Source organism: Aureimonas phyllosphaerae (assembly GCF_900113065.1).
Classification (GTDB): Bacteria; Pseudomonadota; Alphaproteobacteria; order Rhizobiales; family Rhizobiaceae; genus Aureimonas; species Aureimonas phyllosphaerae.
Window position 1 is genome coordinate 171034 of the sequence record NZ_FOOA01000006.1, and the last position, 44838, is coordinate 215871.

At 69.8% G+C, this 44838-nt stretch carries 46 protein-coding genes (1 of these 46 only partly in view); 19 read left to right on the plus strand and 27 right to left on the minus strand.

Annotated features, from left to right (window positions below; genetic code table 11):
• The 11 genes from BM175_RS10140 to BM175_RS10180 form a co-directional block, all read right to left on the minus strand.
• A protein-coding gene (locus BM175_RS10140) for a MaoC family dehydratase (RefSeq protein ID WP_090962680.1) crosses the window boundary here: on the minus strand, positions 1 to 347 show its 5' portion. Its footprint begins 109 nt before the window's first position; 347 of the gene's 456 nt are visible here — the first part of the coding sequence; it begins with the start codon at positions 345 to 347; the stop codon falls past the left edge of the window.
• Complete coding sequence (locus BM175_RS10145) at positions 347 to 2200, minus strand: acetyl/propionyl/methylcrotonyl-CoA carboxylase subunit alpha (protein ID WP_090962682.1); 1854 nt, start codon at positions 2198 to 2200, stop codon at positions 347 to 349. The genes BM175_RS10140 and BM175_RS10145 overlap by 1 nt, the downstream gene beginning before the upstream one ends.
• A 2-nt stretch (positions 2201 to 2202) precedes the next feature.
• A complete protein-coding gene (locus BM175_RS10150) occupies positions 2203 to 3798 on the minus strand; it encodes a carboxyl transferase domain-containing protein (protein ID WP_090962684.1) in 1596 nt (531 codons plus the stop codon).
• A 9-nt stretch (positions 3799 to 3807) separates the two neighbouring features.
• Positions 3808 to 4947, minus strand: a complete 1140-nt coding sequence (locus BM175_RS10155; RefSeq protein ID WP_090962772.1) for an isovaleryl-CoA dehydrogenase — start codon at positions 4945 to 4947, stop codon at positions 3808 to 3810.
• A 121-nt stretch (positions 4948 to 5068) separates the two neighbouring features.
• Positions 5069 to 5965, minus strand: coding sequence for a LysR family transcriptional regulator (locus BM175_RS10160; protein WP_090962685.1), 897 nt, complete (start codon positions 5963 to 5965; stop codon positions 5069 to 5071).
• 53 nt (positions 5966 to 6018) lie between these two features.
• On the minus strand, positions 6019 to 6177 hold the full coding sequence (locus BM175_RS22685; RefSeq protein WP_175526818.1) for a hypothetical protein: 159 nt from the start codon (positions 6175 to 6177) through the stop codon (positions 6019 to 6021).
• 131 nt (positions 6178 to 6308) lie between these two features.
• A complete protein-coding gene (locus BM175_RS10165; protein ID WP_090962687.1) occupies positions 6309 to 7442 on the minus strand; it encodes a glycerol dehydrogenase in 1134 nt (377 codons plus the stop codon).
• A gap of 24 nt (positions 7443 to 7466) precedes the next feature.
• On the minus strand, positions 7467 to 8261 hold the full coding sequence (locus BM175_RS10170; protein WP_090962689.1) for an SDR family NAD(P)-dependent oxidoreductase: 795 nt from the start codon (positions 8259 to 8261) through the stop codon (positions 7467 to 7469).
• Positions 8262 to 8306: 45 nt separating this feature from the next.
• On the minus strand, positions 8307 to 9881 hold the full coding sequence (locus BM175_RS10175; RefSeq protein WP_090962691.1) for a GMC family oxidoreductase: 1575 nt from the start codon (positions 9879 to 9881) through the stop codon (positions 8307 to 8309).
• Positions 9882 to 9944: 63 nt separating this feature from the next.
• The gene (locus tag BM175_RS22690; protein WP_175526819.1) at positions 9945 to 10103 is read right to left on the minus strand and encodes a hypothetical protein; all 159 of its coding nucleotides are present in this window, start codon (positions 10101 to 10103) and stop codon (positions 9945 to 9947) included.
• A complete protein-coding gene (locus BM175_RS10180; RefSeq protein WP_090962693.1) occupies positions 10103 to 10816 on the minus strand; it encodes a GntR family transcriptional regulator in 714 nt (237 codons plus the stop codon). The genes BM175_RS22690 and BM175_RS10180 overlap by 1 nt, the downstream gene beginning before the upstream one ends.
• A gap of 335 nt (positions 10817 to 11151) precedes the next feature.
• Between BM175_RS10180 and BM175_RS10185 the strand changes: the two genes are divergently transcribed.
• The 7 genes from BM175_RS10185 to BM175_RS10215 all read left to right on the plus strand — a co-directional run bounded on the left by BM175_RS10185 (position 11152) and on the right by BM175_RS10215 (position 18284).
• Positions 11152 to 12264 carry an iron-containing alcohol dehydrogenase gene (locus BM175_RS10185; protein ID WP_090962695.1) on the plus strand — a complete coding sequence of 371 codons (1113 nt, stop codon included), beginning with the start codon at positions 11152 to 11154 and terminating at the stop codon, positions 12262 to 12264.
• Between the two features lie 70 nt (positions 12265 to 12334).
• Complete coding sequence (locus BM175_RS10190; RefSeq protein ID WP_090962697.1) at positions 12335 to 13360, plus strand: sugar ABC transporter substrate-binding protein; 1026 nt, start codon at positions 12335 to 12337, stop codon at positions 13358 to 13360.
• Positions 13361 to 13428: 68 nt separating this feature from the next.
• On the plus strand, positions 13429 to 14940 hold the full coding sequence (locus BM175_RS10195; RefSeq protein WP_090962698.1) for a sugar ABC transporter ATP-binding protein: 1512 nt from the start codon (positions 13429 to 13431) through the stop codon (positions 14938 to 14940).
• A complete protein-coding gene (locus BM175_RS10200; RefSeq protein WP_090962700.1) occupies positions 14937 to 15929 on the plus strand; it encodes an ABC transporter permease in 993 nt (330 codons plus the stop codon). Before BM175_RS10195 ends, BM175_RS10200 begins: the two co-directional genes overlap by 4 nt.
• The gene (locus BM175_RS10205; RefSeq protein ID WP_090962702.1) at positions 15926 to 16921 is read left to right on the plus strand and encodes an ABC transporter permease; all 996 of its coding nucleotides are present in this window, start codon (positions 15926 to 15928) and stop codon (positions 16919 to 16921) included. Before BM175_RS10200 ends, BM175_RS10205 begins: the two co-directional genes overlap by 4 nt.
• 74 nt (positions 16922 to 16995) lie before the next feature.
• Complete coding sequence (locus tag BM175_RS10210) at positions 16996 to 17418, plus strand: RbsD/FucU family protein (RefSeq protein ID WP_090962704.1); 423 nt, start codon at positions 16996 to 16998, stop codon at positions 17416 to 17418.
• Positions 17415 to 18284, plus strand: coding sequence for an amidohydrolase family protein (locus BM175_RS10215; RefSeq protein WP_090962706.1), 870 nt, complete (start codon positions 17415 to 17417; stop codon positions 18282 to 18284). The genes BM175_RS10210 and BM175_RS10215 overlap by 4 nt, the downstream gene beginning before the upstream one ends.
• Here the strand turns inward: BM175_RS10215 and BM175_RS10220 are convergent.
• Genes BM175_RS10220 through BM175_RS10250 form a run of 7 tightly spaced genes read right to left on the minus strand, consistent with a single transcriptional unit; the run spans position 18251 to position 25102 of the window.
• The gene (locus BM175_RS10220) at positions 18251 to 19036 is read right to left on the minus strand and encodes a nitrilase-related carbon-nitrogen hydrolase (protein WP_090962708.1); all 786 of its coding nucleotides are present in this window, start codon (positions 19034 to 19036) and stop codon (positions 18251 to 18253) included. The two genes, BM175_RS10215 and BM175_RS10220, sit on opposite strands and share 34 nt — an antisense overlap.
• Entirely contained in the window at positions 19036 to 19818 is a 783-nt protein-coding gene (locus BM175_RS10225) for an ABC transporter permease (protein WP_055890416.1), read from the minus strand. The genes BM175_RS10220 and BM175_RS10225 overlap by 1 nt, the downstream gene beginning before the upstream one ends.
• Entirely contained in the window at positions 19815 to 20675 is an 861-nt protein-coding gene (locus BM175_RS10230) for an ABC transporter permease (RefSeq protein ID WP_090962710.1), read from the minus strand. The genes BM175_RS10225 and BM175_RS10230 overlap by 4 nt, the downstream gene beginning before the upstream one ends.
• Positions 20672 to 21709 (minus strand): ABC transporter ATP-binding protein, encoded by a 1038-nt coding sequence (locus BM175_RS10235; RefSeq protein ID WP_090962711.1) that lies wholly within the window; start codon positions 21707 to 21709, stop codon positions 20672 to 20674. The genes BM175_RS10230 and BM175_RS10235 overlap by 4 nt, the downstream gene beginning before the upstream one ends.
• Positions 21710 to 21756: 47 nt before the next feature.
• Positions 21757 to 22842, minus strand: a complete 1086-nt coding sequence (locus tag BM175_RS10240) for an ABC transporter substrate-binding protein (RefSeq protein ID WP_090962714.1) — start codon at positions 22840 to 22842, stop codon at positions 21757 to 21759.
• A 26-nt stretch (positions 22843 to 22868) separates the two neighbouring features.
• On the minus strand, positions 22869 to 23921 hold the full coding sequence (speB, locus tag BM175_RS10245; protein ID WP_090962716.1) for an agmatinase: 1053 nt from the start codon (positions 23919 to 23921) through the stop codon (positions 22869 to 22871).
• Positions 23918 to 25102 (minus strand): aminotransferase, encoded by a 1185-nt coding sequence (locus BM175_RS10250; RefSeq protein WP_090962774.1) that lies wholly within the window; start codon positions 25100 to 25102, stop codon positions 23918 to 23920. Before BM175_RS10250 ends, speB begins: the two co-directional genes overlap by 4 nt.
• Positions 25103 to 25261: 159 nt before the next feature.
• Here BM175_RS10250 and BM175_RS10255 point away from each other — a divergent pair, with 159 nt between their 5' ends.
• Positions 25262 to 26164 (plus strand): LysR family transcriptional regulator, encoded by a 903-nt coding sequence (locus BM175_RS10255; protein ID WP_090962718.1) that lies wholly within the window; start codon positions 25262 to 25264, stop codon positions 26162 to 26164.
• A 12-nt stretch (positions 26165 to 26176) separates the two neighbouring features.
• Here BM175_RS10255 and BM175_RS10260 read toward each other — a convergent pair whose 3' ends face one another.
• From BM175_RS10260 to BM175_RS10285, 6 genes are all read right to left on the minus strand, one after another.
• Complete coding sequence (locus BM175_RS10260) at positions 26177 to 27715, minus strand: cryptochrome/photolyase family protein (protein ID WP_090962720.1); 1539 nt, start codon at positions 27713 to 27715, stop codon at positions 26177 to 26179.
• Between the two features lie 110 nt (positions 27716 to 27825).
• A complete protein-coding gene (locus tag BM175_RS10265) occupies positions 27826 to 28599 on the minus strand; it encodes a phosphodiester glycosidase family protein (RefSeq protein WP_090962722.1) in 774 nt (257 codons plus the stop codon).
• 292 nt (positions 28600 to 28891) lie between these two features.
• Positions 28892 to 29512: a class I SAM-dependent methyltransferase gene (locus BM175_RS10270; RefSeq protein WP_175526820.1), complete on the minus strand. Its 621-nt coding sequence runs from the start codon at positions 29510 to 29512 to the stop codon at positions 28892 to 28894.
• A complete protein-coding gene (locus BM175_RS10275) occupies positions 29509 to 30219 on the minus strand; it encodes a PIG-L deacetylase family protein (RefSeq protein WP_175526821.1) in 711 nt (236 codons plus the stop codon). Before BM175_RS10275 ends, BM175_RS10270 begins: the two co-directional genes overlap by 4 nt.
• Positions 30216 to 31313 (minus strand): acyl-CoA dehydrogenase family protein, encoded by a 1098-nt coding sequence (locus BM175_RS10280; RefSeq protein ID WP_090962726.1) that lies wholly within the window; start codon positions 31311 to 31313, stop codon positions 30216 to 30218. The genes BM175_RS10275 and BM175_RS10280 overlap by 4 nt, the downstream gene beginning before the upstream one ends.
• Positions 31303 to 32391: a glycosyltransferase family 2 protein gene (locus BM175_RS10285; RefSeq protein WP_090962728.1), complete on the minus strand. Its 1089-nt coding sequence runs from the start codon at positions 32389 to 32391 to the stop codon at positions 31303 to 31305. Before BM175_RS10285 ends, BM175_RS10280 begins: the two co-directional genes overlap by 11 nt.
• A gap of 313 nt (positions 32392 to 32704) precedes the next feature.
• On the opposite strand from BM175_RS10285, the gene BM175_RS10290 reads away from it, so the two are divergent.
• Positions 32705 to 33463: a Crp/Fnr family transcriptional regulator gene (locus BM175_RS10290; RefSeq protein ID WP_090962730.1), complete on the plus strand. Its 759-nt coding sequence runs from the start codon at positions 32705 to 32707 to the stop codon at positions 33461 to 33463.
• An 18-nt stretch (positions 33464 to 33481) separates the two neighbouring features.
• Here the strand turns inward: BM175_RS10290 and BM175_RS10295 are convergent, their stop codons facing one another.
• On the minus strand, positions 33482 to 34387 hold the full coding sequence (locus BM175_RS10295; protein ID WP_090962732.1) for a LysR family transcriptional regulator: 906 nt from the start codon (positions 34385 to 34387) through the stop codon (positions 33482 to 33484).
• Positions 34388 to 34520: 133 nt separating this feature from the next.
• Between BM175_RS10295 and BM175_RS10300 the strand changes: the two genes are divergently transcribed.
• The 10 genes from BM175_RS10300 (at position 34521) to BM175_RS10345 (ending at position 43651) form a co-directional block, all read left to right on the plus strand.
• Complete coding sequence (locus BM175_RS10300; protein ID WP_090962733.1) at positions 34521 to 35243, plus strand: LamB/YcsF family protein; 723 nt, start codon at positions 34521 to 34523, stop codon at positions 35241 to 35243.
• Positions 35244 to 35288: 45 nt separating this feature from the next.
• On the plus strand, positions 35289 to 35522 hold the full coding sequence (locus tag BM175_RS10305) for an acetyl-CoA carboxylase (RefSeq protein ID WP_090962735.1): 234 nt from the start codon (positions 35289 to 35291) through the stop codon (positions 35520 to 35522).
• Positions 35522 to 36886, plus strand: a complete 1365-nt coding sequence (locus BM175_RS10310; protein ID WP_090962737.1) for an acetyl-CoA carboxylase biotin carboxylase subunit — start codon at positions 35522 to 35524, stop codon at positions 36884 to 36886. Before BM175_RS10305 ends, BM175_RS10310 begins: the two co-directional genes overlap by 1 nt.
• An 11-nt stretch (positions 36887 to 36897) precedes the next feature.
• Entirely contained in the window at positions 36898 to 37773 is an 876-nt protein-coding gene (locus BM175_RS10315) for a 5-oxoprolinase subunit B family protein (protein WP_090962739.1), read from the plus strand.
• Entirely contained in the window at positions 37763 to 38734 is a 972-nt protein-coding gene (locus tag BM175_RS10320) for a 5-oxoprolinase subunit C family protein (protein WP_090962741.1), read from the plus strand. The genes BM175_RS10315 and BM175_RS10320 overlap by 11 nt, the downstream gene beginning before the upstream one ends.
• Before the next feature lie 189 nt (positions 38735 to 38923).
• Positions 38924 to 39682: an ABC transporter ATP-binding protein gene (locus tag BM175_RS10325; RefSeq protein WP_090962743.1), complete on the plus strand. Its 759-nt coding sequence runs from the start codon at positions 38924 to 38926 to the stop codon at positions 39680 to 39682.
• Positions 39679 to 40413, plus strand: a complete 735-nt coding sequence (locus BM175_RS10330; RefSeq protein ID WP_090962745.1) for an ABC transporter ATP-binding protein — start codon at positions 39679 to 39681, stop codon at positions 40411 to 40413. Before BM175_RS10325 ends, BM175_RS10330 begins: the two co-directional genes overlap by 4 nt.
• Positions 40414 to 40415: 2 nt before the next feature.
• On the plus strand, positions 40416 to 41321 hold the full coding sequence (locus BM175_RS10335) for a branched-chain amino acid ABC transporter permease (protein WP_090962747.1): 906 nt from the start codon (positions 40416 to 40418) through the stop codon (positions 41319 to 41321).
• A 4-nt stretch (positions 41322 to 41325) separates the two neighbouring features.
• Positions 41326 to 42414: a branched-chain amino acid ABC transporter permease gene (locus tag BM175_RS10340; protein WP_090962749.1), complete on the plus strand. Its 1089-nt coding sequence runs from the start codon at positions 41326 to 41328 to the stop codon at positions 42412 to 42414.
• 43 nt (positions 42415 to 42457) lie between these two features.
• The gene (locus tag BM175_RS10345) at positions 42458 to 43651 is read left to right on the plus strand and encodes an ABC transporter substrate-binding protein (protein ID WP_090962751.1); all 1194 of its coding nucleotides are present in this window, start codon (positions 42458 to 42460) and stop codon (positions 43649 to 43651) included.
• A 102-nt stretch (positions 43652 to 43753) separates the two neighbouring features.
• Here the strand turns inward: BM175_RS10345 and BM175_RS23315 are convergent, their stop codons facing one another.
• Both BM175_RS23315 and BM175_RS10355 read right to left on the minus strand, forming a co-directional pair.
• Positions 43754 to 44419 carry a nuclear transport factor 2 family protein gene (locus BM175_RS23315; protein WP_090962752.1) on the minus strand — a complete coding sequence of 222 codons (666 nt, stop codon included), beginning with the start codon at positions 44417 to 44419 and terminating at the stop codon, positions 43754 to 43756.
• On the minus strand, positions 44416 to 44838 hold a 423-nt coding region (locus BM175_RS10355), incomplete at its 5' end, for an aminotransferase class III-fold pyridoxal phosphate-dependent enzyme (protein WP_139224603.1). The genes BM175_RS23315 and BM175_RS10355, both read right to left, overlap by 4 nt.

Here is a 44838-nt window from a genome sequence, read left to right on the forward strand (position 1 = left end):
CGCGATCGGCTCTCTTTCAGTGCATGGACCTCGGTCTCGGCCCGCAGCGTATCTCCGATGAAGACGGGTCTGGGCATCGCCAGCTTGTCGTAGCCAAGATTGGCAACGAGCGTGCCCAGCGTCGTGTCTCCGACGGACAGGCCGACCATCAGCGCGAACGTATAGGTCCCGTTGACGAGGATCTGCCCGAACTCGCTCGCGCGCGCGGCCTCCGCGTCGAGATGCAGCGGCTGCGGGTTGTGGGTCATCACCGTGAACAGGAGATTGTCGGTTTCCGTCACCGTGCGGCGGATCTCGTGGGCGATCCGGTCGCCGACGGTCCAGTCGTCGAATGGGCGTCCGGCCATCAGTCCTCCGAGCGTTCGATGCGGGCGAGCAGCGTGCCCTCCGGCACCTGCGCGCCCCGCTCCGCCTTCAACAGGGCGACAGTGCCGGCAAACGGCGCCAGCAGCGCCTGCTCCATCTTCATCGCTTCCAATACGAGAAGCGGCTCGCCCCTGGCGACCGCCTGCCCCTCGCTCACATGCACCGCGATCACGGCGCCCGGCATCGGCGACAGGATCGCGCCGTCTCCCTCGCTTGCCGTGCCGCCGGCCTCGGCGCGGGGCGGGCCGAAGGCGAAGGCGTTGCCCCCGGAAAAGGCGACGCCCTCCACCACCGTCACGCCGGGGTGGCGGCGGGGAACGACGCGGTGGGCCGTTCCCCCGACCATCACGTCGACTTCCCTGTCGGGCGCGGCGTTGAGACGGAAGCCCCGGAGTGCGCTCCAGGGATCGCCGCCCGCTTCCGGCAGGAGGCCGGAGGCGGCCGCCTCGACCACCGCGTCCGGCGGCTCGGCAGGCGGGACGAGATCCGCGGCGTGGCGCTCGATGAAGCCGGTGTCGATCCGGCCCGCCACGAAGTCGGGATGGGCGGCCGCGCGCTTGAGGAAGCCGGCATTGGTCTTCAACGGCCAGACCTGCGTGCCCCCCGCCGCCTCCGACAGGCGCCTCGCCGCCAGCTCGCGCGTCGCGCCGTGGACGACGAGCTTGGCGATCATCGGGTCGTAGAATGGCGTGATCGTGCCGCCTTCAACGACCCCGCTGTCGACCCGCACGCCGTCGGGGAAGCGCAGGCGCTCGACCGGCCCGATCGAGGGCAGGAAGCCGGTCGCAGGGTTCTCGGCGTAGAGGCGCGCCTCCATCGCCCAGCCCTCGATCCGCAGCGCGCCTTGGGCGAGCGGGAGCGGCTCGCCGCTCGCCACGCGCAATTGCCATTCCACGAGGTCCTGGCCCGTGATCGCCTCCGTCACGGGATGCTCGACCTGGAGCCGCGTGTTCATCTCCATGAACCAGATCCGGTCGGCATGGAGGCCTTCCGATCCGTCGGCGATGAACTCGATCGTGCCGGCGCCGACATAGTCGACGGCTTTCGCGGCGCGCACCGCGGCATCGCAGACGGTGCGGCGCGTCGCCTCGTCCATGCCGGGGGCGGGGGCCTCCTCGATCACCTTCTGGTGGCGGCGCTGGAGCGAGCAGTCGCGCTCGAAGAGATGGACGACGTTGCCATGCGTGTCGCCGAAGACCTGCACCTCGATATGGCGCGGGGCCGTGATGTAGCGTTCCAGAAGCACGCGATCGTCGCCGAACGAGGCCGCTGCCTCGCGCCGGCAGCTTTCCAGGAGGCCGGGAAAATCCGCCAGAGCGTCGACGCGGCGCATGCCCTTGCCGCCGCCGCCCGCGACCGCCTTGATGAGGAGCGGCGTGCCGATCGTCTCGGCCTCGCGCGTCAGGCGCTCGAGGCTCTGGTCGGCGCCGAGATAGCCCGGCGTCACCGGCACGCCGGCCTCGATCATCCGCGCCTTGGCGGCGTCCTTCAGGCCCATGGCGCGGATCGCGGCGGCAGGCGCGCCGACCCACACGAGCCCGGCCGCGACCACGGCCTCCGCGAATTCGGCGTTCTCGGACAGGAAGCCGTAGCCGGGATGAATGGCCTCGGCGCCCGTCGCCCGAGCGGCCTCGAGGATGCGGTCCTGCCGGAGATAGCTGTCGCTGGCGGCGGCCGTGCCGATCAGGACGGCCTCGTCGGCTTCGCCCACGAAGGGCATGCCGGCGTCGACGTCGGAATGGACCGCGATGGTCCGGATCTTGAGACGCCTTGCGGTGCGGATGATGCGGCGGGCGATCTCGCCGCGATTGGCGATGAGGAGACTTTCGATCATCGTCACATCCGGAACAGGCCGGCGCGCGGGCGCTCCGGGATGGGGGCGTTGAGCGTCGCCGAGAAGGCGAGGCCGAGGATGTCGCGGGTGTCGGCCGGATCGATGATGCCGTCGTCCCAGAGGCGGGCGGTGGCGTAGTAGGGGTTGCCCTCGTCCTCGTATGTCTGGCGGATCGGCGCCTTGAAGGCTTCGGCTTCCTCGGGCGTCCACGTGTCGGCGTCGCGGTGGACGGTCGCGAGCACGGCGGCCGCCTGTTCGCCGCCCATCACCGAGATGCGCGCGTTCGGCCAGGAGAACAGGAAGCGCGGGCTGTAGGCGCGTCCGCACATGCCGTAGTTGCCGGCACCGAAGCTGCCGCCGATGAGGACCGTCACCTTCGGGACGCTGGCGGTCGCGACCGCGGTCACGAGCTTGGCACCGTTCTTGGCGATGCCCTCGCCCTCGTACCTGCCGCCGACCATGAAGCCCGAGATGTTCTGGAGGAACAACAACGGCACGCGGCGCTGGCAGGCAAGCTCGATGAAATGCGCTCCCTTCAACGCGCTCTCGGAAAAGAGGACGCCGTTGTTGGCGAGGATCGCCACCGGCATGCCCCAGATCCGCGCGAAGCCGCAGACGAGTGTCGTGCCGTAAAGCGCCTTGAACTCGTGGAACTCGGACCCGTCGACGAGCCGCGCGATCACCTCGCGCACGTCGTAGGTGGTGCGAAGGTCGGTCGGCACGATGCCGTAGAGCTCGGCCGGATCGAGGAGCGGCGGGCGCGGGGGCGCGCGCTCGATGTCGACCGCCTTCGCGCGGTTCAGCGTCGCGACGATATCGCGAACGATGAGGAGCGCGTGGGTATCGTCCTCGGCGACATGGTCGACGACGCCCGAGCGCCGCCCATGGGTCTCGGCGCCGCCGAGTTCCTCGGCCGAGATCACCTCGCCCGTCGCGGCCTTCACCAGGGGCGGGCCGGCGAGGAAGATCGTGCCCTGGTTCCGGACGATCACTGTCTCGTCGCACATCGCCGGCACATAGGCGCCACCCGCCGTGCACGAGCCCATGACGCAGGCGATCTGCGGGATGCCCGCCGCCGACATCTGCGCCTGATTGAAGAAGATGCGGCCGAAATGGTCGCGATCGGGAAAGACCTCGGCCTGATGGGGCAGGTTGGCGCCACCCGAATCCACGAGGTAGATGCAGGGGAGATGGTTCTCGAAGGCGATCTCCTGCGCCCGCAGGTGCTTCTTCACCGTCATCGGGAAATAGGCGCCGCCCTTCACCGTGGGGTCGTGCGCGACGATCATGCATTCGCGCCCCGATACGCGGCCGATGCCGGCGATCATCCCGGCGCCGGGCGCGGCGTCGCCATAGAGGCCGTTCGCCGCGAGCGCCCCGATCTCGAGGAAGGGCGAGGCGGGGTCGAGGAGCCGGGCGACGCGGTCGCGCGGCAGGAGCTTGCCGCGGGCGACATGCCGGGCGCGGTGCTCGGCCGATCCGCCGAGTGCGGTTCTGGCCGTCGTCTCGCGCAGCGTCGCGGCGAGCGCGCGGTTGTGGGCGTCCTGGGCCGCGAAGGCCGGCGAGGCGGTGTCGGCGAGCGAGCGGAGCGTCGGCATCGGCGGGGCCTACTGGACGCGCGGGGCGTCGTGCTTGATCAACTCGCGGCCGACCAGCATGCGTCGCATCTCGTTGGTGCCGGCGCCGATGTCGAGAAGCTTGGCGTCGCGCCAGTAGCGCTCCACCGGCCAGTCGCGCGTGTAGCCGGCGCCGCCGAGCGCCTGGATCGCCTCGCCGGCGACCCGCACCGCGCTCTCGGACGCGAACAGGATGCAGCCCGCCGCGTCGAACCGCGTGACGCGGCCGGCGTCGCACGCCCTTGCGACGGCGTAGCAGTAGGAGCGCGAGGCGTTGAGTGCGACATACATGTCGGCGACCTTCGCCTGCATCAGCTGGAAATCGCCGATCGGGCGGCCGAACTGTCGGCGCTCGCGAACATAGGGCACCACCACGTCGAGGCAGGCCTGCATGATGCCGACCTGGATGCCGGACAGGACCACGCGCTCGTAGTCGAGGCCCGACATCAGCACCTTCACGCCGCCGTTGAGCGGCCCCATCAGCTGTTCGTCGGGCACGAAGCAGTCGTCGAACACGAGTTCGGCCGTCGGCGAGCCGCGCATGCCGACCTTGTCGATCCGCTGGCCGATCGAGAAGCCGGCAAAGTCCTTCTCGATCAGGAAGGTCGAGATGCCCTTGGAGCCGGCCTCCAAATCCGTCTTGGCGTAGACCACGAGCGTGTCGGCGTGGCTCGCGTTGGTGATCCAGAACTTGGTCCCATTGAGGCGCCAGCCGCCGTCCACCTTGTCGGCCTTCAGCTTCATCGACACGACGTCGGAGCCGGCGCCCGCCTCCGACATGGCAAGGCTTCCGACATGCTCGCCCGACACGAGTTTCGGCAGGTACTTCGCCTTCTGCTCCGGGCTCGCCCAGCGGCGGATCTGGTTGATGCACAGGTTCGAATGGGCGCCGTAGGAGAGGCCGATCGCGGCCGAGGCGCGGCTCACCTCCTCGCAGGCGACGAGATGCTCGAGATAGCCTTGTCCGAGGCCGCCGTGCTCTTCCTCCACCGTGATACCGTGGAGCCCGAGCGCGCCCATCTGCGGCCACAGCTCGCGGGCGAAGCGGTCCTCCCGATCCACCTCCGCGGCGATCGGCTCGATCCTGTCCGTCGCAAAGCGCCGCGTCGTGTCGCGGATCGTGTCCGCCATCTCGCCGAGGCCGTAATCCAGGTCCGCCAACGCGCCCTCCCAAGCTTGTCGAAGCGCAAGACTACGTGGCTTCGCCCGTCCGGCAAAATTGAAAGATGCCGGGCTTCATCATAGGCGAGATCTATGATGAGATGGACGGTGCAGACGCGGCCCCTGCGCAGGCTTCCGCCAGCCGATCGGCGGTGCGTCCCGAGGTCAGCGACCGGGCGTCGGCATGGGGGGCGACGACAAGGCCGAGGTCGCGCCGGAAGGCGAAGTCCTCCATCGGCACCCTGGCGACGCCCGCCTCTGTGAAGCCGTCCGGCATCACCGTCAGCCCGAGGCCGGCCCGAATATAGGCGAGCGCCTTGTCGTCGCTGGTGGTGCGGGCGGCAAAGAAGGGGCGCACGCCCCGCGCTGTGAAGAAGCGGCTGGTCTCGGGCAGAAGCTCGCAGTGTCGGCGCACCAGCATCGGCTCGTGGAGGAGGTCCTCGGCGCGTAGGGCGGGGCGGCCGGACAGGGGATGCGTCGCGGCGAGAGCCAGGGAATAGCCTTCCGACACGACCGGGCGTCCGCTCGTCCGCTCGGCCTCCTCGCGCAGGATCGTCAGCGCCATGTCGATCCGCCCGCGCGTCAGGCGCGTGCGCAGGTCGCGCTCGCCGCCCTCCACGATCTCCAGCCGCTCGGATGCCCCGTCCTGCGTATGCCGCATGAGGAAATCCTCGGTCCAGCGGCGGGGCACGGTGGAGAGGATGCCGAGCCGGAGGACCGGCGCGGCGGCGCTGCCCGCGGCCTCCCGCTCGGCCGCCGCAAAGCCCGCCTCGATCGCGCGCGCATGGGCGAGAAGGGCGGCCCCCGCCGGGGTCAGTTCGACGCGCCGGTTGCTGCGATGGAAGAGCACGCGCCCGAGCCCCTGCTCGAGCTTGGCGATGCCGACCGAAAGGGTCGGCTGCGAGACGTGGCACGCGGCGGCCGCGCGCGAGAAGTTTCCCGTGTCGACCACGGCGAGGAAATAGCGCAGGTGATAGCGGTCGATCATAGCCGCAGTCTATGGAGCGCCCTCGCGCGCCGCAACGGGTGGCGCTTCGCGCCTCAGGCTTCGCCGTAGTGCTCGATCAGGCAGACGAGTTCGACGGCGGTCCAGCCGAGGAGACCGGCGAAGGCCAGCACCGCGCCGCCGGCGCCGATGGTCAGCGCGATGGCGATCGCCCCGAAGGCGGTCGGATCGGGTCCGGGCATGAGGGGCAGCATCGGGGCCTCCTGTGGCGTCGCGAGTGATATCGCGCGAGCGCGGCCGGCCGGCAAATGCAACGAAGGATTAACCCTAATGCGGCCGGCCCCCGCGACGCCGGCGCGGCCGGCCGGCGTCGCGGGGCGAGGGGTCAGTGACCCGGCGCGGCGGGCGCTGCGGGATCGGCCTTGCCGCGCTCTGCGAGGTGACTCGCGGTCCAGATCGCATCCGAGATCGCGCGCGCCGTCAGCTTGACGGGGACCGAATGGATGACGTTGGTCGGGACCATCGCGGCCTCGCCGACGCGGGCGATGTCGGCGGCGCCGGCGTCCTTCAGGCCGAGGTCGGCGAGCGTCGTCGGCAGGCCGACGTCGCGGCAGAAGGCGAGTGCCTCCTCGAACTCGGCCGGCGGCCGGTTCTCGAGGACGAGGAGGCACAGGACCCCGAAGGCGACCTTCTCGCCGTGTAGGAAATGGTGCACCGGCTCGAGGACGGTCAGCGCGTCGTGAATGCCGTGCGCGCCGGATACGCCGCAGTTCTCGAAGCCGAGGCCGGACAGAAGCGTGTTGGCCTCGATGATGTTCTCGACCGCGGTCGTCAGGCGCCCGTCCCTTGCCGCGACATAGGCCGCGCGCCCGTCGCGCATCAGCGTATCGTGGCAGGCGCGCGCGATCTGGTAGCCGCCGACCGTCGTGGCATAGCCGTCGCCGATGTAGTTGTTCGAGCGCGACTCGACGTTGGAGCGGGCCTCGTAGAAGGTCGAGAGCGCGTCGCCCATGCCGGCGGCGAGGAAGCGCGCCGGCGCCTTCACGATCAGTTCGCTGTCGACCAGCACCACGTCCGGGTTGCGCCCGCAGCGCACCACGCGGTCGTAGACGCCGTCCGGCGAATAGATCACGCCGAGCGAGCTCGTGGGCGAATCGGTCGATGCGATGGTCGGCACGGTCACGATCCGCGCGCCGATGTGGAAGGCGGTGATCTTGGCCGTGTCGAGCGCCTTGCCGCCGCCGATGCCGACGACGGACTTCGCGCCGGCCTCGCGGCCGGCGGCCACGCAACGCTCGATCTCGGCGTCCGACGATTCGCCGCCGAAGCGCACGAACTCGGCCGCGACCCCGGCGGCCGACAGCGCCGACTGGAGGTCTGGGCGCAGCGTCTCCCAGAAGAAGCCGTCGATCACCACTAGCGCCCGGTCGCCCAAGGGGGCGACGTAGCGGCCGAGATCGGAGGCGATGCCCGGGCCCTGGACGTAGCGAAGCGGTCCGCCGTATCCGCGTTGTGTCATGATGGGACTGTCCTCGAAGGGGTGTCAGCGCAGCGTCAGGCCGCCGTCGACCGTATGGATTTCGCCGGTGGTGAAGGAGGCGGCGTCGCTCGCGAGATAGACGACCGAGCCGGCGAGTTCGTCCACCGTCCCGATGCGGTTCTGCACCGCGCTCTTCGCCCAGTGGTTGTTGACGACGTCCGGGTTCTCGCGCAACACCTCCTCCGTCAGTTCGGTGAGGATGTAGCCGGGCGCGAGCGCGTTGACGCGGATGTTGTGCTCGGCCCACTCGGTGGCGAGGCACTTGGTCAGCATGTGCACCGCCGCCTTCGACACGTTGTAGGCGGAGTGCTTGAACGGCCAGTTGACGATGCGGCCGGACATCGAGCCGATATTGATGATCGAGCCGGACTTCTGGCGGATCATCAGGCGCCCGATCGCCTGGCTGACGAGGAACACGCCGTCGAGATTGGTCGCCATCGTGGCGCGCCAGTCGGAGAGAGCGTAGGTCTCGGCGTCGCCGGGATAGATGGTGCCGGCGTTGTTGACGAGGATGTCGGCGCGTCCCCAGCGCGCCTCGACGCCCGCTGCCAGCCGCTCGACGTCGGCGGGGTCGGCGACGTCGGCCTGGATCGCGAAGCTGTCGCCGCCGCCGGCATTGAGCTCGGCCACGAGTTCCTCGGCCTGGGGCAGCGTCGAGCGCACGACGACGCACACGTCCGCGCCGTGCGCGGCGAGCGCCTCCGCGAGCGCCCGGCCGATGCCGCGCGAGCCCCCGGTCACGATGGCCTTGCGGCCGGTCAGGTCGAACATGCGTGCGTAGTCACGCTTGGGCGCCATGGTGGTCCCCTTCCCTTGAAAAGTCTTCTGTCGTTCGATGCGGCGTCAGGCGGGCACGGTCTCGGCCACCCGCACCGGTGGGACGGGCACGGCCATCGGCTCGCCGAGTTCTCGCTCGATGTGCTCGGCGGTGCGCAGCGCCTGCGCCACGATGGTCAGCGACGGGTTGAAGCCCGTCGAGGACGGCAGGAAGGAGGCGTCGACGACGTAGAGATTGTCGACGTCCCAGACCTTGCAGTTCGTGTCGAGGACCGAGGTCTTCGGATCGTTGCCGAAGCGCGCGGTGCCGCACTGATGCATCGAGACCTTGATGTCCATCTTCTGCGTGATGATGAGGGGATAGCCGAGCGAGCGCATCACCTTCGACCAGACCTTCACCAGCTCGCCGTGGGATTTCAGGTTGTTCGACGTGTAGGACAGGCGGATGCGGCCGTCGGGATCGACGCTGACGCGGTTCTCCGGGTCGGGAAGGTCCTCCGACATCAGCCACCAGTCGACCGAGCGCTCGGCGAACAGGCCCATCGCCCATTCCGGCGCCCACTTGGCGTTGGCCGTCAGCATGCCGGCCTGCAGCTTGCCGAGGCCCTGGATGTTGCCGAGCGGGTAGGGCTTTTCGGAATTGGCGAGATAGAAGTCGTTGATCGCCATCGACTTCTGGAAGGTGACGCGGTTCTTCTTGAACGGCGAGATCGCCATCATCGCCGTGTTGTTGTGGGCCATGTAGTTGCGGCCAAGCTGGTCGGACGTGTTGTTGCCGAGGCCGCGCGGGTGCTTGTCGCTCTTCGAACGCAGGAGGAGGGCGGACGAGTTGATGGCGCCGGCCGACGAGACGAAGATCTGGGCCGCGACCGTGCGGCGCTCGCCCTGGTAGTCGAGCTCGACCGCTGTCACCCGCGCGCCCGACGGGTCGGTCATGAGGCGGTGGACGAAGGCCTCGGTGATCAGCGTCACACCGCCCTTGGCGAGCGCCGGGTTGACGAGACGCACCTCGGCGTCGCCCTTGGCGCCGATCTTGCAGGCGAAGCCGTCGCAGGTACGGCAGCGCGCGCAGGCGCCCCCGTCGTGGTAGTCGATCGCGATCGGCAGCGGGAAGGGGCGCAGACCCTTCTGGCGTAGCTTCCGCTCGAACCAGGCGATCTCCGGCTCGTGGCCGATCGCAGGATAGGGCATCGGTCCCGAGCGCGGCGGCTCGATCGGATCGACGCCTGCCTCGCCGTGCGTGCCCATCAGCTTCTCGGCGCGGGCGTAGTAGGGCTCGAACGCGTCGTAGCGGACCGGCCAGGCCGGGGCGACGCCCGCCTCGTGCTGCAGATCCTCGAAATCCTCCTTGCGGAAGCGCACGGTGGCCGCCCCGAAGAACTTCGAGTTGCCGCCGACATAGTAGTAGGTCGAGGGGTTGAAGAGCTTGCCGTCGCGGTCGCGCCACTCTTCCTTGGTGGCGTACTTCTTCTTGTGGAAGACGGCGTCGACGCTCCAGTTGTCCTTCTCGCGCGGCAGGCGGGGGCCGCGCTCGATCATCAGGATTTCGCGGCCGGGCGCGGCCAGGGCGTTCGCCAGCGCGCCGCCGCCGACGCCCGCGCCGATGATGACGATGTCGTAGCTGTTCTTGAGTTCGCTCATCTCTTCATTCCTCCCGGACGTCCGGCCGCTCGCCTCCCAGCGCGCTGGCGCGACGTCCCGTCCTCACATCACCGCGCCGACCTGTCGGGGCGTGAATTCGTTGTCGTCCACGGTCTCGGATGTCGGCGGCTCGGCGGATGCAGCCGCCGGAATCGCGGCAAAAATCCGGGCGCCTGTCCCGCCCTCTTTCCAGCGCCGAGCGCCGGCAGAAGCGACCGGCATCAGACCTCCTTGCGCCTGAAGTAGCGGCCGTCCTCGTACATCGCGCTCATCACCGCGAAGGAGGACTCCAGGTGGATCTTCATCGCAAGCTCCGCCTGGTCGGCATTGCGCCGGCCGAGCGCGCGCACGATCGCGGCGTGCTGCTCGGTCACCTCCGCGAGATGGCCCGGCAGGGGCGCCGAGAGCTGTCGCATCCGGTCGAGATGCGCCTTGACGAGGTTGATGAATTTCCAGATGCGCGGATAGCGGCTGATGCCGGCGATCGCCGCGTGGAAGGCGTCGTCCACCTCGATATATTCGTGCAGCGCCCCGCGCTCCAGAATGTCGCGCATCTCGCCGATCAGGCGCTCGAGCCGGCGGATGTCCTCGTCGGTGGCATAGGCGACGGCCCGGCGGATGCTCTCGATCTCGAGCGCGCGGCGGATCACGAAGCCCTCTTCCGCGACCTCGAAGGAAATCTTGGAGACGTAGGTCCCCGAGTGCGGAAACACGTCGACGAGGTCCTCGTCGGCGAGCCGCTTCAGCGCTTCGCGCACCGGCGTGCGCGACACGCCGTAGGCGAGGCACAGCTCCTTTTCCGAGATCACCGAGCCCGGCTCCATCCGGAGACGCACGATGGCGTGGCGCAGCACCTCATATATCTGTTCGGCCTTCAGCGTCGGCTTTTCCGCCGGCGAGCGCCTGTCTCTTGCGGCGCTAGTCCCTGCAATCATGGATCAATCCGACGGATCTGTTGAGGTGTTGACAACCTGGAACCGGTCTGGCTTCAATAACTCATATATCGGTTGACGGCGCAAGGCGCAATCCGATACGAGATCGAACAGCGGCGGAGGAGGCCGCCGACACGCACCGGCAGGGCCGGTCCGACCCGCCCGAACCATCATCGCAGACCCGATCGCGTGGGCCCTCCGGGCGAGCGCCGGCACCTCGTCGGCGAGCGTCCCGGCATGCCCCGACAAGACCCATCGCGCCCGATCGGCGCGGCCGGTTTCCCGGCCGCGAACGGTGCCGCGCATCCTGAATGTCGACAAGTCCGGAAGTGCCCGTCATGGCCCTGATCACCTACCTCACCCGCATCGAGTTCGACGAAGGCGCGATCGCCAGGCTGCCCTCCATCCTGGAGGGGCTGAACGTCTCGCGTCCGCTGGTCGTCACCGATCGGGGGCTGGTCGCAAGCGGTCTCGTGGAGCGGCTGCTCACCCTCTTCACTGAGCGTCCGGTGGTCTTCTCCGACACGCCCGCCAATCCAACCGAAGCGGCGACCGAGGCCGCCTTTGCCCTCTACCGCGCCGAAGGCTGCGACGGGATCGTCGGCCTTGGCGGCGGCTCGTCGATCGACCTCGCCAAGGCCGTGCGGCTTCTGAGCGGCCACGAGGGGCCGCTCGCGCAGTACACCGCGGTCGAAGGGGGAGCCGCCCGGATCCACGGCCGGATCTGCCCGCTGGTCGCCGTCCCGACGACGTCGGGCACCGGCTCCGAGGTCGGTCGCGCCGCCGTCATCATCACGGCCGAGGGGCGCAAGCTCGGCATCGTCTCGCCGCACATGCTGCCCTCGGTCGCACTCTGCGACCCCGAACTGACCTACGGCCTGCCGCCGTTTCTGACGGCGGCGACCGGCATGGACGCGATCTCGCACTGCCTCGAGACCTTCATGGCGCCGTCCGTCAACCCGCCGGCCGACGCCATCGCGCTCGACGGGCTGAAGCGCGGCATGGCGGCGATCCGGCAGGCCGTGCGCGACGGCTCCGACGCCCGCGCCCGCTGGGAGATGATGATGTGCGCGCTGGAAGGCGCGATGGCCTTCCAGAAGGGCCTCGGCGCGGTGCACGCGCTGACCCACCCGCTCGGTGCGGTGCGCGAGTTGAACCTTCACCACGGGACGCTGAACGCCGTCCTGATGCCCGCCGTCCTCCGCTTCAACCGCGAGACGATCGGGGAGAAGTGGCAGGTGCTGGCGGGCATCCTCGGCGGCGAGCCGGATGCGGTGATCGCAAGCCTCGTGCGCGACATCGGCATGCCGTCCGGCCTGCGCGCCATGGGCGTCACCGACGAGATGATGGAGCGCATCGCCAGCGAGGCGCTGAAGGACCATTGCCACGGCACCAATCCGCGCATCCCGACCCGCGAGGACTACCTCGAACTGCTTCGCCAGTCCGCCTGAGGGCGGCCGGCGCCATGCGCATCGGGGCGGCGGGGGGCCGCCTCGTCCATTCATCACTGGGAGGACCGACATGACCGACTTCGACGATAACAGCCCGGAAGCGGCCCGTCTGCGCCTGACGCGCCGCGGGTTCCTGAGCGGGGCCGCCGCGTTGACGGTGGCAACAGCGCTCGCCCGGCCGAACTTCGCCTTCGCGCAGGACGCGCAGTTCTGCGCCTCGCTCGGCTGGACGGTCTGGGAATCGGGCCGCCACATCGTGGCCGGCTACGAGGACGCCGTGAAGCGCCTCGGCGGCACGCTGACCATCGCCGACGCCAACTACGACGTGAAGAAGCAGGCCGACCAGATCGCCGCCTTCGTGGCGTCGAAGCCCGCCGCGATCTTCATCACGCCCGCCGACGCCGCCGCGATCGCCCCGGCCGTGCAGGCCGCGGTCGCCTCCGGCATCCCGATCTTCTGCGGCGACAGCTACGTGCCCAACACGACGGTGACCTCCACCGCCATGTCCAACAATTTCGGCCTCGGCTCCTACGGCGCGCAGTACATCGCCGACCGCCTGAAGGGGAAGGGCAAGGTCGCGATGGTCTGCCTGCCCTCCAACGAGTCCTGGGACCAGCGCACGCTCGGCGCGAAATCGATCTTCACGCGCTATCCCGATATCCAGGTCGTGTCCGAGATCGCCTTCGCGCTCGGCGGCACGACGACGCCGCGCCAGGTGGTCGACAACATCCTCACCGCCAATCCCGAGCTCGACGCCATCTGGTGCGCCTGGGACGGTGCGGCCTCCGAGGGCACGCTCGCCATCAAGGCGTCGGGCCGCGACGTCTTCATCACCGGCATCGACGGCGGTGCGCAGTCCTTCGAGTACATCCAGGCCGGCTCGCCCTTCGCCCTCACCATGGCGCAGAGCTTCTACGAGATGGCCTACATGAACGCGTTCTTCGCGCATGAGGTGATCGCCGGGCGCAAGGCGCCGCGCTTCGTCATCACCCCGTCCTACGCGGTGACGCAGGAAAGCCTCGCCGATATCGACATTCCCGACACCTACGACCAGCCCGGCGAGGCCGCCAAGCTCGGCTGGAACCGCGTCCTCTGATCGACGCCGACAGACGAAGGGAGGACGGGCATCAAGCCCGTCCTTCCCGCGCAAGAGGAGGGGAGCCCATGTCGAAAATCCTGACCATGAGCGGTATCGCCAAGCGGTTCGGGCCGGTGCAGGCGCTCGGCGGCGTCGATTTCGACCTCGACCGGGGCGAGATCCACGCGCTGCTCGGCATCAACGGCGCGGGCAAGTCGACGCTGATCAAGATCCTCTCCGGCGTCTACGTGAAGGACGAAGGCACGATCACGATCGACGGCGAGGCGGTCGAGCTGGGCACCCCGCGCGCGGCGATCGAGGCGGGCGTCGCCACCGTCCAGCAGCATCCCGAACTCGTGCCCGACTGCACCGGCGTCGAGAACATCTTCCTTGGAGGCGAGGGCGCCTCGCCCGGCCTCTTCCGCCGCATGAACCGCGCCGCGATGCGCGAAAAGGCGCAGAAGCTCCTCGTCCGCTTCCCGATCGAGATCGATCTCGACGCGCGGGTCGGCGAGATGCCGGCGGTGGACCGCGAGATCGTCGCGATCCTCCACGCGCTGCGGCACGACCATATCAAGATCCTGATCCTCGACGAGCCGACCTCGACGCTGACCGAGCGCGAGAAGGCCTCGCTCTTCCAAATGATGCGGGCGCTTCAGGCGGGCGGCATCTCGATCATCTACATCACCCACCGGCTGGAGGAGGTCTACGAGATCGCCGACCGGTTCACCGTGTTTCGCGGCGGGCGCAACGTGGCGACGATGACGCTTGGTGAGGCGCGCCTGACGGGCGTGTCGATCCCCGAGCTGATGCTCGACGAGGCCGCGGGCGACCTCTACCCCGCCCGCGACGGCCGCTCCGACGGCGACGTCCTCCTCGAGGCGAAGGGCCTTGGCTGCGGCGCGCACTTCTCCGGCGTCGACCTCGTCGCGCGGCGCGGCGAGATCCTCGGCATCTTCGGCCTTGTCGGTTCCGGCGTCGACGAACTGTCCAAGGTGCTCTACGGCGCGATGCGCCACGATGTGGGCGAGCTCGTCGTGAAGGGCGAGACGCGCAACTTCCGCGGGGCCCATGATGGTCTGGCCGCCGGCATCTTCCTCGTCCCGGGTGACCGGCGGACGGAAGGGCTGACGATGACCAAGGACGTCGTCTTCAACACCACCGTCGCCCATCTCGGCCGTGCCTCCTGGGTTGGCGGCCTCCTGCGCATGCGCGCCAACCGGCAGGCGAGCGAGCGGCTGGCGCGCGACGTCGGCCTTCAGCCCTTCGAGCTGGATCGTCCGGTCAGCGCCTTCTCGGGCGGCAACCAGCAGAAGATCGTCATCGCCAAGGGCCTCTTCCGCGACGCCGACATCTACATCTTCGCCGAGCCGACGGTCGGCGTCGACATCGGCGCGCGCGCCAAGCTCTATGCCCTGATGCGCGAACTCTCGCAGCGCGCCGCCGTGATCGTCGTCTCGTCGGACTGCGACGAGGTCCACGGTCTCGCCGACCGGGTGCTCGCCCTCTACAAGGGCCGCCCCGTGCATCCGGGCGGGGCCGAGCCAACCCGCGACCAACTTCTCGCCGCCGGCATCATGGGAGCGCGCGCAGCATGAAACGACGCACCAACCCGCTCGTCCCGCGCATCCTCGCCTTCGCAGTCTTGCTCGGCGTCGTCGCCGCGGTCTTCGCGAGCCTCAGCCCGGCCTATCTCTCGGCCGGCAACCTTCACGGCCTCTTCCGGCACATGGCGGTGCAGGGTCTCGCCGCGCTCGGCCTTACCTTCGTGATCGTCGTGCGCCAGTTCGACCTGTCGTTTCCAGGCGTTGCCTCGCTCGGGGCGATGACGCTCGGCTGGCTGATCGCGGGTCGCTACGGTCTGGGCATGGGCGTCGCCGGCGCGCTCGCCGTCGGGCTCCTGTGCGGTCTCGTCAATGGCTTCGCCGTCGCGTATCTCCGCCTGCCCGACATCGTCGCGACGATCGCGACCGGCGGGGCGGCCGTCGGCCTCTCCTACTTCTATTCCAACGGCACGTCGCTCTCGAAGAACTTCTTCTCGTCGGGGATCCTCGATCTCAACGACGCGAAGTATCTCGGCCTCGACGCGCCGGTCGCGATTCTCGCCCTCGCGGCCCTCCTGTCGGCCGTCGTGCTGCACGGCTCGCGCTTCGGGCGGGCCTTCTACGCGACCGGCGAAAACCGAACCTCCGCGATCTTCTCCGGCATCCGCGTCAGGCTCTACGTGCTGGCGGCCTTCGCGCTGTCGGGCATGCTCTCGTGCCTCGCGATCACGCTCCTCGTCGCCTCCTCGGGCGCGGCCAACGTCACGGCGGGCGCGCAGCTCCTGATGCCGGCCTATGCCGCGGTCTATCTCGGCGCCGCCCTCTTCGGAGCGGCATCGGTTCCCGCCACCGTCGCGGGCACGCTCCTGATGTCGGCGATGCTGAACGGCTTCACGCTGCTCGCGGTCCCCTACTACTACTCCGACGCCATCGTCTCGATCGTCCTCATCAGCGCCATCGCGCTCTTCGACCCGAAGATCGCGGAAGGCTTCCGCCGCTTCCGGGACGCCGGCAAACCCGCCTTCCGCGAGGCCCGTTCATGAGCGCCGTCATGCCCACCGCCTCCCGCCCCGTGCCGGCCGCCGGCTTCGACGTCAGACGCTTCGTGGTGCGCTTCGGCCTGTTCTTTCTCCTCGCGATCCTCGTCGTCGTCTTCTCCTGGCTCCGGCCGAGCTTTGCGAGCGCCGGCAACGTCACCGACATCCTGCGCTCGGCCTCGATCTCGGCCGTGATGTTCCTCGGGCTCACCTGGATCATCGCAGCCGGCGAGATCGACGTGAGCTTCATGTCGGTCGCCGCTCTGTCCACCATGATCATCGCCGGGCTCGTCTCGTCCGGTTTCGGCTGGCCGGTGGCGGTTCTGGTGGCGCTCAGTGCGGGCGTCGCGGTCGGCCTTCTCAACGGGCTTCTCGTCGCCGGCATGGGCCTGCCCGCCCTCGTCATCACCATCGCGACCGGGGGCCTCGCCGGCTCCGTCGCGGCGGCGATCGGCAAGGGCACCTCGATCCCGATGGCAACGACCGGCTTCGTCGGGCCGATCGTCGACGCCGATCTCGGCATCGTGCCGGTGATCGCGATCGTCGTCGCCGCGCTCTACGCGGTGGCCTGGGTGCTGCAGGACCGCACGACCTTCGGCCATTACATCTACGCGATGGAGCAGAACCGCCGGGCCGTGGTGGAAGCGGGCGTGCGCGCCAACCGCATCCTGATGATGCTCTACGTCCTGTCGGGCACGCTGTCGGCCGTGGCGGGCGCTCTTCTCGCCGCCGATCTCTCGTCCGGCCAGCCCTATATCGGCACGTCCTATTTCATCGACGGGCTGACGGCCGTGCTGCTCGGTGGCATGGCGCTGAAGATGGGCAAGCCGAACGTGATCGGCACCCTGGTCGGCGTCGTGCTGCTCGCCGTCCTTCTGTCCGGCGCGGCGCTCCTCGGCTGGACCGACTCGCAGCGCCAGATCGTGCGCGCCGCGCTCCTGATCGCCGGCGTCGCTCTCGTCGTCTGGACCCGCCGCAAGACGCGCGCGCATCTCTGACGCGGCAAAGCCGTCCCCCGATCGGCGACCGCGCGGTCGCCGAACCCTCACCCGTCGCATTTCGAAAGACACCCATGCTTAAGACCATCGACCCGCTTCTGAACGGCCAGCTCCTCGCGATCCTCGACGACATGGGCCACGGCAACGAGATCGTCATCGCCGACGCCAATTTCGGCGCGGCCAACGTCGCGCAGCGTCTGGTCGATCTGCCGGGTACCACCGCGACCGCGCTGGTCGATGCGATCCTGTCCGTGTTTCCGCTCGACGACTTCGTCGAGGATCCGATGGCGGTGATGAAGGCGCCGGACGAGACGCGGCCGATGTACGACGCCTTCCAGGCGAGCGCCGACCGGGCGGAGGGGCGCAGGATCACGATCGCCGAGATCGATCCGGCCGAGTTCGTCGAGCGCACCCGCCGCGCCTATGCCGTGATCGCCAGCGGCGAGCGGCGGCTGTATGGTAATGTCCTGCTTCGCAAGGGAGTGCTGCGTCCATGACATCCATCCACCGGCCGGCGACGATCGACAGTCACCAGCATTTCTGGCGCGTCGAGCGCGGCGACTACGGCTGGATGGGCGAGCATGTGAAGCCGCTCCTGCGCGACTTCATGCCGGAGGACCTCGCGCCGCTCCTGCACCGCGCCGGCATCGACCGGACGATCCTCGTCCAGGCGGCCGAGACGGAGGCCGAGACCGACTTTCTCCTTGAGCTCGCCGCCGCAACGCCCTTCGTGGCGGGCGTCGTCGGCTGGCTCGACATGGATGCGGACGGCTTTGCCGAGCGTCTCGCACACTACCGCGCGCAGCCGAAATTCGTCGGGCTGCGGCCGATGCTCCAGGGGCTCGACGACGACGCCTTCATCCTGCGCCCGCGCGTCCTCGACAATCTCCGTCGCGTCGCCGACAGCGGCCTTGCCTTCGATGTCCTGACCTTCCCGAAGCATCTGCCCCATGTGGCCGAGGCGCTGGCGGCGGTGCCGGGCCTCCGGGCCGTCGTCGACCATCTGTCGAAGCCGCCGATCGCGGCCGGCGATCTCGATCCCTGGCGTGACGACATCACCCGTATCGCCGCCTTCCCGAACGTCTCGTGCAAGGTGTCCGGCATGGTGACGGAGGCGAAGGCCGACTGGGCGTTGGACGATCTCGCCCCTTACGTCGACCACGTCGCCGCGTGCTTCGGCGCGGACCGGCTCCTGTTCGGCTCGGACTGGCCGGTTGCGACGCTGGCCGCCGAATACGGCGAGGTCGCCCACGCGGCGCGCGCCCTGCTCGGCCGCCGCTTCGGGCCGGAGGACATGGACAAGATCTTCGGCGGCAACGCCGCGCGCTTCTACGGCGTGGAGTCGGCGAGTTCGCCGAGATAGTTGTTGGCGGCCCGCGGCCCCGCGAAGGCGGCGGGGTCGAGGTCGGCGACGAGCATGGCCGGCTGCGCTTCGCCGCCCTGCGCCAGCGCCGCGCCGTCCGGCCCGGCGACCATCGACAGGCCCTGATAGGCGAAACGCGCGTCGCGCCCGCACCAGTCGGCATAGGACAGGAACACGCTGTTCTCGAAGGCGCGCGTCGGCACGAGGCTGCGGGCGATGAAGCGCGCGCCCTCGCCCGCCGGCAGCGCCGTCGGCACGAGGACGAGGTCCGCGCCGGCCTGTGCCAGCGCCCGCACGGTCTCGGGAAACTCGACGTCGAAGCAGACGAGAAGCCCGACCCGGAAGTCTCCGAAGGCGACGACCGGGGAGATGATGGTGCCCGGCGAAAAGGCGCCGCGCTCGTAGTCCCCGTAGAGGAAGCGCTTGGCATAGACGACCGGCGCCTCGCCGGGCCGAAGGAGCACGGCGGCGTTGCGCACCACGGGGCCGTCCGCGACGGGGAGCCCGAGCGCCAGCGCGACGCGGGTCTCCTCGACCCGTTCCTGAAGGCGCGCGATCGTCTCCGCCGCCCGCTCGGCCTCCGCCCGCAGGGCCTGCGCGCCGGCGCCGTAGCCGGGCAGGGCGAGTTCGGGCAGGTGGGCGAGATCGGCGCCGGCCTCGCGCGCCCGGGCAAGGCACCGATCGATCCCGAGGAGGCCGTCTGCCCCAGAGCGGGCCGCCGCCGCATCGAGCTGGAAGAGGGCGAGGCGCATCAGCGGCGCTCCCAGGCGCCGAGCAGCTTCGGCAGGTCGCCGAACCTCGCGACGAGGCCGAAGACGAGCGCGGCGAGCGCCACGAACAGCACCGAAATCGACGCCATCACCGGCGTGTAGCCGTAGCGAAGGGCGTTGAAGATCTTGATCGGCACGGTCTCCATCGTGAAGCCGACCGTCATGTAGGCGATGATGTATTCGTTGAGCGAGAGCACGAAGGCGAAGGCGAAGCCCGACACGAGGTAGGGCCGGATCATCGGCAGGACGATCGTGCGCCGCACGGCCGCCTCGCTGGCGCCCATCGTGCGGGCGGCTTCCACGATCTCGCGGTCGATCGAGGAGAAGCCGAGCGTCAGCGTCACGAGCGGCAGGCTGGTGAAGAAGATCGCGTGGCTGACGACGACGGTGAAGGACGAGCCGTAGAAGCCGACGGTCGACCAGAAGGCGAGCGCGCCGAGCGCGGTGATCACCGGCGGCAGCACGAAGGGCGAGACGCCCAGAAGCTGCACGATGCGGCCGGGAAGCGTCGCCCGCCGCCACAGGGCGTAGGCGATCGGCAAGGCGATGAGGACGGCGAGCGCCGCCGCCAGCACCGCGATGGAAACGGACGTGAACAGCGCGCCGCGCCAGTCCGGGTCGGTGAAGATCGCCTGATACCAGCGCAGCGACAGGCCCTTCGGCGGGAAGACGAGACTCTGCTGCGCGTTGACCGACACGCCCGCGATGATCGCGACGGGCGCGGCAAGGAAGAGGGCGACCAGCGCGAGGAACAGGCGGCTCATGTCGCGCTCCCGACGCGGCGCGCGCCGAACAGCGCCGTCAGCGACACGAGGAGGATGCTGGCCAGCACCAGGAACACGGCCATCGCCGCGGCGAACGGCATGTTGGACTGGTAGATCGCCTGGTCGGTGATGAGGACGGACAGCGTCCAGTGCTGCGGCCGGCCGAGAAGCTGCGGCAGGAGGTAGGAGCCGAGCGCGAACACGAAGACGACGACGAAGGTCGCGGCCAGCGCCCCGCGCAGCGCCGGCAGGATCACGGTGAGGAAGGCGCGCACCGGCGAGGCGCCGAGCGTTTCGGCGGCTTCTCCGAGCGAGGGGTCGAGGCGCGAGAAGGACGGGTAGAGCACCAGCACGCAGTAGGGCAGCGCCTGGTAGGACATGCCGAGAAGGACGGCGGCAAAGCTCGGCGTGAAGGCGGCGGGCGTCTTCATCAGGCCGATCGCGACGAGGAGGTTGGAGAGGCCGGCCGTGCGCGACAGGAGCGTCGACCAGGAAAAGCCGATGATCACCTCGGACAGGGACAGGACGGCGAGCAGGGCGACCAGCCAGGGCACCTGCGCGCGCCGGGGCAGGCGCGACAGGAGATAGGTGAAGGGTGCGCCGACTACGAGGCAGATCAGCGCCACCAGCGCCGACAGGCCCAGCGAGAAGAGGAGGATCTCGCCGAAGAACAGCGACAGGAAGCGCGCGTAGTTGTCGGAGGTCAGGACCGGCTCGTAGAAGCCGCCCTGGACGCGCTGGAAGAACGAGACGGCGATCATCAGCCCGAACGGCACGACGAAGAAGGCGCCGAGCATCAGGCCGGGAAAGACGAGGGCGCCCTGACCGCCGGTGGGGCGGGACGTGGCCGCGCTCATGCGGCCCCGGCGGGAAAGACGGTGGCAGCGCCGGGCTTCAGCGCCAGCGACACGGGCGTGCCGGCGGGCGGCACGTCGGCGCCGGCCTCGCGGTGCGCGATGATGCGGGCGTCGCCGGAGCGCAGGTAGATCTCGACCGCCGAGCCCATGTCGCGCACGAACTCGACCCTGGCCGCGATCGGCCCGTCGCCCTCGGGCAGCAGGACGACGTCCTCAGGCCGCACCGACAGGAGCGCGGCCTCGCCTGGCAGGGCGAGACCGGGCAGGAGGGCGCCCGACGCAAGGCGCGCGCCGCCGGCCTCGCGGCGGGCTTCCAGGAGGTTGGTCTGGCCGAGGAAGTCGGCAACGAAGGGCGTTGCGGGCCGGCGATAGACCTCGATCGGCCGGTCCATCTGGAGCACCCGGCCGTTCTGCATGACGACGACCTGGTCCGCCATGGTCATCGCCTCGCGCTGGTCGTGGGTGACGACGATCGTGGTGATGCCGAGCCGCTCCTGCAGGAGGCGCAGTTCCACCTGCATCGCCTCGCGCAGCTTGGCGTCGAGCGCCGACAGCGGCTCGTCGAGAAGGAAGAGGCGCGGCGCGACGGCGAGCGCGCGGGCGATCGCCACGCGCTGGCGCTGGCCGCCCGAAAGCTGCGTGATCGCGCGCCCCTCGACGCCGGGCAGGCGCACGAGGTCGAGAAGCTCGCGCACCCGCGCCTCCGCCGCGCCGCGGCTCGTCCCCCGAAGGCGCAAGGGATAGGCGATGTTGTCGCCGACCGTCAGGTGCGGGAACAGCGCCAGCGACTGGAACACCATGCCGAAGCCCCGCTTGTGGACGGGGACATGGGTGATCGTCTCCGACCCGAAGCGGATATCGCCGGCGGTCGGCGTCTCCAGCCCGGCGATCATGCGCATCAGCGTGGTCTTGCCGCAGCCCGACGGCCCCAGAAGGCACACGAAGGTGCCCTCCGGGATCGCGAGGTCGACGGCGTCCACGGCGGTCGCCGCGCCGTAGCGCTTCGTCACGCCGGAGAGCACGAGTGCGGTCATGGGCTGGAAAACTCCTGAGACGGGGGTGAGGCGGGCGCGGGGCGCTCTCAGCCGACGATCAGCTCCGTCCACTTCTGGTTCAGCCAGTCGGCCTTCGACACGTAGAGGTCGTAGCGCGGCACGATCGGCTCGGAGGTCGAGGAGACGGCCGCGAACTCGGCATCCGTCAGGTCGAGGAGCGAGCGCTGGATCACCGGCGCGGTGCCGACCTTGCGGGCGAGCAGCGCCTGCGTCGCGGGCTGCGTCATGTAGTCGATGAACTCGTGCGCGATGTCGAGCTTCGTCGAGGCCTTGCTGACGGCCCAGCAGCCCGAATCCGAGATGCCGCCTTCCTTCGGGAAGGTCGAGCGGACCGGCGCGCCCTTGGAGGCCGCAAGGCCCGTCACGTCGTGGTAGTACTGGCCCATCGGGATCTCGCCCGACTTCAGCGCCGCCTCGAACTGCGCCTCGTCGCGGTACCAGAGCTGAACGTTCGGCTTCACCTCGGCCAGCTTGTCCATGACCTTGAGGATGCCCTCCTCGGTGTCGAGCACCTGCGTACCGCCGAAGAAGGTCTTGGCCGTCACCTCGAGGAGGAACGAGTTCGAGACGAGAGCGAGGAGGCCGAGCTTGCCCTCGTTCGCCGGATCCCAGAAGGCAGCCCAACTGTCGGGCGCGGTCGGGTAGGCCTCGGTGTTGGTGACGAGGTTGATGTACCAGGCGACGGCGCCGACGCCGGCCACCCGCTCGTCCGGGTACTTCACGATGAAGGGCGGCAGGATGTCCTTGGCGTTCTTTATGCGCGCGAGGTCGAGCGGCGCCCAGAGCTCGGTCGAGAGGCCCTTGCGCATGGCGACCTGGCTGATCATCGACACGTCGGCCGGCGCGACGTTCGCGCGCGCCGCCTGCTCGAGCTGCACGAGCCAGGCCTCGCCGGTCGGCTCAGCGATGCCTTCCACCGCGATGCCCGTCGCCTTCGTGAAGGCGGGGAAGATGTTCTCGTCGAAGGAATCCTTGAAGTAGCCGCCGTAGACGCCGACCTTCAGCGAGCGGTCCTGCGCTCGCAGGATACCGGGCATGGCCAGCGTCGCGGCGCCGGCCGCCGCGCCCAGAAGCACCGTGCGGCGGGTCGGATGGGCGATGGAAGTCGTCATGTCGCGTGTCTCCGTTCGGTGGATCGTCAGGATGGGACGCCGGCGCGGCCGGGCGAGAAGGGCACGAGGCTCAGGATCTCGAACAGCATCTGGGCGCCGGCATGGGCGGTGTTGGTGGTGGCGTCGTATTGCGGGGCGACCTCGACGAGGTCGCCGCCGACGAGACGGATGCCGGCGAGCCCGCGCAGGAGGCTCTGGGCCTCGCGGGTCGACAGGCCGCCGATCTCGGGCGTGCCGGTGCCAGGCGCGAAGGCCGGGTCGAGGCTGTCGATGTCGAAGGAAAGATAGACCGGCGCGTCGCCGACCGTCCGCTTCGCCATCTCGACGATCCGGGGAATGCCGAGCTCGGTGATCTCCTCGGCGTGGATCACGGTCATGCCGGATTCGGCCGAGAACTCCCAGAGGTAGTCGGACGAGCCGCGGATGCCGATCTGGATGGTGCGCGTGGGATCGAGCACGCCGTCGAGGACCGCCTGGCGGAACGGCCCGCCGTGGTGGAACTTGCAGCCGTCGAAGGGGCCGCTCGTGTCGCAGTGGGCGTCGATGTGGATCATCGCGACGGGCCGCTCCCGCCCGAGCGCGCGAAGGATCGGCAGCGAGATCGAATGGTCGCCGCCGACCGAGAGCGGGATGACGCCGGCGCCCGCGATCTTGGCCAGCGTCGCCTCGATGTCCTCGTGCGAGGTGGCGAGGTCGAAGCGCGAGCGGAACGGCACGTCGCCGATGTCGGCGACGGCGAGGTCCAGCGTCGGCATCGTCTTCAGGACGTGGTTGTAGGGCCCGACGCGCTCGATCGTGCGCAGCGCCCGCGGCCCGAAGCGGCAGCCGTTGCGGTTGGTGACGCCGAGGTCCATCGGTACGCCGAGCAGCGCGACGTCGAGGCCGGAAAAGTCCGGCGCCGACCAGTCGGTCGGCCGGTGCGGCGCGTCGAGCAGCGTCGGCACGCCGGCGAACGGGGCGACGCGCGTGCCCTTCGGATCGAAGAGCTTCGAGGCGACGCGGGCAAAGCCCTCATCGTAGATGCGGCGTTCGTTGTCGCCGCCGAAGCGGGCGCGCAGGGCTTCGAGATCGAGGGTCATGCGGGGGCGTCCAGTGCGTCGGGAACGAGGGCGAGGCGGCGGGCGATCTCGGCGATCGACGGCGCCTCGACATTGGCGAAGGCGATGCGCAGGAACCGTTCCTGGCCGGGCCCGAAGAACGAGCCGGGCAGGGTGACGATGCCGAACTCGCGCGCAAGGCGCTCGGCGACGACGGCCGAGAGCGTACCCGCGAACGGGTGTTCGACGAAGGCGAAGTAGGCGCCGATCTGCCGGATGCGCCAGCCGGCAAGACCTGCGAACGCCTCGCGGAAGGCGCCGGCCCTCTCGGCGATCGCCGCGGCGCTGGCGCGGCGATAGGCGCCGAGCGCCTCGATCGCCCAGGGAAGTGCCGCCTGCGCCGGGCGCGGGGCGCAGATCTGGATGCAGTCGATCACCTTCTCGATGTCGGCCATCAGGGCGGCGGCCGCGATCAGCGCGCCGACGCGGTGGCCGGGAATCGCATAGCTTTTGGAGAAGGAATAGAGCGCGACGAGATGGTCTTTCGCCTCCGGCGCCGCGAACAGCGTGTGAGGGCGCGCGTCGTCTTCCAGGAAGTCGCGATAGGTCTCGTCGAGGACGAGCGTCACGCCGGCGCGGGCCGCGATTGCGAGGATGCGGGCAAGGAGCGCGTCCGGATAGACGGCGCCGGTCGGATTGTTGGGCGAGACGAGGACGATCGCGCGCGTGCGCGCGTCGATCATCGCCTCGAGGGCGTCCGGATCGGGCAGGAAGCCTGCGGCGGCGTCGAGCGGTAGCGGACGCGGCTCGATGCCGAGCATCTCCAGCGTCATCTGGTGGTTGAAGTACCAGGGCGTCGGCAGGATCACCGCGTCGCCCGCGCCCGCCAGCGCGACCATGGTGGCGAAGAAGGCCTGGTTGCAGCCGCTGGTGATCGCAACCTCGGCGGCGTCGATCGGGGTGCCGTAGCGCGTCGACACATGCGCCGCGTAGGCCTGGCGAAGCGCCGGATCGCCGAGAATGTCGCCGTAGCGGGCCTGCGCGGGCGCCCCCGCGGCCTCGGCGAGGCGCGCGGCGAGTTCGGGCGGCGGCGGCCGGTTCGGAACCGCCTGGCTGCAGTCGACGAGCGGCCCGTGGGCGCCGTCGTAGCGCGCGGCCCAGCGACCCGCCTGCGCGATCGGCGGCACTGCGACACGGGCGAGACGCGTCGTCGCCGCCGTCATGCCGGGCATTTCGTCGAAGGGAAGCGGGAGACCGTATGCATGCGGAATGATCACATCGAGGCGGTGGCGTGATGTTGACCATAGGATCGGGATCGACGCCCGCACCATAGGCTTCTATCAAGGTTCACCTTGATATTTGTCCATGAGAAGGCGGCTTCGATGCGTGTCTCGGGAAGTGACCTGCGCCTTCTCCAGGTGTTCGACGCCGTGGTGCGCGGCGGCGGCTACGCCGGCGCGGAGGCCGAGCTCAACATCGGCCAGTCGACGATCAGCAACCACATGACGGCGCTCGAGGAGCGCATCGGCTTCTCGCTCTGCCAGCGCGGTCGTGGCGGTTTCCGGCTGACGGAGCGCGGCCAGGCCGTGCACGAGGCCTCGCGCCGCCTCGCGCAGGCGCTCGGCGATTTCGCCGCCGACGTCGCGGCCCTGAAGGGGGAGCTTCGGGGCGAGCTGCGCGTCGCCATCCTCGATTCGGTGGCGAGCGATCCCGCCAACCGCATCACCGAGGTGATCGCCGCCTTCGGCCGCACGGCGCCCGACGTGCGGCTGGTGCTGGTGCAGGAGCGGCCGCAGGACATCCAGCCAAAGGTCGCCGAAGGGCTCTACCATTGCGGCATCGGCAGCCATCGCTCGCGCGTCGAGGGGCTCGACTACCGCCCGCTCTACGAGGAAAGCCACGGCCTCTACTGCGGTGCCGACCACCCGTTCTTCGAGCGACCCGATGCCGAGCTGACCGACGAGGTGCTGGCCGCCGCGCCCTATGTCCATCGCGGCTACTGGCGCGAGGAGGACGGCATGCGCCGCATCCGCTGGCGCATCGAGGCGACGGTGCAGCAGATCGAGCCCGAACTCATCCTGATCCGCACCGGCCGCTTCATCGGCTTCCTGCCGCATCATGCCGCCGAGGCCGATCTTGCCGCCGGCCGTATGCGCCGCATCCGGCCGGGCGATGTCGGCTATGTCTGCCTGTTCGAGCTCTACACGCCCCGCGCGCGGCGTGGCAGCGAGGTGCTCGCCGCGTTTCTTGCGAGCATCGAGACGGCCTGGCCCTCCAGCCCGTGACGGGCGCCGCGATCAGTCCCCGCGATAGGGCTGGAGCGCGTCGAGGAAGCGGGCGGCGTCACCGCGCATCGCCTCGACCTTCGCCTCGTCCATATGCCCGAGCGTGTAGACCGTCCGGCTCATGCGCGGATTGTCCTCGAAACGCTCGCGGTGGCGGGCGATGAAGTCCCAGTAGAGGTAGTTGAACGGGCAGGCGTCCTCGCCGATGCGCTGCTTCACGTCGTAGCGGCAATGGCCGCAGTAGTTCGACATCTTGTTGATGTAGTTGCCCGACGCCGCATAGGGCTTCGTCGCGAACACGCCGTCGTCGGCATAGAGGATCATGCCGACGACGTTCGGCATCTCCACCCATTCGTAGGCGTCGTGATAGACGACGAGATACCACTCCTGCACCTCCACCGGGTCGAGCCCGGCGAGGAGGCAGAAGTTGCCGATCACCATCAGGCGCTGGATGTGGTGGGCATAGGCGTTGGCCGCGGTCTCGCCGATCGACTGCTTCAGGCAGTTCATGTCCGTGTCGGCGGTCCAGAAGAAGTCCGGCAGCGGGCGCGCGGCCTCGAGCGCATTGCGCGCCCCGTAGCCCGGCATCTCGCGCCAGTAGACGCCGCGCACGAACTCGCGCCAGCCGATGATCTGGCGGATGAAGCCCTCCGCTGCATTCAGCGGCACCGTGCCCGCGCGATACGCGGCCTCCGCTGCCTCGCAGCATTCCCGCGGATCGAGAAGGCCGCAGTTGATCAGCGCCGACAGGTGGGAATGGAAGAGAAGCGGCTCGCCCTGGCGCATCGCGTCCTCGTAGGCGCCGAAGTCCGGCAGCGCCTTGTCGGCGAACCACGCGAGGTAGCGCTTCGCCTCGCTTCGCGTCACCGGGTAGTCGAAGTCGGCGAGTGAGCCGAAATGGTTGCCGAAGCGGCGCGCGACCAGCGCCAGCACCCCTTGAGTCGTCTCGTCCGGCTCGAAATGCGGCCGCCGGGGAACGATGATGCGTTTGGGCAGCGGCTTGCGGTTCTCGGCGTCGAAGTTCCAGCGGCCGCCCTCCGGCTTGCCGTTCGCGCCCATCAGGTAGCCGGTGCGCTCGCGCATGCCGCGATAGAACGCCTCCATCAGGAGCGACGACCGGTCCCCAGCGAAGGCTTCGAACGCCTCGTGCGAGCACAGGAAGCGGTCGTCGGGGCGGATTTCGACGGGGACGCCGAACGCGGCCTCCCATCCCTTCATCATCTCGAGGACGCGCCATTCGCCGGGCTCGGTGACGACGACGCGGCTCGCCTTGTGGCGGGCGATGGCATCGCCCAGCGCCTCGCCGAAGCTCGCGGCCTTCCGCTTGCCGTCGAGGCGGAGGTAGTCGACGTGGACGCCGTCCGCTTCCAGTTCGGCCGCGAAGTGGCGCATGGCGGCGAACAGGAAGGCGATCTTGCGCTGGTGATGGCGCACATAGGTCGCCTCGTCGTCGACCTCCGCCATCAGCACGATGTCGCCTTCTGCCAAGTCCGACAGGCTCGACAGGTTGCGCGACAGCTGGTCGCCGAGAACGAAGCGGATCATGGTCATCGGGGCGGCGGGATCCTCGGACGGCGGCGGTCACCGCTAGATGACCGCAGCGGCGCCCCCTTCAAGCCGTCCGCGCCGCAAGGCCGCACGAAGGACGGAGTGCTCCCTGGTCAGCGCACCAGCCCGAGCATCGGCCCGTAGCCCCCGTGCCACGACGTGTCGTCGCGCCCCTGCGCGGGATCGTAAAGCCCCGTGCCGTTGCCGCCGTCGAGGAACAGGGCGTCGGGGCAGCCGAGATGGTCGCGGAACAGCCGCGCGAAGTCGTGGAAGTTGACGCGGCCCTCGCTGATCGCGACGCGGACCGTACCGTTCTCGCACACGCCGACGCCGCTGCGCCGCGTGCGATCGCTGGAGCCCGGAATGAGGGCCGGGTGCAGCGCCCCGCCGATCACCAGCATCGGGCCGGACTGGGTGGCGAAGCGAACCGCGGGGCGCTGCGTCTCGAAGGCGTCGCTCGAAAGGATGCCCGCATCCGCCTCACCGAGGAAGAAGACGCCGTTCGGCTGCTTGTAGAAGTTCGGGATGCTGCCGGGCGAGCCGGTCATCACCGTCCGGTCGAGCGGTCGGAGTTCGCGTCCGTTCTCGACATAGAGGCCGATCGGCGAGAAGTCCGTGTCGTACATGCCGGCATTGACGGCAAAGACGAGCCGGTGCCCTTCGGCCTCCAGCGATTGCGCGACACGCTCGAAGCGGCGGAACGGTGCCTCGTCCGCGCCGCGCCAGAACAGGCGAAGGTCGGATGCGGCCGGGTCCACCGTGCAGACGAGATAGCGTGTGTCCTCGAACGCGTCGGGGGCGCAGGGACCCCCGGCCTCCTCGGCCGTTGCGGGCTGGAGCCAGAGCGCCTGGCACACGAGGCCGATCGCCGCCACTCGTCTCAGCATGTCCGAACTCCCGCCTGCGTCTGGAGCCGATCCATGCCCGATGCCATCAGGCGGGGCAACATGGATCGCAGGCGTTCCCTCCGGCCCGCGTCAGAGCCCCAGGAGTACCGTCGCGGGAACGGCCGCGCCGAAAACGAGAATGCCGGCGACGAGGAGGATGAAGGGAAGGTTCGGGGCTTTGGTCATGGGAGGTCTCCGAAGAAGCGGGCCGGATGCTGCCGGGCGTCCGCGGCGTCCTCAAAGCACGCGCCCGGCGGTCTGTAAGCTGGACGGATTGTCCAACCCGCCCTGATCAGCCGGCGGGCCTGCGAAGGCCGGTTCCCCGAGATCCGGCGCGCGGTCGGCGGAAGACCGCGACCGCGTATCGCCCGTGGCGGCGAGCGTGAACGCCCGTCAGGCGCGCCGCCAGCCGGCGGCACAGCCGGTCTTGCGCAAGCGCCGGCGGCTGCGCGGTGTCGTCGAAGGCGACGACGTGGTGTAGCACCACGATCCGGCCGCCCGGCGCCAGGGTGCCGGCGAGGCGTTCCGCCAGCCGGTCGAGATCGCGGGACGAGAGATAGTAGGCGATCTCCGACACCACGATGAGATCGAACGGACCCGGCGGCACGCCCGCCGGCAGGACGGCTTGGCGGTAGTCGATCCGCAGGTTGGGGGGTGTCAGGGCTTGCGCGGTCGCGAGCGCCGTCGGCGCGCCGTCGGTGGCGACCAGCGTCAGGCACCGCGAGGCGAGCGCCCGCGAGGTCTCGCCGATCGCGCAGGCGATTTCGAGGCCGCGCCCGAGCTTGCCCGCCCCACAGGCGCGGATGAGCACGGCGCGCTTCACCGCCTCGAAGTGCGAGGTCCGGTAGTCCCACGGATCGCCGAGGGCGCGGAATTTCGCCTCGAAGCCGGCAAGGTCGATCGCCTTGGTCACAGCGGGCGCCAGTAGAATTCCACGGGGCCGGTCAGGCGCTCGATGGTCGCCTCCGTCAGGCTGAAGGCTGTCGGATCGTCGTGGATGAGTGCGCCGCACTGGCTGCGATGCGCGGCCACGGCCCGTCGCTTGGCCGGCAGCGCATCCCCGATCGCGAAGCCGACGCGCTCCATCTCGCCGGGGCGGGGATGGTCGTCCGCCGCGCCGATCTCGTCGAGCCAGATCGCGTATTCCAGCGTTGCGGGCGCCATCCCGGCCTCGCTCAGCGCGCGGGTCACGAGGCTCCAGGCGTCGCGGTGGTCGCGATGCGGGTCGCGCCGCCAGGGCAGGAGCACGAGGTCGGGCGCGACCTCCCGCATGAGAGCCGTGACGCCCCGAAGCGCCGCCGCGTCGCCGGGCGATCCCGGCAGGGGCATGTCCGCGTCGGGCAGGCGCAGGAACGTGCGCGCGGCCGCGTCGAGGCCGAGTTCGCGAAGGGCGGCTTCCGCCTCCGCCTCCCGCGTCGCGGCCAGTCTCGCGCGCGGCCAGGTCGGCGAGTGGAGGTGCGAGGCGCCGCCGTCGGTCACGAACAGGACGTGGACGCGGCGGCGGAGGCGCGCGAGGTGCCAGACGAGGCCGCCGCAGCCGAGCGCCTCGTCGTCGGGATGGGGCGCCACCACGATGACGCGCCGGGCGTCGAGCGCGTGGGGGGCGAGAACCTCGGTCATCGGCATGGCCCGGCATCGAAACGCCGGCCGGGCTCCCAGCGGCCGTCGGCGATCGCCGCACCGAGGCCGGCCAGCGCGCCGTCGGGATTGGGCTGGCGGAGATAGGTGCGAAGGTCGCGCATGAGGCGCTCCAGCGGATGGGGCGCGATCAGGCCGGCGGCGCCGACCCCACGCTCGGCCTCTTCGAGCACGCCGAGCGCCGCCGCCTCGACCGCGCCGCGCGCGGCGTTGGCGGTGGCGACGAGGGGCTCGGGCGGGGCCCTGCCGGCGGCCACCGCGGCCCATTCGGCGGCGGTCCGGTCGAGCCAGCCGTAGCCGCCTTCCACCGCCGCGCCCATCCGGGCCACGCGTTGCGCCTGGTAGGGATCGCCGATCCGGCCGCTTGCCCGGAGATGGGCGACCGCGGCATCGAAGACGGCGTGCATGCCCCCGACCTGCACCGCCACGAAACGGATCGCGCCGGCAAAGAACCACGGCGCTTCGAGATAGGCGTCGGGAACGCCGAGGATCATGTCGGGCGTGACCTCGAGCCCGGTGAAATCGACCACGTGGCTCCCCGACGCGCGCATGCCCATCGGTTGCCACCAGGACCGGTCGACCGGGAGCCCGGCGAGCGGCACGGCGATCATCACCCGTCCCTGAGGCTCGCTGACCGTGACGATCGCATGCGACAGGCCGTCGACGCCTGAGGCATAGGTCTTGGCGCCCCACAGCCGCCCGCCATCGAGCCGCAGCGGGTCGTCCGGCTTGTCGGTGTTCCAGACGCCATAGAGGCCGCCGTCGCGCGCCAGCGCATCGAAACGCGCGCGCTGGGCCGGTGTGCCGTGCCGGCGCATCAGTGCGAGGGCGTTGACGTGGCCTTCGAAGATCCGCCCGACCGGCAGGTCCGCGCGGCCGACCGTCGCCAGCACGCGCAGGAGCGTGCCGATCTCCCCATCCCCCAGCGGCGGTTCGGCGACGAGGCCCGCGCGGCGCAGGGCCTCGAAGGCGCGCTCGGGAAACGCGCCGTCGCGGTCGCGCAGGGCCGCGTCCGCCGCGATGGCGCGGGGGAGGTCGTCGCCGGTCTCGCCGGCCTCGAAGCGGTCAGGCCGCACGCATCGCTCCCTCGCGAACGGCGATCATGCCGAGGATCGTCGCGATTGCCTCGCCGACGGGCACAAGCGCCTCGGCGTCCGGTTCGTCGGGCGCGAAGCGCTCCACAGCCCAGGCCCCCGCGTGATCGCGGGGTGCTTCGTTGAATGCCTGCGGGTCGAGGCCGAGCGCGCGGGCAGCCGCATCGCGCGCGGGCGCGGCGAGGGCGGCGAGATCGCGGACCGCCCGGCGTCGCGTCAGGCGGCGCTCGACCCGCGCCGGCGCCTCCACGAGGTGGGGACGCCCCTCGCTCTCGGCACGCATCCAGGCTTTGAGACAGTCGGCCATGCCCCCTTGCGCCCGACCGATAAGGCGTGCTGATACCTCGACGCGCACGTCGAGCGGGTGCACGAGCTTCGCTCCGGCGGCGCGGGCCAGATTGACGAGGGCAAGGTCCTCGCGCCGCGGCAGGGGCGGCAGGCCGCCGAGGGCGCGGTAGAGATCGGCGCGGATGGCCAGGCTTCCCCCCGTATGGTCGGCGTGGCGGGGCCACGGATCGTGTTCGAGCGGGTCGATCAGCGCCGCGAGGCGATCGCAATGCGTGGCATAGGCTGCCGCCGCGCCCGCCCGCGCGTTGAAGGCGGGACCGAGGCGATCCTCCTCCTCGCGGTTGCCCGTCAGCTTGCCGCCGACGAGGTCCGCGCCGCGGGCGAACGCGCGCACGCTGGCCGCGATCCAGTCTTGGTCGGGCACGGCGTCGGCATCCGTCGTCAGGACGATGCCGCTGCCCGGCGCACAGAGGTCGGCGGCGCGGTCCATCGCCATACGCCGCGCCGTGCCGACATGGGCGCTTGCAGTGGGCAGGTCGACGTCGATCACCTCGGCTCGCAAACGCCCGAGAGCGGACAGGGTCTTCTCGCAGACGGCCCGCGTGCCGTCCGTGCAGTTGTTGAGGACGAGGACCACGGGCACGGTGCCGGCGGTCCGGGCCCACGACTGGCCGTCCAGGGCGCGAAGCAGCGCCGCGATCCGCCGCGCCTCGTTGCGCACGGGAACGGCGACCACGGGTTGCCAGGAAACGGCGGCAGGGAGATCCGTCATCCGGCAACGCTCCTTCCATCGGCCGCGATGGGGCGCGGATCCTTATCCTTGAGGTGGCGTTAGCTTTGGGTCGGGACAGAGGTTTTGGGTGCGTAGATGGGCCAATGTTTCCCGTCGCCCCTAAGATCTGTGCGGCTATCGACCTCGCGTCCGGGGCTGTTTCGCCACCGGGTGGCGTCACAGAAGACGAGCGCGCCGTGGCGGGAAGCGGAGCTGCGATCTCGTGTTCGCCGCAGTCGAAACAGCGCTGTCGCAAGCCTCCGCAGTCGGCTACATACAGGCCCGAGCCCGATCATTTCGTGAGGAGCCGGAGATGATCCTCGCAAACGACGATGCCCTGCGCCTCCTGCAGTTGCGCCTCGGCGCCCACAAGCCGTTCGGTGTGGCGGAGCGCGAGCTTCTCGCCAGCCTCCCCTGGCGCGTCGAGGACATGCCGGCCCGCCGCAGCTTCGTGCGCGAGGGGGACAAGCCGAAGCACTCGTGCCTCATCCTGCAGGGGCTTCTGGCGCGCGCTCGCTATACGGTCGAGGGCCAGCGGCAGATCCTGTCGATCCACGTGCCCGGCGACATGCCCGACCTGCAGAGCCTGCAGGTGCCGCACATGGACCACGACCTTGAGACGGTGGTGCCCTCGCGCATCGCCTTCGTGCCGCATGCCGAGCTTCGCCGCGTCTGCGATGCCTCGCCGCTGCTCGCCTCGTCCCTGTGGCGCGAGAGCCTGATCGACGCGGCGCTTCATCGTGCCGCAATCTTCCGCAACGGCCAGCTGGAAGCCGAGGCGCGCCTCGCCCACTTCCTGTGCGAGATGTATCTGCGGCACAAGGCGGTGGGGCTGGCCGACGACGGCGGCTTCGATCTCGCCCTGTCGCAGCAGCTGATCGGCGACGTCCTCGGGCTGACCCTCGTCAGCATCAACAAGGCGATGCAGGCGCTGCGCGCGCGCGAACTCATCCGCATGGAAAAGGGGCACGTCGACGTCCTGAACTGGAATTCGCTGTCGCGTCTCGGCCAGTTCGACGGTGCGTTCCTGCACCTTGAGGAGAAGGACGCCTCGTTGGCCGCGACCGGCTGATCGTCGGGATCGGCGCCGTCAACCGCCGCCGCCCATCGTCACCGACATGAAGGCGCGAAACACGGCCGCCTGCGGCGGGATTTCGCGCGCGCGGGCCCAGGCAAGGCCGACGTCCATGCTGGGTATCGGCTCCACCAGCGAGCGCACCTCGATGCGCTGGCCCTCCAGCGACCACGGCCGGTAGACCATGTCGGACAGGATGGTGACGCCCATGCCCGACGCCACCAGCGAGCGCACCGCCTCGACGGAGGCGGTGGTCAGGACGGGTCGCGGCTGGAGGCCGGCGGCGTCCCAGTAGCGGACGGCGGTGGTCTTGGCCTCGTCCACGGTCAGCATCACGTAGTTTTCGGCGGCGACGTCGGACAGGGTGATCGCGGCCCGCGTCAGGAGGTGGTGGTCGGCCGGGAGCCAGAGGCGGCGGCGCGAGCGCACCAGGGTCTCGCATTCGATCTCGCCGCTGCGCTCGAGGTTCGAGACCAGCATCACCGCCATGTCGACGTCGCCGTCGACGACGCCCTTCTCCAGCGCGTCGCGCGGCAGTTCGGCCACCTCGACTTCGATCTGCGGGTGGAGCTTGCGGAAGCGGGCGTAGTAGCGGGACATGAAATAGCCGACCACCGTGTAGGTCATGCCGAGGCGAAGCGTGCCGGCCTGACCCTCGCGGTCGCGAAGCGGGCTCTGGATCGCGGCCGCGACGGCGCCGGTGATGGCGCGCGCCCGCTCCAGGAAGCGCGTGCCCTCCATCGTCAGCCGCACGCCCGAATGGGTGCGCTCGAAGAGCTTCACGCCGAGCTCGATCTCCAGCGACTTCACCGCGGCCGTCACCGCCGACTGCGAGATGTTGAGCTCGACCGCCGCATGGCTGACCTGCCCGCTGTCGGCGGTGGCGATGAAATAGTCGAGCTGTCGTAGCGTGATCGTCATCGAACCCCTTGCCCGCCTGCCGTATCTGATTTTTCGATATCACTTTCAAAAAATGACTATTTCACAACAAACCGAAGTTGCGCAAAAAAATTGCAACGCCAAAATTTTGGCAGTTGCGAAGGCGGGGGAGACGATGGGGGTCACACTCAACTGCGACATGGGCGAGGGCTTCGGCCTCTACGTCCTCGGCGACGACGCCGGGCTGATGCCGCTGATCGACGTCGCCAACGTCGCCTGCGGGTTCCACGCCTCGGACCCCGACCATATGCGCAAGACCGTGCGCCGCGCCAAGGAAAACGGCGTGAAGGTCGGCGCCCATCCCTCGCTACCCGATCTCGCGGGCTTCGGCCGGCGCGAGATGAAGCTCAGCCGTGATGAGGTCGCCAATCTCGTGATCTACCAGACCGGCGCGCTGAAGGGCTTCCTCGACGCCGAGGGCATGGTGCTGAACCACATCAAGCCGCACGGCAGCCTCTACGGCATGGCCGCCCGGCAGGAGGAGGTCGCGCACGGCATCTGCGACGCGGCGGCGGTGTTCGGGGTGCCGCTCTTCGGCATGACCGGCACCCTGCACGAGACCGTCTACCAGGCGCGCGGCATTCCCTTCGTGCACGAATTCTACGCCGACCTCGACTACGCGCCCGGCGGCAAGCTGATCGTGACGCGCGAGCACGACGCCAAGGACCCGGCGCTGATGGCCGAGTACTGCCTGCGCGCGCTGCGCGACGAAGAGGGCACCGCCAGCGACGGCAGCCGCTTCCCCGCCAAGGCCGAGACGATCTGCGTCCATTCCGACACGCCCAACGCCGTCGACATCGCGCGCGCCGTCCGCGCCGCGATCGCCTCCTGGCATTGAACTTGCAAGCCTTCGCCCGAAGCCCCGTTCCCCGGAGTTCCTGACATGCCGCAGATCCTCTCGCCGCTTCCCGGCACGTTCTATCGCAGCGCCTCGCCCGACAAGCCGCCCTACAAGGCCGACGGCGACGCGGTGGCGGTCGGCGACGTCATCGGCCTCGTCGAGGTCATGAAGTCGTTCCACGAGGTGCGCTCGGAGGTCGCCGGCGAGAACGTGCGCTTCGTCGCCGACAACGAGGAGCCGGTGATGGCCGGCGCGCCGCTCGCGGACCTCGACTGATGATCGGCAAGCTCCTCGTCGCCAACCGCGGGGAGATCGCGGTGCGCATCATCCGGGCCGCGAAGGATCTCGGCATCGCGACAGTCGCCGTCCACTCGGCGGCCGACGCAGACGCGCTTCATGTGCAGCTTGCCGACGAGGCCGTCGCGATCGGGCCGCCGGCGCCCAAGAAGTCCTATCTCAGCATTCCGGCGCTCCTGAAGGCGGCGGCGGACACCGGCTGCGACAGCGTTCATCCGGGCTATGGCTTCCTGGCCGAGAACGCCGAGTTCTCCGACGCGGTGACGGCCGCGGGCCTCGTCTTCGTCGGGCCGTCCGGGGATGCGATCCGCCTGATGGGCGACAAGGTATCCGCGCGGGAGGCCGCCGCGAGGGCGGGCGTTCCGGTGGTGCCGGGCTCCAAGGGCCGTGTCGAGGGGATCGAGGCGGCGCGCGAGGTTCTGGCCGAGACCGGCTTCCCTGTAATGATCAAGGCGGCGGCAGGCGGCGGCGGACGCGGCATCCGCATCGCCAATAGCCAGGCCGAGTTCGACCAGGCGTTTCCGCAGGCCGAGGCCGAGGCGCTCGCCGCCTTCGGCGATGGCGGCCTCTACATGGAAAAGGTGATCGGCCGCGCCCGGCATATCGAGGTGCAGGTGCTGGCCGACGGCCGGGATGCGATCCACTGCTTCGAGCGGGAATGCTCGCTGCAGCGCCGCCGCCAGAAGGTCTGGGAGGAGGCGCCCTCGCGCGCCTTATCGCCCGCGCTGCGCGAGGAGCTCTGCGCCTCGGCCGTCGCGCTCGCAAAGGCCGTCAACTATTCCGGCGCCGGAACGGTCGAGTATCTCTACGACGACGCGGCCGACCGCTTCTACTTCATCGAGATGAACACCCGCATCCAGGTGGAGCATCCGGTGACGGAAGCGATCACCGGCATCGACCTCGTGGCCGAGATGCTGCGGATCGCGGGCGGCGAACCGCTGCGGCTGAAGCAGGCGGACGTCGCGGTGAAGGGCCACGCGATCGAGGTGCGCCTCAACGCCGAGGACCCCGCGCGCGACTTCGCGCCGTTCCCCGGAACCGTCGAAACGCTTCGTATTCCCGGCGGGCCCGGCGTGCGCTTCGATTCGATGCTCTACCCCGGCTACGGGGTGCCGCCCTTCTACGACTCGCTTCTCGCCAAGCTTATCGTCCACGGCGAAACGCGCGAGGCGGCGATCGACCGGCTGGTCCGGGCGCTCCGCGAGACCGAGATCGGCGGCCTGAAGACCACCAAGCCCCTGTTCCTGGCGCTCGCCGCCGATCCGGCCGTCCGGGCCGGGGACGTGCACACCCGCTGGCTGGAAGGCTGGCTCACCGACAATGCGGCGGCGCTCGGCGCCTGACGGGAGGATCGATGTCGATACGCTTCAGCTTCGGCGGCGACGAACACATCTTCGGGGAAGTCTCCGAAGAGATGTCGCTCGCTTCCTTCTTCACCGGCCTGTCGATGACCAAGGCCGTGCGCGACGCCAACATTCCCGGCGTCACCGAGATCTGCCCGGCCAATGCCAGCTTCCAGATCCGCTTCGATCCCGACAAGATCAGCCCGCAGGACCTCCTGAAGGAGCTGCAGTCCTTCGAGGCGGCGGCCGCCCAGTCCGACGAGACGCTGGAGACGCGCATCATCGAGCTGCCGGTCTATTTCCAGGACCCCTGGACGCACGAGACCGGCCAGCGGTTCCGCGAGCGGCACCAGGACCCGTCCTCGACCGACCTCGAATATTCCGCGCGCATAAACGGCTACGCCACCGTCGAGGAGTTCATCGCGGCCTATTCCGGCCAGCCCTGGTTCGTCTCCATGGTCGGGTTCGTCGCGGGCCTGCCCTGGCTCTACCAGATGGTCGAACGCCAACGGCAGATCGAGGCGCCGAAATACCTGCGGCCCCGCACCGATACGCCCAAGCTCACCATCGGCCACGGCGGGTGCTTTGCCGCCATCTACTCGGTGCGCGGGGCAGGCGGCTACCAGATGTACGGCGTGACGCCGGCGCCGATCTACGACCCGACGCGGCAGGTGAATTATCTCCGCGACGAGATGTGCCTCTTCAAGCCGGGCGACATCGTGAAGTTCAAGGCGATCGACCGGGCCGAATACGACGCGACGCTGGAGGCGATCGAGGCCAACACCTTCGCGCCGACGATCCGCCCCTGCACCTTCAACCTCGCCGAGTTCAACCGCGACATCGCGGGCACAAACGCCAAGCTGATGGAGCTTCTCGATGGGCGTTAACGTCATTGCGCCGGGTCTCGCCACCACCGTTCAGGACCTCGGCCGCCCCGGCTACTACCATCTCGGCATCCCGGAAGGCGGCGGCATGGACCGCTTCGCGACGGTGATCGCCAATCTCCTCGTCGGCAACGACGCCAACGCGGCGCTGCTCGAGGCCACCTTCATGGGGCCCGAGCTCGAGTTCACCGAGGACGCCTCGGTCGCCGTCACCGGCGGCGAGCTGCCGCCTAAGGTCAACGGCGAGGAGCGCCCGACCTGGGAAAGCTTCCCCGTGAAGGCGGGCGACCGCCTGTCCTTCGGGTTCCTGAAAGGGGGCGCGCGCGCCTATATCGCGATTTCCGGCGGCATCGACGTGCCGGTCGTGCTCGGCTCGCGCACGACCTACGTGCTCGGCGCGCTCGGCGGGCTCGAGGGGCGGGCAATCAAGGCCGGCGACGTCCTGCCGGTCGGGCAGGGGGCGAACACCACCGGACGCAGCCTGCCGGCGCATCTTCGGCGCGCCCCCGCCAATCCGGCGGAGCTGCGCATGCTGCCCGGCATCTACTGGCACCGCATCACGGACGCCGCGGGCAAGCGCTTCTTCGAGGACACCTGGAAGGTCGCGCCGGAAGCCGATCGCATCGGCTACCGCTTCCGGGGCGGGGCGCCGCTGGAATTCGTGGAGCGCGAGCAGCCGTTCGGCGCGGGCTCCGACCCCTCCAACATCGTGGACGCCTGCTATCCCTACGGCTCCGTCCAGGTGCCGAGCGGCACCGAGCCGATCGTGCTCCACCGCGATGCGGTCTCGGGCGGCGGCTACATGATGCTCGGCGTCGTGATCTCGGCCGACATGGACCTGATCGCGCAGCTCCAGCCGCATACGCCCGCCCGGTTCCAGCCGGTGACGATGGACGAGGCGCTGGCGGCGCGGGCCGACGCCAGGACGGCGCTTCAGCGCGCCCGGGATCACGTCGCGGGCTGAGCGCCTGCCGATCAGGCGCGCCGGTGGGGGCCGGCGCGGGGAGCTCCACGAGGGATGTCCGGCCGCGGCCGGGCGTCCGCAGTGACCGGCCCGCTTGGCCGGTTCGAAGGGGGCCTTGGCGAATTGCCGACGGTCCGGCCATCCGGCCGGACGTCGCGCCCTTCCATCGCGATAGAAAGGGAATGGCGCATGCGAAGCTTGAGGGCGGACTCCGTCTCCGTCGCCTTTGCCGGGCTGAAGGCCCTGTCGGCGGTGGATCTCGAGATCGTGCCGGGGCGCATCACCGGCCTGATCGGGCCGAACGGCGCCGGCAAGACGACGCTCGTCAACGTCCTGACCGGCTTCCAGGCGCCGACCGGCGGCGCCGTGCAACTCGACGGCGCCAGCCTCTCCGGCCTCAAGCCCTTTCAGGTCCGCCGCCGCGGCATCGCGCGCACCTTCCAGGGCGGGCGGCTGTTCCGCGATCTGCCCGTGATTGACAATCTCGAGGTGACCGGCGTCGGGCTCGGCCTGTCGCGCCGGCAGGCGGTCGCCGAGGCCGAGGCGATGCTGCGCTGGATGGGCATCGCCGATCTCGGCTCCCGCATCGCCGGCACGCTCCCCTATACCGACGAGCGGCGGGTCGCGATCGGGCGGGCGCTGATGGGCCGTCCGGCCTTCGTCCTTCTCGACGAGCCGGCGGCGGGCATGAGCGGGCCGGAAGCATCCGAGCTCTCGGCGCTGATCCGGCGCATTGCCGCCGATCTCGGCTGTGGCGTCCTTCTCATCGAGCACAATGTCGGGCTGGTTCTCGGCCTGTGCGAGCACATCGTGGTGCTGGATTCGGGCGCCGTGATCGAGGAGGGGCCGCCCGCCGCCATCCGCGCGAGCGAAAAGGTGCGCCACGCCTACATGGGCACCGCCGCCGATGCCCCGGTTCCCGTCGAAGCGCTGGAGATCGCCCCGTGAGCCTTCTCGAACTCTCCGGCATCACCATCCGCTACGGACGCCTCACCGCCGTGCGCGAGGTGTCCTTCTCGCTCGACGAAGGCGAGATCCTCTTCGTCACCGGCCCGAACGGCGCCGGCAAGTCCTCGCTGATGCGGGCGATCGCGGGCGTCACCCGGCCCGCCGAGGGCACGATCCGGCTCGCCGGCACCGACATCACCGCCGAGAAGCCGGAAGGCATCGCGCGCCTCGGCGTCTCCATGGTGCCGGAAGGGCGCGAGGTGTTCGGCTCGCTCACCATCGAGGAGAACCTCATGGTCGGCACCGGCATGCGCGCCAGGGACCCCGGCGCCAAGGCGCGGGCGGCGGCCGAGCTCGAGGCGGTCTACGCGACGTTCCCGATCCTGAAGGAGCGCCGCCACCAGCAGGCCGGCCTCCTGTCCGGCGGCCAGCAGCAGATGCTGGTCATCGGCCGCGCCCTGATGACGGGCCCGAAGCTCATCGCCATCGACGAGCCCTCGCTCGGGCTCGCGCCCAACATCACCGACCAGGTCTACGAGCGGCTGATCGCGTTGCAGCGCGAGCGGTCCCTGACGCTTCTCGTCGTCGAGCAGAGCTCCACCCGCGCGGTGATGGTCGGCGGGCGGATGATCCTGATGCGCGGCGGGCGCGTCCTTCTCGACGGCGACGCGCGCGAGCTCGGGGACAGCGAGGCCATCAAGGCCGCCTATTTCGGCTACGAGGAGCACTGATCATGCTGCAGGTCGTCTTCGACGCGCTCTCGCTCGGCTCCCTCTACGCCCTTGGCGCGCTCGGCATCGCGCTGATCTTCGGCGTCATGCGCCTCGTCAACTTCGCCCATGGCGACGTCATCGCCTTCTCGATCTTCGCGCTGCTCTGGCCCTCGACGGATGCGATGGCGATCGTCTTCGCCGGCCAGCTGCCCTGGTATCTCCTCGTGCCCTTCGTGCTCCTCGTCGGCGCCGGGCTTTCGGTCCTGTGCGAGATCGTCGTCTTCCGGCGCTTCCGGCACGCCAGCCCCGCCACGATGATGATCGCCTCCTTCGCGCTCGGCTTCGTGATCCGCTACTTCCTCCTGATGCTCTTCACGAGCCGGCCGAAGTCGATCTCGTTGCTGCCGGGCCTGTCCCAGCCGGTCGAGATCCTCGGCGCACGCCTGCCGCTCCTCCAGCTCATCACGATCCTCGCAACGCTCGCGATCCTCGTCGGCCTCACCCTCTTCCTGCGCCGCACGCGCTTCGGGCTGGAGATGCGCGCGGCGGCCGAGAACTTCTCGATGGCCCGCATGCTGGGCGTGAAGGCCAACCGCGTGATCATGGGGGCCTTCGCCCTGTCGGGTGCGCTCGCCGCCGCGATCGGCCTGATCTTCGGCTCGCAGACCGGCACCGTCGACATCCAGATGGGCGCCTCGCTCATGCTGATGGCCTTCATCGCCACCGTCATCGGCGGTCTCGGGAGCCTGGCCGGCGCCGTGCTCGCGGGCTTCCTCCTCGGCGCCGCCTCGGTCGTCATGCAGGTCGCCTTGCCGCTCGACGCCCGCGCCTTCCGCGACGCCTTCGTCTACGCCGCCGTGATCCTCGTGCTTCTGTTCCGCCCGCAGGGGCTGATCGCCGCGCGCGGCACCAAGGAAAGGGTCTGATCCCGTGACCACGCCCTCCGCCTCGCTTCCCCTGACGGCCGCTCCGCTTGGCGAGGCGCGCAAGCCCGCGCGCTTCGCGCTCGCCGGCCGCACGATCCTGACGCCGGTCCTCCTGTCGCTGATCCTGATCGCGATCGCCGCCGTCACGGTCTGGACCGGCTCGCGGCCCTTCAACCAGACGGTGATCGACGTCTTCGTGCGCGTCATCTTCGTGGTCGGCCTCTACATCTTCATCGGCAATTCCGGCGTCCTCTCATTCGGTCATGCCGGCTTCGCGTGCCTTGGCGGCTACATGGCGGCCTGGCTCACCATCAACCCGGTGATGAAGGCGAGCGCGCTGCCGGGCCTGCCGGACCTCATCCTCGCCGCGCGCCTGCCCTACTGGCAGGCGGCCGCGCTCGCCGCGCTCTTCGCCGGCCTCGCGGCCCTCGTCTTCGGCCGGGTGCTGATGCGCCTGTCGGGCATTGCCGCCTCGATCGCGACCTTCGCGGTGCTCGCCATGATCAACACGGTCTACGCCAACTGGGACTCGGTGACGGGCGGCACCTCGTCGGTGGTCGGCATTCCGATCGTGCGCACCCTCTGGCCCTATCTCGTCGGCGCCGTGGTCGCGGTCTTCGTCGCCTGGGCGCATGCGATCTCGCGCTCGGGGCTGGCGCTCCGGGCCGCGCGCGACGAGCCGACGGCGGCCAGCGCGTCGGGCGTCGACATCCCGCGCGAGCGCCTCGTCGCCTTCACCATCTCGGGCGCGGTGATGGGCATGGGCGGCGCGCTGATGGCCCATTCCGTCGGCGTCGTCACGCCCGACACGTTCTATCTCGGCCTCACCTTCATCACCCTGTCGATGCTCGTCGTCGGCGGCATGAACAGCCTGACCGGGGCCGTTCTGGGCACCGTCATCCTCTCCGCCCTGATCCAGATCCTGCGCTGGTTCGAGGCGGGCGTGGCCGTCGGCGGCACCGAGATCGCCCTGCCGAAGGGCCTCCAGGAGATCGCCCTCGGCGTCATCATGATCGTGATCCTCGCGCTCCGGCCGGCCGGCCTCTTCGGTCGGGCCGAGATCACGCTTCGTCGAAAGTCCCGCAACATCTGATCCCGCCGGCATGACGCCGGACGGTCCAGCAAAGGAGACGTGCATGACAAAGACCCAGCACCTTGTCGCAGCCGCCCTGGCCTCGGTGGCTCTCACCGCGCCGGCCTTTGCGGCCGACGACACGATCAAGATCGGCTTCGCCACGGCCGAGTCCGGCTTCATGGAGGCCTACGACAAGCCGGCGACCGACGCGGCGCTCATCCGCATCGACGAGATCAACAAGGCCGGTGGCCTCCTCGGCAAGCAGATCGAGGTGGTGAAGGCCGACACCAAATCCGACCGCGCCGAGGGCGCCAAGGCGGGCCTGACCGTCATCGACGACGGCGCCGACCTCGTGGTCGTTTCCTGCGACTACGACTTCGGCTCGCCCGCCGCGCTCGCCGCCGAGGACGCCGGCAAGGTGTCGTTCTTCCTGTGCGCCGAGTCCGTCAAGGCCGGCATCCAGGGCGTCGGCCCGCTCTCCTTCTCGGCCTCGGTGCTCGCCCCGGTACAGGGCGCGGCGATGTCGGAATGGGCCTTCAAGGAGAAGGGCGCCAAGGACTTCTACAAGCTCCTCGACACCTGGACCGTCTACAACAAGGGCATCTGCGACGGCTTCGACTGGATGATGCCCAAGCTCGAGGCGCAAGGGGCCAAGCTCGTCGGCGAGGACACGTTCAAGAACGAGGACGCCTCGATCGCCGCGCAGATCACGCGCATCAAGTCGCTTCCCAAGGAGCCCGACGCGATCATGCTCTGCACCATGATGCCGGGCGGCGTCTCGGCGGTGAAGCAGATCCGGGCGGCCGGCATCAACTCGATGATCCTGACCGGCTCGGGCATGGACGGCAGCTACTGGCTGCCCGCGGTGCCCGACCTGTCGAACTTCTTCATCCCGGTCCAGGGCTCGATCTACGGCGACGACCCGAACCCGGACGTCAAGAAGTTCAACGCCGCCTTCAAGGAGAAGACCGGCGCCGACCCGTCCAGCCAGTACGCCTATCCAGGCTACGTGATGGTGGACGTCTGGGCGAAGGCCGTCGAGCGCGCCGGCTCCACCGACGCCGAGGCCGTGGTGGCCGAACTCGAGAAGATGAAGGACGAGCCGACCCTCTTCGGACCGCGCACCTTCACCTCCGAGCTGCACCACCAGAACAACGCGACCTATCTCGTGGTCGACGTCGAGAAGGGGAAGCCCGGCGTCGTCGGCAAGTGGACCCTGTCCGAGCCTGTGCCGATGGACGCGATCATGAAGTAAGGATGAGGGCGCCGTCCTCGGACGGCGCCCCGACGACCGAAAAAAGGCCTCGGCCGCGCGATGCGGCCGGGGCCTTTTTCGTCCGCCGATTGCGACCGGCCGTCAGGTCCGGTTCTTGCGATAGGAATCCTTCAGCGAGATCAGCTCGCCGTCGAAGTGGAAGATGTCGCAGCCGTCGACCTCGACACGCGCGCCCGCCGCCGACGTTCCGACGAAGCGCCAGGACGAAAGCCCCCTGTCGCCGGAGACAGCGTGGGCCCCTCGCGTCCAAGCGGCATCGGGGAAGGACGCGAACAGGGCGGCATAGGCGGCGCGCACCGCGTCGCGGCCCTCATGCCGCGCGCCGTCCGGTCCCGGTCCCGCCGAGCCGTGGAAGGCGCAGGCGTCCGCCATGCAGGCCATCAGCGCTTCAACATCATGGGCGTTCCAGGCGGCCATGAATCGGTCGAGCACGGCGAGGCGGCGCGCCGACAGGTCGCTGTCCACCGCCTCGACCTCCAGGAAGGAGAGGGGCCCGTCGCCACCGTTGACGACGTTGTGAGCGACCCCGGTGCGCCGGGAATAGGGCACGCCCTGCCGAAGCTCGGCGCTCGCCACTCCGCCGTCTGGCAGGCCGAGATCGAGGCGTCCGTCGGTGAGGGGGACGATGACGTAGTCGTGCCCGTGGATGTGCCAGCCGGTCTCGGCGCCCGGCTGGAACCGCCATTCCGTGACGCGGAACCGCCCGTCGTCGATATGGACGACGGGCTCGGCCTTGGCCCGGCTCACAGGAGCCCCTCCTTGTGCGCGGCGTCGGTCAGTCGGGCGAGCGTTCGTCCCATGCGGGTCATGATCTCGTCGACGTCGTCGGCCGTCACGATCATCGGCGGGCAGAGCGCCAGCTGGTCGCCGATGGCGCGGAAGATCAGCCCCTCGTCGTGGCCGATCACTGCGGCCATGCGCCCGACCGCGCCGACCGTCTCGAAGGGACGCTTCGTCGCCTTGTCGGCCACAAGCTCCAGCGCCCCGATCAGCCCGTCGCCGCGCGCCTCGCCGACCAGCGGATGATCGGCGAACGAGCGAAGGCCCCCCTGGAACTGCGCCTCCAGCCGCGCCGCGTTCCCCGCCCAGTCCTGCTCCTCCATGATGGCAAGGTTCTCGAGCCCGACGGCCGTCGAGACCGGATGGCCGGACGCCGTGAAGCCGTG

Coding starts and splice junctions, on each gene's coding strand:
- BM175_RS10150 (WP_090962684.1), bottom strand. CDS start 3,798: ATGCCGACGCTCCGCTCGCTCGCCGACACCGCCTCGCCGGCCTTCGCG.
- BM175_RS10160 (WP_090962685.1), bottom strand. CDS start 5,965: ATGATCGACCGCTATCACCTGCGCTATTTCCTCGCCGTGGTCGACACG.
- BM175_RS10255 (WP_090962718.1), top strand. CDS start 25,262: ATGCGTGTCTCGGGAAGTGACCTGCGCCTTCTCCAGGTGTTCGACGCC.
- BM175_RS10165 (WP_090962687.1), bottom strand. CDS start 7,442: ATGACACAACGCGGATACGGCGGACCGCTTCGCTACGTCCAGGGCCCG.
- BM175_RS10290 (WP_090962730.1), top strand. CDS start 32,705: ATGATCCTCGCAAACGACGATGCCCTGCGCCTCCTGCAGTTGCGCCTC.
- BM175_RS10260 (WP_090962720.1), bottom strand. CDS start 27,715: ATGACCATGATCCGCTTCGTTCTCGGCGACCAGCTGTCGCGCAACCTG.
- BM175_RS10315 (WP_090962739.1), top strand. CDS start 36,898: ATGTCGATACGCTTCAGCTTCGGCGGCGACGAACACATCTTCGGGGAA.
- BM175_RS22690 (WP_175526819.1), bottom strand. CDS start 10,103: ATGCCGGTCGCTTCTGCCGGCGCTCGGCGCTGGAAAGAGGGCGGGACA.
- BM175_RS10175 (WP_090962691.1), bottom strand. CDS start 9,881: ATGAGCGAACTCAAGAACAGCTACGACATCGTCATCATCGGCGCGGGC.
- BM175_RS10335 (WP_090962747.1), top strand. CDS start 40,416: ATGCTGCAGGTCGTCTTCGACGCGCTCTCGCTCGGCTCCCTCTACGCC.
- BM175_RS10250 (WP_090962774.1), bottom strand. CDS start 25,102: ATGACGGCGGCGACGACGCGTCTCGCCCGTGTCGCAGTGCCGCCGATC.
- BM175_RS10265 (WP_090962722.1), bottom strand. CDS start 28,599: ATGCTGAGACGAGTGGCGGCGATCGGCCTCGTGTGCCAGGCGCTCTGG.
- BM175_RS10200 (WP_090962700.1), top strand. CDS start 14,937: ATGAAACGACGCACCAACCCGCTCGTCCCGCGCATCCTCGCCTTCGCA.
- BM175_RS10240 (WP_090962714.1), bottom strand. CDS start 22,842: ATGACGACTTCCATCGCCCATCCGACCCGCCGCACGGTGCTTCTGGGC.
- BM175_RS10215 (WP_090962706.1), top strand. CDS start 17,415: ATGACATCCATCCACCGGCCGGCGACGATCGACAGTCACCAGCATTTC.
- BM175_RS10310 (WP_090962737.1), top strand. CDS start 35,522: ATGATCGGCAAGCTCCTCGTCGCCAACCGCGGGGAGATCGCGGTGCGC.
- BM175_RS10300 (WP_090962733.1), top strand. CDS start 34,521: ATGGGGGTCACACTCAACTGCGACATGGGCGAGGGCTTCGGCCTCTAC.
- BM175_RS10295 (WP_090962732.1), bottom strand. CDS start 34,387: ATGACGATCACGCTACGACAGCTCGACTATTTCATCGCCACCGCCGAC.
- BM175_RS10180 (WP_090962693.1), bottom strand. CDS start 10,816: ATGATTGCAGGGACTAGCGCCGCAAGAGACAGGCGCTCGCCGGCGGAA.
- BM175_RS22685 (WP_175526818.1), bottom strand. CDS start 6,177: ATGCTGCCCCTCATGCCCGGACCCGATCCGACCGCCTTCGGGGCGATC.
- BM175_RS10225 (WP_055890416.1), bottom strand. CDS start 19,818: ATGAGCCGCCTGTTCCTCGCGCTGGTCGCCCTCTTCCTTGCCGCGCCC.
- BM175_RS10230 (WP_090962710.1), bottom strand. CDS start 20,675: ATGAGCGCGGCCACGTCCCGCCCCACCGGCGGTCAGGGCGCCCTCGTC.
- BM175_RS10345 (WP_090962751.1), top strand. CDS start 42,458: ATGACAAAGACCCAGCACCTTGTCGCAGCCGCCCTGGCCTCGGTGGCT.
- BM175_RS10155 (WP_090962772.1), bottom strand. CDS start 4,947: ATGGCGGACACGATCCGCGACACGACGCGGCGCTTTGCGACGGACAGG.
- BM175_RS10170 (WP_090962689.1), bottom strand. CDS start 8,261: ATGGCGCCCAAGCGTGACTACGCACGCATGTTCGACCTGACCGGCCGC.
- BM175_RS10275 (WP_175526821.1), bottom strand. CDS start 30,219: ATGACCGAGGTTCTCGCCCCCCACGCGCTCGACGCCCGGCGCGTCATC.
- BM175_RS10205 (WP_090962702.1), top strand. CDS start 15,926: ATGAGCGCCGTCATGCCCACCGCCTCCCGCCCCGTGCCGGCCGCCGGC.
- speB (WP_090962716.1), bottom strand. CDS start 23,921: ATGACCCTCGATCTCGAAGCCCTGCGCGCCCGCTTCGGCGGCGACAAC.
- BM175_RS10235 (WP_090962711.1), bottom strand. CDS start 21,709: ATGACCGCACTCGTGCTCTCCGGCGTGACGAAGCGCTACGGCGCGGCG.
- BM175_RS10185 (WP_090962695.1), top strand. CDS start 11,152: ATGGCCCTGATCACCTACCTCACCCGCATCGAGTTCGACGAAGGCGCG.
- BM175_RS10325 (WP_090962743.1), top strand. CDS start 38,924: ATGCGAAGCTTGAGGGCGGACTCCGTCTCCGTCGCCTTTGCCGGGCTG.
- BM175_RS10210 (WP_090962704.1), top strand. CDS start 16,996: ATGCTTAAGACCATCGACCCGCTTCTGAACGGCCAGCTCCTCGCGATC.
- BM175_RS10305 (WP_090962735.1), top strand. CDS start 35,289: ATGCCGCAGATCCTCTCGCCGCTTCCCGGCACGTTCTATCGCAGCGCC.
- BM175_RS10190 (WP_090962697.1), top strand. CDS start 12,335: ATGACCGACTTCGACGATAACAGCCCGGAAGCGGCCCGTCTGCGCCTG.
- BM175_RS10285 (WP_090962728.1), bottom strand. CDS start 32,391: ATGACGGATCTCCCTGCCGCCGTTTCCTGGCAACCCGTGGTCGCCGTT.
- BM175_RS10320 (WP_090962741.1), top strand. CDS start 37,763: ATGGGCGTTAACGTCATTGCGCCGGGTCTCGCCACCACCGTTCAGGAC.
- BM175_RS10220 (WP_090962708.1), bottom strand. CDS start 19,036: ATGCGCCTCGCCCTCTTCCAGCTCGATGCGGCGGCGGCCCGCTCTGGG.
- BM175_RS10145 (WP_090962682.1), bottom strand. CDS start 2,200: ATGATCGAAAGTCTCCTCATCGCCAATCGCGGCGAGATCGCCCGCCGC.
- BM175_RS10195 (WP_090962698.1), top strand. CDS start 13,429: ATGTCGAAAATCCTGACCATGAGCGGTATCGCCAAGCGGTTCGGGCCG.